Origin of the sequence: Streptomyces beijiangensis (genome assembly GCF_017315755.1) — a bacterium.
Classification (GTDB): Bacteria; Actinomycetota; Actinomycetes; order Streptomycetales; family Streptomycetaceae; genus Streptomyces; species Streptomyces beijiangensis.
The window spans coordinates 1-47,828 of the sequence record NZ_JAFLRJ010000127.1 but is presented as its reverse complement, the minus strand read 5'-3'; the positions used below and the strand labels follow the sequence as shown (position 1 = coordinate 47,828).

Annotated in this window: 38 protein-coding genes and 1 pseudogene; 21 read left to right on the top strand and 18 right to left on the bottom strand. The window is 69.1% G+C overall.

Annotated features, from left to right (window positions below; translation table 11 throughout):
• A pseudogene (locus J0695_RS14250) lies at positions 1-550 on the top strand (transcriptional regulator); the annotation flags it as partial.
• A 216-nt stretch (positions 551-766) separates the two neighbouring features.
• Here the strand turns inward: J0695_RS14250 and J0695_RS14245 are convergent.
• The 7 genes from J0695_RS14245 to J0695_RS14215 all read right to left on the bottom strand — a co-directional run bounded on the left by J0695_RS14245 (position 767) and on the right by J0695_RS14215 (position 14,716).
• Entirely contained in the window at positions 767-2,464 is a 1,698-nt protein-coding gene (locus J0695_RS14245; protein ID WP_206962392.1) for an Hsp70 family protein, read from the bottom strand.
• A gap of 71 nt (positions 2,465-2,535) precedes the next feature.
• Entirely contained in the window at positions 2,536-4,662 is a 2,127-nt protein-coding gene (locus J0695_RS14240; RefSeq protein ID WP_206962391.1) for an Hsp70 family protein, read from the bottom strand.
• Complete coding sequence (gene grpE, locus J0695_RS14235; RefSeq protein ID WP_206962390.1) at positions 4,659-5,096, bottom strand: nucleotide exchange factor GrpE; 438 nt, start codon at positions 5,094-5,096, stop codon at positions 4,659-4,661. The genes J0695_RS14240 and grpE overlap by 4 nt, the downstream gene beginning before the upstream one ends.
• Before the next feature lie 32 nt (positions 5,097-5,128).
• Entirely contained in the window at positions 5,129-5,584 is a 456-nt protein-coding gene (locus J0695_RS14230; protein ID WP_206962389.1) for a hypothetical protein, read from the bottom strand.
• Complete coding sequence (locus J0695_RS14225; RefSeq protein ID WP_242552636.1) at positions 5,581-11,112, bottom strand: CHAT domain-containing protein; 5,532 nt, start codon at positions 11,110-11,112, stop codon at positions 5,581-5,583. Before J0695_RS14225 ends, J0695_RS14230 begins: the two co-directional genes overlap by 4 nt.
• Before the next feature lie 5 nt (positions 11,113-11,117).
• The gene (locus J0695_RS14220) at positions 11,118-14,234 is read right to left on the bottom strand and encodes a tetratricopeptide repeat protein (RefSeq protein WP_206962387.1); all 3,117 of its coding nucleotides are present in this window, start codon (positions 14,232-14,234) and stop codon (positions 11,118-11,120) included.
• 17 nt (positions 14,235-14,251) lie between these two features.
• The gene (locus J0695_RS14215) at positions 14,252-14,716 is read right to left on the bottom strand and encodes a hypothetical protein (RefSeq protein ID WP_206962386.1); all 465 of its coding nucleotides are present in this window, start codon (positions 14,714-14,716) and stop codon (positions 14,252-14,254) included.
• Between the two features lie 410 nt (positions 14,717-15,126).
• Between J0695_RS14215 and J0695_RS14210 the strand changes: the two genes are divergently transcribed.
• The 4 genes from J0695_RS14210 (at position 15,127) to J0695_RS14195 (ending at position 20,226) form a co-directional block, all read left to right on the top strand.
• On the top strand, positions 15,127-16,431 hold the full coding sequence (locus J0695_RS14210) for a DUF8614 domain-containing protein (protein ID WP_206962385.1): 1,305 nt from the start codon (positions 15,127-15,129) through the stop codon (positions 16,429-16,431).
• Positions 16,432-16,473: 42 nt separating this feature from the next.
• Complete coding sequence (locus J0695_RS14205; protein WP_206962384.1) at positions 16,474-18,273, top strand: CHAT domain-containing protein; 1,800 nt, start codon at positions 16,474-16,476, stop codon at positions 18,271-18,273.
• Between the two features lie 376 nt (positions 18,274-18,649).
• Complete coding sequence (locus J0695_RS45640) at positions 18,650-19,504, top strand: GNAT family N-acetyltransferase (RefSeq protein WP_206962383.1); 855 nt, start codon at positions 18,650-18,652, stop codon at positions 19,502-19,504.
• A gap of 110 nt (positions 19,505-19,614) precedes the next feature.
• The gene (locus tag J0695_RS14195) at positions 19,615-20,226 is read left to right on the top strand and encodes a cyclase family protein (protein WP_206962382.1); all 612 of its coding nucleotides are present in this window, start codon (positions 19,615-19,617) and stop codon (positions 20,224-20,226) included.
• Positions 20,227-20,245: 19 nt separating this feature from the next.
• On the opposite strand, the gene J0695_RS14190 is transcribed toward J0695_RS14195, so the two are convergent.
• Entirely contained in the window at positions 20,246-20,926 is a 681-nt protein-coding gene (locus J0695_RS14190) for a B3/B4 domain-containing protein (protein WP_206962381.1), read from the bottom strand.
• 282 nt (positions 20,927-21,208) lie between these two features.
• On the opposite strand from J0695_RS14190, the gene J0695_RS14185 reads away from it, so the two are divergent.
• From J0695_RS14185 to J0695_RS14130, 12 genes are all read left to right on the top strand, one after another.
• Positions 21,209-21,787: a GNAT family N-acetyltransferase gene (locus tag J0695_RS14185; RefSeq protein WP_206962380.1), complete on the top strand. Its 579-nt coding sequence runs from the start codon at positions 21,209-21,211 to the stop codon at positions 21,785-21,787.
• A 105-nt stretch (positions 21,788-21,892) separates the two neighbouring features.
• Positions 21,893-21,976, top strand: a complete 84-nt coding sequence (locus tag J0695_RS45635) for a putative leader peptide (RefSeq protein WP_329128092.1) — start codon at positions 21,893-21,895, stop codon at positions 21,974-21,976.
• 172 nt (positions 21,977-22,148) lie between these two features.
• Positions 22,149-23,846: a nitrite/sulfite reductase gene (locus J0695_RS14180; RefSeq protein ID WP_206962379.1), complete on the top strand. Its 1,698-nt coding sequence runs from the start codon at positions 22,149-22,151 to the stop codon at positions 23,844-23,846.
• A complete protein-coding gene (locus tag J0695_RS14175; protein WP_206962378.1) occupies positions 23,843-24,022 on the top strand; it encodes a hypothetical protein in 180 nt (59 codons plus the stop codon). Before J0695_RS14180 ends, J0695_RS14175 begins: the two co-directional genes overlap by 4 nt.
• Positions 24,019-24,720: a phosphoadenylyl-sulfate reductase gene (locus J0695_RS14170; protein WP_206962377.1), complete on the top strand. Its 702-nt coding sequence runs from the start codon at positions 24,019-24,021 to the stop codon at positions 24,718-24,720. Before J0695_RS14175 ends, J0695_RS14170 begins: the two co-directional genes overlap by 4 nt.
• Entirely contained in the window at positions 24,717-25,322 is a 606-nt protein-coding gene (cysC, locus tag J0695_RS14165; RefSeq protein WP_206962376.1) for an adenylyl-sulfate kinase, read from the top strand. Before J0695_RS14170 ends, cysC begins: the two co-directional genes overlap by 4 nt.
• Positions 25,322-26,257, top strand: a complete 936-nt coding sequence (cysD, locus tag J0695_RS14160; RefSeq protein WP_206962375.1) for a sulfate adenylyltransferase subunit CysD — start codon at positions 25,322-25,324, stop codon at positions 26,255-26,257. The genes cysC and cysD overlap by 1 nt, the downstream gene beginning before the upstream one ends.
• A 2-nt stretch (positions 26,258-26,259) precedes the next feature.
• On the top strand, positions 26,260-27,600 hold the full coding sequence (locus tag J0695_RS14155; RefSeq protein WP_206962374.1) for a sulfate adenylyltransferase subunit 1: 1,341 nt from the start codon (positions 26,260-26,262) through the stop codon (positions 27,598-27,600).
• Positions 27,601-27,835: 235 nt separating this feature from the next.
• The gene (locus tag J0695_RS14145; protein WP_206962372.1) at positions 27,836-28,948 is read left to right on the top strand and encodes an aliphatic sulfonate ABC transporter substrate-binding protein; all 1,113 of its coding nucleotides are present in this window, start codon (positions 27,836-27,838) and stop codon (positions 28,946-28,948) included.
• A gap of 33 nt (positions 28,949-28,981) precedes the next feature.
• Positions 28,982-29,770, top strand: a complete 789-nt coding sequence (locus J0695_RS14140; RefSeq protein WP_206962371.1) for an ABC transporter ATP-binding protein — start codon at positions 28,982-28,984, stop codon at positions 29,768-29,770.
• On the top strand, positions 29,757-30,659 hold the full coding sequence (locus J0695_RS14135) for an ABC transporter permease (RefSeq protein WP_206962370.1): 903 nt from the start codon (positions 29,757-29,759) through the stop codon (positions 30,657-30,659). The genes J0695_RS14140 and J0695_RS14135 overlap by 14 nt, the downstream gene beginning before the upstream one ends.
• A gap of 8 nt (positions 30,660-30,667) precedes the next feature.
• Positions 30,668-31,429: a sirohydrochlorin chelatase gene (locus tag J0695_RS14130; RefSeq protein WP_206962369.1), complete on the top strand. Its 762-nt coding sequence runs from the start codon at positions 30,668-30,670 to the stop codon at positions 31,427-31,429.
• Between the two features lies 1 nt (position 31,430).
• On the opposite strand, the gene J0695_RS14125 is transcribed toward J0695_RS14130, so the two are convergent.
• The 3 genes from J0695_RS14125 to J0695_RS14115 all read right to left on the bottom strand — a co-directional run bounded on the left by J0695_RS14125 (position 31,431) and on the right by J0695_RS14115 (position 35,999).
• A complete protein-coding gene (locus tag J0695_RS14125; protein WP_206962368.1) occupies positions 31,431-34,040 on the bottom strand; it encodes a fibronectin type III domain-containing protein in 2,610 nt (869 codons plus the stop codon).
• 123 nt (positions 34,041-34,163) lie between these two features.
• On the bottom strand, positions 34,164-35,171 hold the full coding sequence (locus tag J0695_RS14120; RefSeq protein WP_206962367.1) for a ketopantoate reductase family protein: 1,008 nt from the start codon (positions 35,169-35,171) through the stop codon (positions 34,164-34,166).
• A gap of 75 nt (positions 35,172-35,246) precedes the next feature.
• A complete protein-coding gene (locus J0695_RS14115) occupies positions 35,247-35,999 on the bottom strand; it encodes a hypothetical protein (protein ID WP_206962366.1) in 753 nt (250 codons plus the stop codon).
• 141 nt (positions 36,000-36,140) lie between these two features.
• On the opposite strand from J0695_RS14115, the gene J0695_RS14110 reads away from it, so the two are divergent.
• Positions 36,141-36,983 (top strand): aldo/keto reductase, encoded by an 843-nt coding sequence (locus tag J0695_RS14110; protein WP_206962365.1) that lies wholly within the window; start codon positions 36,141-36,143, stop codon positions 36,981-36,983.
• Between the two features lie 99 nt (positions 36,984-37,082).
• Positions 37,083-37,964: a transglutaminase-like domain-containing protein gene (locus J0695_RS14105; RefSeq protein WP_206962364.1), complete on the top strand. Its 882-nt coding sequence runs from the start codon at positions 37,083-37,085 to the stop codon at positions 37,962-37,964.
• Here the strand turns inward: J0695_RS14105 and J0695_RS14100 are convergent.
• Positions 37,936-38,484, bottom strand: coding sequence for a DUF1697 domain-containing protein (locus J0695_RS14100; protein ID WP_206962363.1), 549 nt, complete (start codon positions 38,482-38,484; stop codon positions 37,936-37,938). The genes J0695_RS14105 and J0695_RS14100 overlap by 29 nt on opposite strands.
• 201 nt (positions 38,485-38,685) lie before the next feature.
• On the opposite strand from J0695_RS14100, the gene J0695_RS14095 reads away from it, so the two are divergent.
• Positions 38,686-40,977 (top strand): MMPL family transporter, encoded by a 2,292-nt coding sequence (locus J0695_RS14095; protein ID WP_206962362.1) that lies wholly within the window; start codon positions 38,686-38,688, stop codon positions 40,975-40,977.
• Between the two features lie 42 nt (positions 40,978-41,019).
• Here the strand turns inward: J0695_RS14095 and mgt are convergent, their stop codons facing one another.
• From mgt to J0695_RS14075, 4 genes are read right to left on the bottom strand one after another with little or no spacing between them, the layout of a single operon-like run.
• The gene (gene mgt / locus J0695_RS14090; protein ID WP_206962361.1) at positions 41,020-42,249 is read right to left on the bottom strand and encodes a macrolide-inactivating glycosyltransferase; all 1,230 of its coding nucleotides are present in this window, start codon (positions 42,247-42,249) and stop codon (positions 41,020-41,022) included.
• 45 nt (positions 42,250-42,294) lie between these two features.
• Positions 42,295-43,596 (bottom strand): ABC transporter substrate-binding protein, encoded by a 1,302-nt coding sequence (locus J0695_RS14085; RefSeq protein WP_206962360.1) that lies wholly within the window; start codon positions 43,594-43,596, stop codon positions 42,295-42,297.
• Positions 43,596-44,429: a carbohydrate ABC transporter permease gene (locus J0695_RS14080; RefSeq protein WP_206962394.1), complete on the bottom strand. Its 834-nt coding sequence runs from the start codon at positions 44,427-44,429 to the stop codon at positions 43,596-43,598. The genes J0695_RS14085 and J0695_RS14080 overlap by 1 nt, the downstream gene beginning before the upstream one ends.
• 2 nt (positions 44,430-44,431) lie before the next feature.
• Entirely contained in the window at positions 44,432-45,349 is a 918-nt protein-coding gene (locus tag J0695_RS14075; protein ID WP_372445763.1) for a carbohydrate ABC transporter permease, read from the bottom strand.
• A gap of 142 nt (positions 45,350-45,491) precedes the next feature.
• On the opposite strand from J0695_RS14075, the gene J0695_RS14070 reads away from it, so the two are divergent.
• On the top strand, positions 45,492-46,346 hold the full coding sequence (locus J0695_RS14070) for a phosphotransferase enzyme family protein (RefSeq protein ID WP_206962359.1): 855 nt from the start codon (positions 45,492-45,494) through the stop codon (positions 46,344-46,346).
• Between the two features lie 15 nt (positions 46,347-46,361).
• On the opposite strand, the gene J0695_RS14065 is transcribed toward J0695_RS14070, so the two are convergent.
• Together J0695_RS14065 and J0695_RS14060 are read right to left on the bottom strand one after the other, a co-directional pair.
• Complete coding sequence (locus J0695_RS14065) at positions 46,362-47,087, bottom strand: 3'-5' exonuclease (protein WP_206962358.1); 726 nt, start codon at positions 47,085-47,087, stop codon at positions 46,362-46,364.
• Positions 47,088-47,235: 148 nt separating this feature from the next.
• Positions 47,236-47,828, bottom strand: a 593-nt coding sequence (locus tag J0695_RS14060; RefSeq protein WP_242552631.1) for a DUF5919 domain-containing protein, incomplete at its 5' end; no start/stop codon positions are given.

Here is a 47,828-nt window from a genome sequence, read left to right as displayed (position 1 = left end):
GGGCGGCCGGGCTCTGGTCGTCGATACGCACGGCTGGCTCGCGGCGGTGACAGGGATGCCGCCGCTCGACCGCCTCCCGCTGCCCAAGTCCTTTGCCGCGGGCCGCAGATGGCTGCCGTCGCTTGGCATGTGCGCGGTGGAGCCGCTGCCGGGCGGCTGGCTGATACGGATCGACGAGGAGACCCGGGGTGCGGCGAGCAGGGTCGTGCTCGACCTGACCGGGCCGCGCCGCTCCTCGGTGACGGTCTCGGGCGCCGCGGGCAGCTGGACCCATGAGCTGTCCCCGCGCCATGCCGAGCTGCTGTACGTACTGACGCTGCACCCGGGGGGCCGCACCGCCGCCGAACTCGCCGGCGATCTCTTCGGCGATGTCACGCGCACGGTGACCGTGCGGGCGGAGATGTCCCGGGTGCGCCGCCACTTCGCGGAACTCCTCGCGCACCGGCCGTACCGCTTCCTCGAAGGGGTGCAGGTGGAGGTGGTGCTGCCGGAACATCCGGTGGACCTGCTGCCGCACTCCACCGCCCCTGCGGTCCGGGCACGCGGCTAGCACCACACCTGGGTCAGAACCTGCCCATCTGCTCCTCGGTCCTGTGACCCAGCTGTCGGCCGAACTCGGTGCGGAAGCCGGCGTCGCGAGCGGTGGCCGGCCCCAGAAGTCGAAGGCGAGTGCGCCCAGGTCGAACCCGGACCCGAACTGCCACGCGGTGACGGGGACGGAGGCTCCGCAGGCGGGGCAGCCCTTGCTCCCCTCTTTCCCTGCTCTCTAGGTGATGCGGCGGCGACCCGATGTGCTGCCGGGACGCCTGGTCAGCCGGTTCAGCAGTTCCTGGACCTCCGGGTGCTCCGGCTCCCACTCCAGGCACTGGCGCAGGACGTCGGCCGCCTCGGCAGTGCTGCCCTGTGCGGCGAGTTCGCGGGCGTGGGCGTAGGAGTGCAGGACCAGGGTGCCGCGCAGGGCGTCGTTGCTGGGGTCGTGGGCGTGTGCACAGATCAGCCAGCGGCGGGCGTCCTCGAAGTGTTCGGCGCCGGAGGCCGCTGCCGCGGCGTCGCAGTGGACGCGGATCATGGCCTCGAAGATGTCGGGCTCGTCCGGCTGGGTCTTCCAGGCGCGGTGCGCGGTGTGCACCGCCTGCTCGAACTGCTTTTTCTCCAGCAGGTCATGCGCCAGGGCCAGCCAGTCGGCGGCCGTACCGGTGGACGGCACGGGTCGCGGTTGCGGCACCGGCCCTCGCTCGGGCTCGGGCTCGGGCTCGGGCTCGGTCCCCGCGATCTCGTCGAGCAGGCGTTGCGCGTCGTCGATGATCCGCCGCAGCAGCGTCCGGGCCTCCCGCGGCCTGCCCTCTTCGAGGAGTTTGCGCGCCTGGCGGATGCCGGGCGCGCGCACCGGCGCGTCGAGCACCTGGGCGTCGGGCAGCGGGAGTTCGGCCAGTCCCACGGCCGCGGTGGCATCCCCCGAGGTCACCGCGGCAGCGGAGTCGTCCGGATCGCCGCCCGGGCGCTGCGCGTACCGCAGCGCGCCGTGCGCGAGCAGCTCCGGGGGCCCCACCACGACATTCCCGCCCAGCCGTGCGGCCGCCTCCCCGAAGCCCTCGATCGTGGTGGAACGGCCGACCAGAAGGACGGTGTCCACATCGGAGGCGGAGAGTCCCGACTGGTCGACGAGTGCGGCCGCACTGTCCACCGCGCCCTTGGCATGTCCGAGCAGCAGCTCCGTGAGTTTGGCCCGGTCGAAGCTGATCTGGCCCGACATCCCGTCCCCCAGGGGCAGTTCGGCCCGTCCCGAAGTCCCCTCCTTGAGGCGTTCCATCACCTCGCGCAGCCGCAGCCAGTCCTCCTCACGGAGGTCGGCGGTGTCCTCGGGCTCCCAACTGCCCGCCTGCTGGAGGGTTTTGAGTACGCCCGCCAGCAGCCAGGTGTCGAAAGAGGCGCCGCCCGGCGTGGCCGCCCCCTCGTAACCCAGCGCGCGGAAGTGACCGCGTACAGCACGGACGAGACCCGCCTCGTACCCGCCGTACCCCATCGAGACGACGAGTACGGTGCCGCTCCCCGAGCCCGCCGTATGGCCGATCACGGCCGCGACCGAGTCACTGACCAGCCTGACCTGGGTCAGTCCGGCCTCCCTGGCGGCATCGCGCAGCTCGGTGCGGGCGGCCGAGCCGTACCGTGCGGGCACGGCGATGGCCGTCGGCCCCACCGAGCACGACGTCTCCTTCTCGACGCCCTCGCGCAGCGCGCGCAGCGCCCTGACGACCAGCGGCTTCGCTTCGGCCCGCGCGTCGCCCAGGAGGTCCTTGACGCTGGGGAAGCCCACCGGGAACGGGCCGCCCCGGTTGAGCTCGCAGGCCGGCCACGGCCAGAGCTCGCGCGGCAGCACGACGGCCCTGGCCTGCTCGTTCGGCGGAGCGAAGGCAGCCCGCAGGGCGGTGCTGCCGAAGTCCACTCCGAGGCTCACCTCAGGCACAGGGCCCCCTTCTGTCCGGATCGTCGGTCATTCGTGGGTCATTCGCGGGTCATTCGCAGGTCATTCGTCTGTCATTCGTCGATACGGAGCAGGCCGTCGAAGTCGACCGCGTCGTCGACCTCGGCCACATCGCGCTCGGTGAACGCCTGCGCGATCAGGGTCCGCAGCAGCCTGGTCTGTTCGCCGACCAGTTCGCTGTTCCCTGCCTGGTACGAGCGCCGGACGTCGGCGACCGCGTTGTTGAGCTGGCGTGCCGTCTCGGGCGGCGCCCCCGCGGTGGCCCGCTCTGCGAGCAGGAACTGCGAGGCGACCCCCGATCCGTACAGATCCTTGCGCAGGACGTTGGCCATCCGCTGGCACTCCGTGTCGTCGGAGAAGTGCAGGGCGCGCTCGGCCTGTTCGAGGTGGCGGCGGATGGTGAGGGTCTGGGCCGGGTCGATGAACTCGCCGTGCGTCTCCAGGAACCTGTGCGTCTCGGCGGCGGTGGCGGTGAGCTGCTGGCGCCACTCGATGTTTTCCTCCGCGTACTCCTGGGCGGCCGGCTGCAGCGTGCGCGGGGTGTCGGTCCGCAGGGTCATTTCCTTGATCATGTGGGTGCCCGGCACGCTGATGCGCACGGTGACGATGCGGTCCGAGTCGTAGTTGAAGGAGACGTCGACGCGGGTGTTGACGTCGATCTCCTGCGGCAGCTCGTACTCGACGACGCCCTGTTCGGTGTTCTTGCTCGCCACCGTGGAGTCGCCCTCGTACACGGGAACGCGGATCCGCCGCCCGTCGGTGGTGTTGAAGGAGCGCTTCATGGGCTCGGGCAGCGGGTACGGCGTGCCGCGCGGGATGATGGGCACGAAGGCGTCCTGCTGCGCGCCCCTGACCGCCCCGATGCCCAGCGCCATGCCGGTCACCTCGTAGATCTTGGGAGCGTCGAGTGTACGGGCGCCGGTCAGGCTCTGGTGGCAGCCCTCGCAGACCTCGGCGTCCTCCTCGTTGGCACGGGCGCAGGACGGACATTCCACGCCGTTCATGGTGCCCGCGAGGATCCCGGCGCCGAGCGCCACGCACTCCATGGGGTTGACGTCGCGGCGGACCTTGCCGGCGCCGAAGTACGACTCGACGGTCTCGTACACCTTGGGCGTGAGCGTGGAGCCGCCGACGAGCAGCACGTCGGAGATGTCCTCGGGGCTCAGGTTCTGGTCGGCGAGCGCCTGCTGGACGAGGCGCATGGTCCGCTCCACGAGGGGCTGGATCATCGCCTCGTACTCATCACGGGTGATGACCATGTCGACGTCGCCGAGGCCGCCGCCCTCGGGCATCCGGTACGCCGCCGGGATCACGATGTCCGCGTCGTCGAGCTGGCTGAGCTGCCGCTTCGCCTCCTCGGCCTTGCTCCTGGCGACGAAGAGGAACTTCTTGTCGCCGGTCGGGTCGACGCCCGAGTCGGCCTTCACCCACTCGATGATGCGGTTGACGATGGCATGGTCGAAGTCGTCGCCGCCCAGCCAGCTGTCGCCGGTGAAGGACAGCACCTGGAAGTGGCCGCGGCCGTCCTTGTCCTTGGCCATGTGCAGGATGGAGATGTCGAAGGTGCCGCCGCCGAGGTCGTAGACGAGGACTCGCCTGCGCTCCTGGTCGTTGAGCTCCAGACCGAAGGCGACGGCGGCCGCGGTCGGCTCGTCGATGATCTTCTTGACGGTGAGCCCGGCCTGGGTGCCCGCCTCGCGGGTCGCGGCCCGCTGCGCGTCGAGGAAGTACGCGGGCACGGTGATCACCGCGTGGGTGACCTCCTCGCCGAGAGCGCGGGCGGCGTCGCGGCGCAGCTTGTCCAGGATGATGCTGGAGACCTCGGCGGGCGTGTAGTGCTTGCCCGCGATGACGACATGGGCGCGCGGGTCGTCATCGGCGCCGGGCACGATCTCGTACGTGAGCCGGTCGCGGGCCTGGGCCACGGTCTCGTGCGCGTAGTCGCGGCCCATCAGGCGCTTCACGGAGACGACCGTGTCGGTGGGGTTGCGGGCGGCGAAGTTGACGGCGTTGCGGCCGACGAGGAGCTTCTGACTGCCGTCGCGCTCGCGCATGCCGACGACCGAGGGGGTCAGCGTCTCGCTCTCGGCGTTGGCGAGCACCGAGGCGGTGCCGCGGACGTCGTTGTAGCGGGTGACGACGCTGTTGGTGGTGCCGAGATCGATGCCGATGGCCTTCAACGTTGCTCCTCCGTACGGTTCTTGGGCTCCGGTGCTGCGACGGTCACGGTGGCGGGGCGCAGCACCCTGCCCCTGAACCGGTAGCCCTGCTGCAGTACTTCCACGACTTCTTCGTCCGGGCGGCCTGTTCCGGTCCGTACCTCGCTGACCAGGTGCGTGTCCGGTTCTGCGCTCTCGCCGAGTACGCCGATGAGCTCGACGCCATGCTCCAGGACGGCCTTCTTGAGCTCCTTGTCGATGAGCCGGATGTTCTCCCGGTAGACGGCGCCTTCGGCCACGGGCCCGTCCCCGAGCAGCCTGCCGAACGCGTCGACCACGTCGACGATCGCCTTGAGCAGCCCCTGCGTCTGCTCGTCCTGTTCGGCCAGCTGGTCCTGGAACTGCAGGGCCAGCAGGTCCTCAAGACCACCGCCGGGCGGCCGGTTCTGATGCATCTCTTCGCTCCTGGGTGGGTCGCCTGGGTGATTCAGCGGTCGAACCGGATCAGCTCGTGCGGCAGGTCCGGTGGCAGAGGGTCGGCGAGCGCGGGCAGCACCGGGGGCTCCGGCAGCTCCAGGGCGACCCCGTCCAACTCGTCCACGAGCAGGCTCAGTTCCCTGACAGGTGGCAGCGCCAGGCACTGCGCGGCCTCCTCGGGCACGCCCGGGTCGCGCAGCGCAGCCTCGGTCTCCGCGAGCTCCGCCGCGATCCCGGCCGCCGGGTCGACGTCGTACATCAGCAGATCCATCAGCAACCTGCTGTCGGGCGTGCGCAGTTCGTGCCAGGCGGTCTGCGCCTCGGGCGTCATCAGCCCTTGGAGCATCAGCTCGAAGGAGATGTCCTTCTGCAGGTCGCGCTGGGTCGTCTCGGGCGTCACCCCGACGGCGGCCAGTACGTCGTAGGGGAACGGGCCGTTCCAGACGGTCCCCGGGTCCTTGATCACGGTGCTGTGCCCTCCGCATCCGCTGCGTGGAACGAGGCCAGCAGCCCGTCGATGACGCTCATCAGGTCGTGCCTGACGGTCGCGTTGGTACGGTCGATCCTGGTGGCGCGCACCAGGCAGTGCAGCGCCCCCCAGAGATCCCCGTCCTGCTGCCGGCCGGCCGCCTCGGCGGCCAGCTCCCCCGCCCGTGAGCGGGGGTTGCCCCGGGCGCGCTCCGTCTCCGCGCCCGCCCTGGCGATCTGTTCACCGAGCTCCCTGGGGCTGAGCCGGGAGAGCAGGGGCGCTTCGAGGTCTTCGAGGATCTCGCCGAGGGTGTCCCAGTAACGTGCGTACGTCGGCACACGCTCAAGCCCCTCGTCGAGCAGCCCGAGCGCCTCCCTGAGCACCGAGAGCCGCTCGGCCTGGTGCTCGTGCGGGATGCGTGTCGCCCGGCCGAAGACCAGGCCCCGTACGAGGTTGTTGCGGGCCCGTACGGACTCGGGGTTGAGCACCAGCGAGCGCCGCAGGTCGTCCTCGGAGCCGCGCTGGTCGCGGGGCATTCCGTAATCCGCGCAGGTGTAGCCGCGCCAGACGCCGCGGAAGGAGAGCAGGTCGGAGAGCTTGGCCTCCAGGCGGCCCCGGTCGTTGCTGCTGAGCGGCCTCAGCAGCGGCAGCGCGCTCTCCACCAGGACGACGGCCTCGTCCAGGCAGTCGCCCATCCGCTCGCCGCTCTCCTCGGCCAGGACCTCGGCGCGGCCCAGGACCATGCGCAGGATCGCCTTCTTGGTACGGGCGGCGACGGCGGCGCGCACCGAGACGGCGATGGCGGCCGTCCATTCGTCCCTGGCGCGGGGCAGGCCCTGTTCGCCGTGGGCGAGGGCGGTGCGCGCGAGGACGAGGTGGGTGCGTACGGCGAGGTCCACGGTGTCCTGGACGAGTCGCGTACGGCGTCCGGGGAGGGCCGCGTAGGCGGGGTTGTCCCGCAGGAACGCGGCGCAGTCCGCGCAGTCCGCGCCGGAGTCCTGGTGGCCGCCTCCGCACTCGGGCGGCAGGTCCCGCAGCGAAACGCCGTCCGGCAGAAGGGAGTTGGCCTGCTCGAAACGTTCGCGCCCGAAGGCGGTGAAGGCGGGGGCCAGTTCGGAGAAGGCGCAGCGCAGATCGCGCAGGGCCTGCTCGCCGACGCCCGTACCTTGCTGGCCGGCCTGGTCCAGGTCGGCGACGAAGCGGGCGAGTTCGCCTTCGAGGCCCATCATGCGCAGATATCCGGGTCCCGCCGCGAGGGTGTCGCCCGTACCGTCGCGCAACGGCAGGCCGCCCACCTCCCTGAGGGCGCCCGCACTGTCGAGTTCGATCTCGAAGGCGGCGGCCAGGCCCTGGTGGGCGCGGACCTGCTGGGTCCGTCCCGCCGCCAGGTGCCGTGCGGAGTACGAGGCGATGCGCGCGGCGAAGTGGCGGCCGAGCTCCCAGCGGAGCGCGCCCGCGTCCTCAGGAGCCACCGCCTGGCGGTAGCAGGCGGATCGCGCCTTCAGCCAGCGCACCCAGTAGCCGTCGGCGCTGATCAGAGCCGCCGCGTAGGCGAGGGCGAACTCCCAGGAGACGGCGGCGTGTTCCCATGCCCCGCTCTCCTCCAGCTCCTGCGCCTCCCAATAACGCGCCACGGTCAGCGCGTGCAGGGTGTCCATGTCGTCGGGCGCGGCGCGCAGCCGCTCCTCCCACAGCCCGATGGCCTCCTCGCGGTCCCTGGCCAGACAGACCAGGAGCGGTGCGTCGTCCGGGAGCTTCCGGCAGAGGTCGTCGAGCAGCTGCCCCGCGTCACCGGGCTGGATACGGCTCAACTCCTCTCGGAGCTGTCGGGGTTCACGTACTTGGTAGAGCAGGGCGTCCAGCTGCATGCGCTGCGCCGGGATGCGCAGCCGGTCCCAGGCCACGCGCGCCTGCCAGGACATGGCGCCCTGTTCCATGAGCGTGTACGTGGCCTCCTTGACCTTCTCGGACGGGGATCCCGGGGTGATCCCCGCGCTGCGCAGCGCCTGGTAGGGGAAGGTCTCGTCGCGCAGGGTGCACCGGTCGGCGACCAGGACCTCGCCGGCGAGGCCGTCCGCCCACGGCAGTACGTCCATCAGCCGGCGCAGCCGCCGCCAGCGCGGCTCGGCCTGCTCGACGACGCCGCGTGCGGGACCGTACGCCTCGATCGCGGCGCTCCACTGCCCTGCCCCGTCCAGCGCGCGGCCCCGCGTGTAGGCCCGGCGTCCGGTGGCGTCGCGGCGGCCGGCGCACCGGCCGTAGGCGTCGGCGGCCTCCTGCCAGTCGCCCGCAGCCTCGGCGAGGCGCGCGACGGCGTAGTCGCCGAGGGTGTCGGCGTCGCGGTACGACCCCAACTCCCCCGCGATCAGGGCCACGAGGTGCCAGTCCTCCTCCGCCTCCGCGAGGCGGATGCGGGCGTACGCGGCACGCTGGGCGACGTCCTCGAAGTCGGCGGGCAGCAGGCCGTACGCCTCGTTCGCCGTACGCCAGCCGTCGGGGTCGGCGGAGTCGGGCTCGGCCAGCCTGGCCCGTACGTAGTCGCTGCGGGTCTCCACGTCCTCGTAGGAGTCGGGCAGACCGGCGTACGCGGCGAGCGCCTCGGTCCAGGCGCCACGGCACGCGTGGGCGCGGCCTCGTGCGTACTCGCGCAGCCGCCCGAGCTCCTCGTCGGCCTCGCCCCCGGAGGCGTACAGGCTGAGCGCTGCGGCCCAGTCGCCCGCCTGCTCGGCCTGGCGCCCGCCCGCCTTGCGGCGCAGCAGTCCGATCACACCGGCCCTGGCCTCGTCGGGTATGCCGTCGAGATGGCTGAGCACGGCCCCCCACTCGCCCTGCCGCTCGGCGAGCCGGGCGCGGGCGAAGCGCCGGCGCGCACCGACGTCGTCGCCCCGGTAGGAGTCGGGCAGCCGCCCGAACCCGTCGATGACACCGTCCCAGTCGCCTTCGGCGTCGGCGTCGCGACCGCGCGAGTAGAGGAGACGGTCGGCGCAGTCGAAGGCGTGCGAGGGTACGAGCGCGAAGTGCCGGGCGGCATCGGCCCAGGCCTCGCGTGCTTCGCGGGCGCGTCCGTGCGCATAGTCCATGCGCGCGACGGAGTCCTTGTACGGTGACGCGCCGAGCTCCTCCGAGAACAACGACACCACGGGCTCGTACAGTTCGGCCGCCTGCGTCCAGTCCCCCGCGTCCTGGGCGATCCGCCCATTGGCGTACCGCAGGCGCCGGGCCGCGCCGGGCCATTCCGGCGGCAGCATCAGACAGAACCCCACGACCCCGGGCCACTCTTCGTCCTCCTCGGCGGCCTCCGCCCGTGCGTACACCGCCCTGTGCACGTCGGCCAGCCTGGCCTCCACGTCCTCGCCAAGGCCCCGCAGCTCCTCCAGCGCGCTCAGCGCCTCCGGCCACGCTTCCTCGTCCGCCGCGGCCCGCGCCCGTGCCGACAGCGCGCGCACAGCACTGTCCCTGAACTCCGGGTCCTCACCGAAGACCTCCGCCGCGGCCGCCCACCGCCCTTCGTCCTCCGCGATCCGTCCCTCGCAGTACCGGCGCCAGCGGCAGGCGTCCACATCCTCCGCCGCCTGCGCGAACTCCCCTTGCGCCGAAGCCCATTGGTCCGTGTCGGCCGCTTGGCGTCCCCTGGCGTACGCGGCGCGGGCCTTCGTGTCGAGGTGGTCCGCGCAGCTCTCGTACGACAGCACCGCCTCCGCCCAGCGCTCCTCCAGCTCGGCGTCGCGGCCTGTGCAGTACGCGGCCAGCGCGGCGGCGTCGCCATAGCCGTCCGGGCGTCGGGCGAGGAGCCGGGCGTACCCTTCCGCGGCCACGCTCCAGGCGCCCTCCGCGCGCGCCAGGTCCGCCGCCGTACAGCAGGCGGCGAGATCGACTTCCTCCGTCGCGACGGCCAGGCGTTCGTCCGCGTCACGGAATCCGCCGGGCCGCTCGGAGAGCACCGCGGTGTAGCACCGGTGCGCTCCGGTCCAGTCGCCGGATGCCTCCGCCTGCCGTGCCTCGTCGAGCAGCCCGCCCAGCCGTACGGCCCCCGCGGCCTCCGCCGTCAGGCACTCGGCCAGCTCCGCATGCGCCTTGCCCCTCAACGCCGCTCCCACCAGCGCGACTTGGCCGTCCGTCTCCTGGTCGGCCGCCAGCATCCGGCAGAGCTGCTCGATGTCGGGCCAGGCCATTTCGACGGCCGCCTCGTCGCGCAGCGCGCCCCGCTCGCGGGCGAACTTCCGGAACTGGTGCTGCGTCATCCGCCGGACCCGGTCCCAGTCGCCACCGTCCCGCAGGAACCGCGCGGCGGCCATGATGTCGTCCGGGCTCACATTGCCCGGCTTCTCCTGGTAGGCGCGCAGGGCTGCCGCGCCCTCGCTCAGCGGGTCGAGGCCGGGCTCCGGATCGTCCCTGATCTCACGGGCCTTGAAGAGCCAGCCGTGCCGGTAGGCCTCGTGCACGAAGAGCACGGGCGTCGTCCACTCGATGGCCGTGTGCCCGGGGAGATCCGCGATGAACCGGCGTGCGGTGCCGACGGCCTCGTCGATCGTACGGTTGGTGCACACCGCCTGCAGCAGGGCCGGGCTGAACGCCGCCGACGCCCCCTCGGAGACCGCGCCGTGCATCGCCACGACTGCCGGCATCCCGCGCCCGACGAGCGCCTGGGCGAGCCCTGAGTAGGGCTCGACCGGTGAACTCCCCGCGCCGGAACAGAGGTTGAGTACCACCAGGCGCAGTTGCGGGGCCCGTACGAGCATCCCGCTGAGCAGATGCCCGGGGATGCGGTCGGCGGAGCCGTCCTCGGACTCCAGGTACACACAGCCCTCGCCGCGCGCATCGTCGTACGTGCCGTGCGCGATCAGCAGCAGGATCGTCGGCCGGTCGGGCTGCTCGGCGAGCGCCTCCTCCAGGCCCCGGCGCGTCGTCTTCCTCAACACATCGAGTTGTACGGCGACTTCGGGCAGGCGCTGTCCCAGCGCCTCCAGCTCGGGCGCGGACTGTACGGGCCCGAGGCCGTCCCCCGTCGGCGATGCGACGGCCACGAGCAGCCGGATGTGGGCGGGCTCCTCCAGCGGATCGGGCAGCCGCTGCCCGGGCGGTGAGCCGTGCAGCGTACGGGCGAGAGAAAAGAGATGGTTGAGGCCCATGGACTGGTAGGGCAGCACGGCGGGCGCGGTCAGCGCCTCCACCGGCAGCTCCCGCAGCTCCGCGGGGAGGTCGAAACGCAGCCGGATCCCGCTCGGCGGCCGGTGCTCCTGCACCTGGTCGAGCGAGCGGGCGAGCGCGTCGGTGAGAGCGGGGCCGAAGAGCAGCCCGAAGACGTCCCTGCCGAGCTCGCGCAGCTGGGAGGTCACCGGCTCGTTTCCGTACGGTTCCTCACCCATCTCCGCCGAGACGAGCTGCTCGAACCTGGCCCGGTACGCGGCCGGTTCCCCGCCGATTCCGATGATGTCGGCGGCCGAGACGGGCCCGTTGGCGAGCACCAGATAGCGGCCGGGGCCGATCCCGCGGACCCGGATGCGCAGTTCCTCGTAGCGCTGCATGCCCGTCACCGCCTTCCTTGGGTGCTGCGGGAGTTGGCGATCGCGACCAGGACGGCGGTCATGTCATCGGCGGCCTGCGTGTTCATCGTCTCGATCTCCGGGTTGCCCGGGTGGTGCCCCCGCGCGACGGCCATCTTGTCGGCCCGTTCCTGCAGCAGATCCACCGCCTCGATGACGCTTCCGTCCTTGATGAGCAGGGACGCGAGCACGTTCAGCACATGGCAGAGGTTGAGATGGGAGACCGCCGCGTGCGGGTTGAGCTCGACGGACCGGCGCAGATCGGCGACCGGCGGGCGCAGCCGCTCGATCATCGTCCCGTCCGCCATGGTCTCGCGGGCCTCGTGGAGGGCGTTGACCGTCTGTACGCCGCGGGCGTTGAGCGCACCTGCCAACTGACCCTGTACCCGGTCCAGTTGTCCGCCCGCGGTGGTGCTCCGCGCGCATTCGAGTACCGCGACGGCCTCGTCCCGCCGCTTGGCGCGCAGCAGTGACTCGGCGCGCCCGATGGCCATGTCGGCGATCTCGGTGTGCACCTGCCCCGCCTGTCCGCCCGCGCTGCTCCGGTCGACGGCCTCGCGCCAGCTCGCCGACACCTCCTCCAGATCCGGTTCGGCCTCGGAGAGGGTCGCGCGCGAGCGCTTGAGGAGGATCTGCGCGGCCAGGGCGTCGGCGTCCTCGGCCAGCAGCCGCTCCTTGCCGGCGCGCCCCGCGTACCCGGGGTGCACGGTGTCGAAGGAGGGGCAGCCGCTGCGGCACTGCTGCGGCGAGCGGCTTCGGACCTGGCGGGTGTGGACGCCCTGGCGCCGGATGTACTCCTGCGTCCTGCAGTCCACGCAGCGGTGATCGGCGAGCGTCTCCAGGGCGTCCGCGTACAGGCCGGCCTCCGCCTGCGCTTCGGCGATGCCGAGCACGGAGAAGGAGCGACGCAACTGCCCGGCGTCGTACGTACGGCCGCCCGACCCGCGCCGCCCGGCGGCCGCCCTCCCCGCGTGCATCTCCTCGGCCGCCCGGAGGAAGTCGCCGAACGTATCGACGAGCCCCCACTCGGCGAGGAACAGCGGCCCGCAGGCCAGGGTGCGTGCGGAGCCCGGGGCGGGCGGGAACCCGCCGGACTCCGCGAGGAGCCGGGCCGCGCGGAGTTCGCGCTCCAGCAGGACGCGGGACGAGGGACCGCCGCCGGCCGCTGCCAGCCGCGCTTCGGCGTACTCCTTGAGCTTGCCCTTGACGGAGTCGATGCGGGCCGTCGGAACCGGCTCGCCGTACCGTCCGCCGGCCTTGATGCGGAAGTCCTCCCAGAAAGCGGGACTGTGGAGCAGCGCCGCCCAGGAGGCGATGCACTGTTCCTTGAGGCCCGCCCCCTCCCCCTTGCCCTCACCGAGTCCATGGAGCAGGGCGAGGGCCAGGGTGTGCAGGGTGCGGTGGTCGGTGGGGTCGCGTCGCGCCGCCGCACGCAGGGTGGTGACGGCCGCGTCCCGCCGGCCCGCGTTGATGCGCAGAACAGCATGCGAGGCCGCGAACCGGCCGCCGGACTCGCCGAGATGACGGTCGCTCAACTCCACGGCAGCAACCAGCGAGCCCGATTCGGCACCCTCCTCCAGCGCGGCTTTCCTTACCAGCAGGGCGACTTCGCGGGCGGCCCGCCCGGCAGTGGCGGGGTCGGCACGCTCCAGCGCGCGCCGCGCCGACGCGCCGTCGCCGGCCCTGGCGTCGGCCGCGGCCCGCCATAGCGGCCCCAGGGAGCGTTCCCGGTCGCGGCCACTTCGGTAGAGGGCTTCGGTCAGAAGGACGTCACGCGGCGACTCGTCGGGCAGTTCCATCAGCAGGTCGGCCGCCCGCCCCCACGCGCCGTCGGCGAGACTCAGCGCGGCCAGCGCAAGACCGGCCCGCTCTCTCAGCGCACCCTCGGCACCTTGCCCCACATAGGTGAGCTCTCGCTCGGCGTCACTCTTTCGACCCAACTTCTCGTAACAGAGTCCGAGTTCGAGACGAGCCCTGATGTCTTCGGGCCGCAGCTCCAGCGCTCGCGTCCAGAGCGTGGCGGCCCGTTCCCGCTTCCCCGCCCAGAACTCGACCAGCGCCATCGACCGCACGGCCCTGACATCGCCGGGCCTCCGCAGCAGCGCCTCCTCCAGATGCCCGCGCACCGCCCTCGGCCCGCCCCGGTCCGCGTCCTTCCACGCCGCGTACAGCCGCAGATCGGCGATCGTGTCGTCCAGCGCGCCCGCGGGCCAGTGCGGTTCGCTCCGCCCCAGCTGCTCCGCGGCGGCCGCGAAGTCCTTCCTCCGTACGAGAGGAACGGCCGCGGCGTAGGTCGCGCGGGCCAGCGCGTCCGCGCACGCCGCATCACCTGGGCGTCGCTCGCACAGCGCGCTCCAGGCGCGGACGCTCACGTCGTAGCGCCCCAACCCGTACGCGACAAGCCCCTGCCGGTAGAGGACGCTGTCGGTCTCGAACCCCTCGACCAGGGCCTGTTCGTACATCGGCAGGGCCGCGGCCTGCCGCCCCGACCGCTCCAGCGCATAGGCGAGCAGGGCGAGGGCGACGGGGGTGCGCGAGGTGTCCTCGTGCACCAGACCGCGCAGCGACTTCTCGGCGCCCGCCCAGTCGGCGCCGCGCACCTGCAGGACCGACAGCAGCCAGCGGTCGTCGGCGGTCGGCTGCCCCACCCCTTCGGCGGCCTGCAGATCGGCGCGCGCCAGCGGCTGCCGCCCCTGCACGAAATACACCCGGGCGCGCTGGGCGAGCGCGCGCGGATCGCCGGGCCCCCGCTCCAGGGCGGCATCGAAGTACCGCTCGGCGTCGGCGAGCCGTTGCAGATGCGCGGCGGCACACCCGGCCCAGTAGTAGCCGTCGACCCCACCGGGCAGCAGCCGCTGCGCCTCCTGGAACTGCCCCAGGGCCTGTTCGAAGTCCGAGCCCACAAGACAGACCCGGCCCAGGCCGACGCGCGCACCGGCTGCCACCCCGGCGACCTCGGGCTCCCCGCTCGTCAGATGCTTCCCTGCGCGCCCCAGCGCCTCGTCGAACCTCAGCCCCGCGCCATAGCTGTCCCCGCCCGCGAGCAACTCCTCGCCCTCGGCCAGCACGCGCCCGGCCCGGCGCAGTGCGATCCCCCGTAACATCCCGCCACCCTTCCCCGTCAGGCCTGCGCGGCCTCGTCCTGCACCGACCGCCACCGCGCCCGGGCCACGTCGTAGTGCACAGGCCCCGACCGGTACGCGCTCAGATCGAGCCGGAGCAGCTTCTCGAACGCCTCCGGCGGCAGCCCCGCGTCCAGCACCACCCGGATCCCGCTGACGGTGTCCTGCAGCACCATCGGTGCGGGCAGCGCCGGCTCCGGGCCATCGGATCCACCCCGTACAAACCGCTTGATCCCCCGGTACGCGCTGCCGAGGACCTCTGTGCCGAGCCCGCTGAGGAACGCCTGGAGCGGCAGCGCGACGAGCGCGATCCACGTCAGGTCCACGGGCTCGCGATGGGCCCGGGTGCGCCGTACGAGAGGCGGATACCCGGCCTCGTCCAGCAGCTCCGCGAGGAACCGCTCCTGCTCCGGGGTGACGGTGGCACGCAGGAGTACTTCGGCAGTGAGCACGCGCTCGGCCACGGGGCCACCTCTCCGGACGGCTGACGTCCAACTCGGCCATGATTCCATCCCGTTGGGACACTGGAGCCGGATTGGGCAGATGGGACGGATCTCTGTTCTCTACAACGCAGATTCCGCGCGCACGGTTCTTGGTTGCTGCAGCCGGTCCACGGTCCACTGTCCCCGAGCCACACCGCCACCGCGGCGAACAGCGGGAGGGCCCACACGCGATCTGACCGCCCCCCCTACGCGAACCGCATGATCCCCTAATACCGCAGGGATCAAGAAACCTCACCAATGCGCGGACACCACAAGCTCAACCAGTTCCACCAGGAATTGGCAGCGAACGCATCCTCCACAATCCCGAAGCCACATGCTATGCTCAATGATCCATAATTCCATGAACTGCCGAGCGAGGCCCCGGGGGGGTCATGGCGCGATTCTTCGCAGTCCCCGAAATGCTCTCCCTTGACGTCAGAAAATTGGAGACGTCAGGGGATTATCTGAGCGCGGAAATATGTAGTGCACTGGACGATGCGCTTTGCTGTGCAGACGGCCTCAATGCCATCGGCGCGCCACGCGAGGGGCAGAGTCTCTCCTCGGTTCGCAAATCGCTGGAGAGTCAGCTCATAAATAGGCTCGGAGACGCCGCCGACGCGTCTGATGACGCTGCAGTCGCACACCATCTCCGTCTCAGGTCCGAAGCTGTGGCAACGGGCGATTACGCCGCAGCCCGCGAGTACGCAGCGACCACCGAGCTGAAGGTAGAATTACTCATCGGGCTGGTTCCTTCATGGCGCTGGCCCGATCACCGACAAGAATTCAGTGCGATTCTCGCCGTTAAGCCTCAAGGCGCTCCCAGAGTAGTGACGGAATCGGTCGACTCGGCCGTCGAAGCCATAGCGCAATCATTTCTCGCCGCATCCGACCCAAACGCCATTCCCACCCTCGCCAAACTGCAATCATACAGCGTCGTCGATTTGGTCGGCCTGGCAGGGGATGCAGCAAGATACCCGTGCCACTTCGCAAATTTCCTCCCAGAGGACGAGGGCGATCTGGGGACCACCAAGAAGACGGTCGTCTATCAAAACTTCTACCTTGAGCGCTTCAAAAGGGTCTCGGCTCCACTACTCGACGCCACCCTCCTGGCCCAAGCCACAACACGTCAAGATATTTCTTTGGCTGCCGGGCCAGTACTCCTTGAATGGTTTAGAGCGCATGATATTGCCCATTCATACTCCGATGGACTATGCCGCCGGTCAGGCCTGGATCTCCCTCTGATCCATTGCGCCAGGGAGCTTCTGGCAGATCTCATAGGATTCCTCACCGTGGCCAATTCGAGCGATCAGGCGCCCGCGATCCTCGTCGCAGAGATGTTGCGCTATGCCCGGCGGTCTCCGGCTCTCTTCGCAGACGCCACCGCAGCGCGGATCGAATACGGCTGGCTACTCAAGTCAGGCGGAATAGAAACAGCGATCAGCGATCCAGATGTATTCTCCGAGCGAATCACCGAGCTACTGGGCCTGACGGTCTCCCATCTCGTTTCCGGTGATTCCGCATACTTGGCCCAGTGGATGAACAGGTTGGCCGATGGCGTTCCACGCGCGCTCCACTTGGAAGAATCATCTCCAGGGCGTGATGTGTATCCCTTGCTCGAATCTCTCATCGCGGACCGGAAGCCCAACCGAGTCAGGCAGTCAATACCTACGGCCGGCGTGCGATGCCAACACTCCTGACTTGGGTTCCAACAACCGGGCATGAATATGGGGCCACAGATCGTGACGGACAGACCAGTCAACCTGCAGATTCACGCTCAACGGTTCGACCGTTTCTCCCAGGATGATCGAGCAGAGGGAGAGATCGTCTACTCCTTCTACGCCGATGGAACATTTCTGGGGCGTACCACGGTTGATATCGGCACTCGGCGAACTCTTCTCGGACGTCTGTACGACCTCACGTCCAGGGTGACGGTGACCGGCTGGTCCACCGATTCCTCCGATCAACTGGCAAGGTTCGGCCGCCACTTATACGCACTGTTCTTTCCTCCGGAAGTCAAAAGAAGCATCTTCCACACGAGCCGACGAGGGATCATTGCGCTTGAGCTCCAGGATCATGACGTTCCTTGGGAGCTGATCTGTGACGAGTACGGGTTCATTTCTCGCAGGATTGCTTTCGGCCGAACACTGATCCGACCATCAAAAGTGATGGAGAACTCCGCGAGGAAGAGCGTCTGTGTCGCGGTAGTGGGCGATCCCACACAAGACCTGCCCGAGGCGCGCAGGGAGGCAGAGGAAATCGCAGAGAAGTGCCGCGATGCATTGGCGATCCTCAAGCAGCGATTCTCCATCTATGGCAGCGTCAGACTTCTGCTCGGAGCCGAAGCGACGAAGGAGGCGGTTCTTCTCGACCTGTTGATGGATCCCAGCCAGGACATCGATCTTCTGCACTACGCAGGTCATGCAAAATTCGATCCCCGGGACCCCTCCAACTCCTCACTCCCCTTGTCCGACGGGGACTTCAGGGGATTTGAGGCCAGAAACCTCGGGTGCTCGCCGTTCGTCTTCGTCAACGGGTGCCGCGCCGCCGCAACAAGTCCGGACGGAGTTGCGAGCTTTGGTGCCGTAAGCGGTCTTGCCGCCGAATTTCTGACGGGTGGAGCAGTCGCCTATATCGCCCCTCTCTGGCCTGTCGGTGACGCACCAGCAAGACGCGTCGCCCAGACGTTCTACAAGAATGTGATGGCCGGCGACTCTGCCGGAGAGGCAATATTCGCTGCTCGAAAGAGCGAGGAAACCCCCGATGCTCTGGCATATGTACTGTTCGGCGACCCAGCAGAGACGCTCCCGATCTTCAAGCCACAACTGACGGCCGGGCCCTATGTCAATGACATAGGGATCGACCGTATCATCCAGCTTGAGCGCGAATACCCCGGTCTGGAACTTCTGGCCGTCAATGATCTCCCTTGGATCATCTGGGACGAGAAGGATGTCCGAGCATGGGTCCACGCAATCCCTATGGATGCTGAAAGAAGTTTGCGTTCAGAGCGTGCATTGATGGAATACATCGAGGAATTTGGAAATCTGGTCGAATCCGGGAGCAAGACACTTCTGTCCATCGTGAGCGCTCGCGTTCTGCGTGGCTATCTTGCCTCACGCGGGGCGACCCGCGCACAAGAATTGATCGACCATGTTCGCCGGCTGAGTTCGGCACCCCGATTCGGATTGGTGATCTCGGAATACGAAGACGGGGAGATCGAAGAGATCGAACTGGTAAGCAGGTTCGGCAACATTCCTCCCGACCCGGCCTCCAGCGTCTATGTATTCAACAAACAGACTCGATTCGAAGACAGCGAACGAACATACAATCTCTACGAAGACTACAACCCCGACATGATCCGTCATTATTTGGAGCGGTATATGAGACTGCTCCGTCGTGCATTGGCCGATTACGGGGAGGAGTTCCAGGTCACGCTCGGCCTGGAATCCTTCCAGACCATTAATGAGTGCACCGGACGCATCCTGCACGGCATGTGTGCCGGCTTGTTTGGGAAGGACTGGGATGAGCCCTCAGGTACCTGAACTCGATCCGAATTGGTTCTCGAGCCGAGCGGTCCTGGCCGATGAAGCTTTTCGCAGCCTCGTCGCTTCAGGACTGGTCGTTCCGACGCGCGGTTCTGCGATAGACACACTGGACCGATGGCTTGGAGATTTCCGGGAGACTCTATGCAGACGCTGGCGCGAGGGGCGAACAGCCGGCGTGAGCAAACTTGAATTGGCTGCAATAATGGCCGATACCCTGGCCGGTCTCGACAGTCGGCTCCCGGCTGCCGTGCTGGGGGTCTACATCGTGCGATTCTCTGGAGAGCGACTCTGCATAGATCACTCGCCTCCGGCACCCGCATCGCCGGAACCATCTGACGACCCTCATTCCGCAAGCTAGAGTCGGCGGACTGAGATGGCCGGCAGGTCAATCACCATTCACCGCCTGGAAGCGGCTCATCTACCAGCCTGCCTCGACCTTGCTGCAAGTCGGGGCTGGGTCCGCGAGCTGGAACAGTGGGACCTTCTGTTTGCCGTTTCTGACGTCTTCGGTTTCGATCACCCTCACCGCCCGGGCCTGGGAGGCACCGTCGCCGTCACCCGATATGGATCAGGGGCCCGGGCGATCGGCATGCTGCTCACCTCCGAGGATCTGGCACGCCAGGGTTTTGGTCGCCAACTCATGTCGGTTGCGATTGACGCAATGGGTACCGGTAAAGCTGAGCTGTGTGCCACTCCTGACGGCCGGCCGCTCTACCGTAATCTCGGATTCGTGGAGAGCGTGGATGTCACGAGATATTCTGCCGCCCGAGGCACAGCACGCCTGCCCTCCTGGCCAAATGTTCGGGAATACGTTCCATCCGACTGGGCCAGTATCTCTCAGCTCGACATCGACGCATATGGGGCAGACCGTTCCGCTCTGCTCATGACGCTCATAGGGCGAGCCCGCGGTGTTCACGTCGCGGAGTCCTCCGGCCGAGTGGTCGGATACGGTATTTCCTGGAAAAACTATCCGGGTCTTGTTATCGGACCAGTCGTAGCAGAAACCATGGACCTCGGGCTCCAGTTGATTTCATCATGCGTGGCGGGGTGCCCGGAAATTTCCCAAATTGATCTTTGCACCAGCTCCCCAGGCATCAAGAGCTGGTTGGAAAAGGCCGGGTTCCTGCGTGGCGACAGATTACCCCTGATGACTCTGGGGAGTTGCAGCTCTCCGGCACCTGGAAACCAGGCGTGGATCCAGGCCCTGGCATCCCCCGCTCTGTGCTGACGCCTGAGCCGGCATGGTGACGGTCATGGCCGGTCGCGACGCGAACAGACCACCAGACACTGTGAGTTCAACCTGAGTAAGAGCAACGGTCAATGCATTATAGTGAGTCCATGACGCTCATCGATCTTTCCATGACTCTGAGTGCAAGTACACCGGTATACCCAGGAGACCCGTCGGTAGTGATCACCGTGGCGGCTCAAATGGAGGCGGATGGGTTTCTAGATCATTCGCTGGCACTGGGCACGCACAATGGAACCCATATTGACGCGGCGGGTCACATGGTTCCTGGCGGAAAAATGCTGGACGATTATCCGCTGGATCAGTTTGTCGGCAGAGGGGTTCTGGTCGATGCGCGAGACGGTGTAGACGCCGATCAGCTCAGAAAACAGGAGATCAGTCGCGGGGACATGGTACTCATCTGGACTGGTATCAGCGATTCTCTGTACTCCGAGAACTACTATGAGAGAGATCCTCAGGTCTCTCAGGATGCCGCCGAATATCTGGTGTCGAAGGGCGTGAACCTGGTCGCAGTGGATGCCGGGAGCATTGACGCCAGCCCCTTCCCCATTCATAAGACACTACTCTCCGGCGGGGTCCTGCTTGCGGAGAATCTCGTCGGTCTCTCCCAACTGCAGAATGCCACCTTCGAAGTGTGGGCGCTCCCGCTGAACCTGCAGGTGGAAGCAGCACCTGCACGTGTCGTGGCGCGAATTCTGCCGTGACTGGAAACAAGCCGTGGACCTACTCAGCAATATGGATCTGGTAGGACACGCTTCCGCCGCAGACCCTCGAAACAAGGTCAACGGCCGCCTTCGCGGCTTCCTCAAGTGCGGATACTGATTGCTCACTCGTCGCATCGACCACCAGGAATGCACTCTTGGTGGCCGCTGTGACTTTGGTCAGATCCGAATCGTGACTATAGCGTGAGAAGATATTTTCAGCATCGGCGTAGACCACTTCTCCGGCTGGGACCTTCTTGGGAGTGTTGCCACCGATCGGGATCATGCGTTCACCTTCGTGTGCGAGACGAAGTGAGGCATCTCCATTGATCGCCGCCCTGTCAAAGGCTCCAATCGGAAGGAGATGACGGGAGACGACGAGGTTGCAGCAGTCCACGAGGGAATTGATCGTTGGGAATTTGCCGTTTTCCGCAACCCTGCTGACAAGCCCCTCCGGTGCCGGCATCTCCCGGACGGGGTCGATTCCCATGAATCTGTAATACCTGCGCCAGGCCTGAATCGGAGAGTCTTCGTCGGTTGACGTATGCGGACTCGAGAGCTGCAGGTCAGCCACCGTCGCACGCTTGAGATCGTCAAGTTGTCGGGATTTCTTCACGACAGTCAGATCATCGAAGAGAATTGCGGCAACCTTGGTACCCGGATGCTTTTCGCTGACTTCTTCCGAGATCGAGAATTTAAGCACGGAATCCCCTGATGACTGATGACGCCATGTGCTGAAGGTACTTGACGGTGCGTCTGGTGTGTCCGGACTACCAGTCTGACAGCCATGACTTGATCAGGTAGCTCAACCGGCATCTCCGAGCGATCGGTTGCGCCTACGACTCAGGGGCAACCGGCTGAACGCCGGTACCGCGACCCGATCGCCACAAACCCCCTGCGGCCCGGCACCACCGGGCTCACCCACCTCACCCGCGTACCACCTCTCACTTTGGTACCAGCACGTCCCGCATGATCCGATGGCCGCATGAACAGCACCACCGTCACTGTCACCATCTGGTCCCTCGAACAGACCTCCCCCGCGGACCTGCGTCCGGCCGCGGTCCCGCAGGGCGACGACATCCAGATCGTCCGCGCCGAGGTGCCCTCGCCCGAGTTCAGCCGGTTCCTGTACGCCTCCGTCGGCGGGGACATCCAGTGGACCGACCGGCTCCCCCTGAGCTACGCACAGTGGGAGGAGACACTCGGCCGACCCGGGGTCGAGACGTGGGTCGCGTACGACCGGGGCACACCCGCCGGGTACGTCGAGCTGGACCCGCAGGACGACGGCGCCGTGGAGATCATGTACTTCGGGCTGATCCCGGCCTTCCGGGGGCGGCGCATCGGCGGCCATCTCCTCACCTACGGAGTGCAGCGGGCCTGGGACCTGGCCGAGCGGTGGCCGGAGCGGGCGGAGACCAAGCGGGTCTGGCTGCACACGTGCAGCAAGGACGGGCCGTATGCGATGGACAACTACCTGCGCCGCGGTTTCCGGCTCTTCGAGACGAAGACCGAGGAGGAGGAGCACGCACCGACTCCGGGGCCCTGGGCTGGAGCGCAGGCCTGACCCGGCCGAGTGACGGACAACACACCGTCTCACGATACGGGACAGTCTGGTCCGCATTGTGGATAGTGGTGGACTGGCGCGAGATCGCCGTGACACGCTTCCGTCATGTCTGGAACTGGAATTGCCTTGGTGAGTCGACGCCACGTCGACCTCGGCCGCGTATCCAGCGCCATCTGTCCGGCGCGCTGAGCAGAACCAGCCACGCCGTTTCCCGACGTACTCCGCCGTCCCCGTCGTTGCGGACGAGCCGAATTGCCCCTACGTATGTGAGCCACCGCGTCCTGCCGTGAACGGGCAGGTCACAGGGGTACCTTCAGCCTGACCGCCACCCGCTTGAGCCGCCAGAGAAGGACGAACCACCATGGCCGCCACCCCGGAAAAGCCCGCTCCAGCCACGCCCCGCCGCAAGGCCGGCCGTCACCGTGGCGAAGGTCAGTGGGCCGCCGGCCACTTCACCCCTCTGAACGGCAACGAGCAGTTCAAGAAGGACGACGACGGTCTCAATGTGCGGACACGCATTGAGACGATCTACTCCAAGCGCGGTTTCGACTCCATCGACCCCAACGACCTGCGCGGACGCATGCGCTGGTGGGGCCTGTACACCCAGCGCAAGCCCGGGATCGACGGCGGCAAGACCGCGATCCTGGAGCCGGAGGAGCTGGACGACGAGTACTTCATGCTCCGGGTCCGTATCGACGGCGGCCGGCTCACCACCGAGCAGCTGCGGGTCATCGGCGAGATCTCGGTGGAGTTCGCGCGCGGGACCGCCGACATCACCGACCGGCAGAACGTCCAGTACCACTGGATCCGTATCGAGGACGTCCCCGAGATCTGGCGGCGTCTTGAGGCCGTCGGGCTCTCCACCACCGAGGCCTGCGGTGACACGCCCCGCACCATCCTCGGCTCGCCCGTCGCCGGTGTCGCCGAGGACGAGATCATCGACGGCACCACGGCCATCGACGAGATCCACCGGCGCTTCATCGGCAACCCCGACTACTCCAACCTGCCGCGCAAGTTCAAGACGGCGATCTCCGGTTCCCCGCAGCTCGATGTGGCGCACGAGATCAACGACATCGCGTTCGTCGGCGTGAACCACCCCGAGCACGGCCCCGGCTTCGACCTGTGGGTCGGCGGCGGGCTCTCCACCAACCCCAAGCTGGGCCAGCGGCTCGGCGCCTGGGTGCCGCTGGACGAGGTGCCCGACGTGTACGGCGGTGTCATCGGGATCTTCCGCGACTACGGCTACCGGCGGCTGCGTACCCGCGCCCGTCTCAAGTTCCTGCTCGCCGACTGGGGCACCGAGAAGTTCCGGCAGATCCTGGAGGACGAGTACCTGGAGCGGAAGCTCGTCGACGGGCCCGCGCCCGAGCAGCCCGCAGGGACGTGGCGCGACCACCTCGGTGTGCACCGGCAGAAGGACGGGCGTTTCTACGTCGGCTTCGCACCCCGCGTCGGACGCGTGGACGGACCCCAGTTGGTGAAGATCGCGGAGGTTGCCGCCGCCCACGGCTCCGACCGGCTGCGTACCACCACCGAGCAGAAGATGATCGTGCTCGATGTGGAGGAGAGCCAGGTTCCTTCACTGATCGCCGGGCTCGAAGCGCTCGATCTGAAGGTCAACGCCTCTCCGTTCCGGCGCGGCACGATGGCCTGCACCGGCATCGAGTTCTGCAAGCTCGCCATCGTCGAGACGAAGGCGCGCGGCGCCTCCCTCATCGACGAACTGGAGCGCCGTATCCCGGACTTCGACGAGCCCATCACCATCAACATCAACGGCTGCCCGAACGCCTGCGCCCGTATCCAGGTCGCCGACATCGGTCTCAAGGGCCAGCTGATGCTCGACAAGGACGGCAACCAGGTCGAGGGCTTCCAGGTGCACCTCGGCGGCGCACTGGGCCTGGAGGCCGGATTCGGCCGCAAGGTCCGTGGTCTGAAGGTCACTTCGGACGATCTGCCGGACTACGTCGAGCGCGTTCTCGGCCGGTTCCAGAAGGAGCGCGAGGACGGCGAGCGCTTCGCCGCCTGGACCGCGCGCGCCTCCGAGGAGGAGCTGTCGTGAGCGAGCGAGCTGCCCCGTTCTACTGCCCCTACTGCGGCGACGAGGACCTGCGCCCCAACGAGACAGGTCACGGCGCCTGGGAATGCTCGGCATGCAACCGCGCATTCCAGTTGAAGTTCCTCGGGCTCCTGACCCGGGGTCTGCAACGCAACGACGTTGAAGGGGACGGGATATGACGAGCACTCTGGAGACCGACGATCCGAAGACCCTCGCCGAGCGCGCGGGCCGCGAGCTGGAGGACGCCTCTCCGCTCGAGATCCTCAAGTGGGCCGCGGACACGTTCGGCGCGCGTTTCTGCGTGACCTCGTCCATGGAGGACGCGGTCGTCGCCCATCTCGCCTCCCGCGCCATGCCCGGCGTCGACGTCGTCTTCCTCGACACCGGCTACCACTTCCCCGAGACTATCGGGACGCGTGACGCGGTGGAGGCCGTGATGGACGTCAACGTCATCACCCTCCTGCCGTGGCAGACCGTCGAGGAGCAGGACGCCGAGTACGGGGCGAAGCTGCACGACCGTGACCCTGACCTGTGCTGTGCGCTGCGCAAGGTCAAGCCCCTTGAGGACGGCCTGAAGAACTACAGCGCCTGGGCGACCGGTCTGCGCCGCGACGAGTCCCCGACCCGGGCGAACACCCCGGTCGTCGGCTGGGACGAGAAGCGACAGAAGGTCAAGGTCTCGCCGATCGCACGCTGGACGCAGGAGGACGTGGAGGCGTATGTCGCCGAGCACGGTGTCCTGATGAACCCGCTGCTGATGGACGGCTACCCCTCGATCGGGTGCGCCCCCTGCACCCGCCGCGTCGCGGAGGGCGAGGACGCCCGGGCCGGACGCTGGGCTGGGAGCAACAAGACCGAGTGCGGGCTGCACGGATGACGGACCATCAGGTGCCTCGGACACGCCAGAGCCAGATACCTCAGACCCAGGAGAACCACATGACGACGGACCAGGGAGCCACCATCTGGCTCACCGGTCTGCCGAGCGCGGGCAAGACCACCATCGCTTACGAGCTGGCAGGCAGGCTCCGCGGCGAGGGCCACCGGGTGGAGGTGCTCGACGGCGACGAGATCCGCGAGTTCCTCTCCAAGGGCCTCGGGTTCACCCGCGAGGACCGGCTCACCAATGTCCAGCGCATCGGTTTCGTCGCGGAGTTGCTCGCGTCGAACGGTGTGAAGGCGCTGGTCCCGGTGATCGCGCCGTACGCGGACAGCCGTGAGGCGGTGCGCAAGCGCCACGCGGGCGAGGGCACCGCGTATCTGGAGGTGCATGTCGCCACTCCGGTGGAGGTGTGCTCCGTACGCGATGTGAAGGGTCTGTACGCCAAGCAGGCGGCCGGCGAGATCAGCGGACTCACCGGGGTCGACGACCCCTATGAGGAGCCTGAGTCGCCCGACCTGCGGATCGAGTCGCACGAGCAGACCGTGCAGGAGTCCGCAGCCGCGCTGCACGCGCTGCTCACCGAGAGGGGCCTGGCCTGATGACGACCTTCGCCACTGTCACCGAAGGAACTGACAGCCCTTACGCACTCAGCCACTTGGACTCTTTGGAGTCGGAGGCGGTGCACATCTTCCGCGAGGTGGCGGGTGAGTTCGAGCGGCCGGTGATCCTCTTCTCCGGCGGCAAGGACTCGATCGTCATGCTGCATCTGGCGCTGAAGGCCTTCGCTCCGGCGGCCGTTCCCTTCACGCTGCTGCATGTCGACACCGGGCACAACTTCCCCGAGGTCCTTGAATACCGCGACCGTACGGTGGCCGAGCACGGGCTGCGCCTGCATATCGCCTCCGTACAGGACTACATCGACCGCGGTGTGCTGCGCGAGCGACCCGACGGTGTCCGCAACCCGCTCCAGACGCTGCCGTTGACCGAGAAGATCCAGGCCGAGCGGTTCGACGCGGTCTTCGGCGGCGGACGCCGCGACGAGGAGAAGGCCCGCGCCAAGGAGCGCGTCTTCTCCCTGCGCGACGAGTTCTCCGCCTGGGACCCGCGCCGCCAGCGCCCCGAGCTGTGGCAGCTCTACAACGGCCGCCACGCACCGGGCGAGCATGTCCGCGTCTTCCCGCTCTCCAACTGGACCGAGCTGGACGTATGGCAGTACATCGAACGCGAGGGCATCGAGCTCCCGCAGATCTACTTCGCCCATGAACGCGAGGTGTTCAAGCGGTCGGGGATGTGGCTGACCGCCGGTGAGTGGGGCGGCCCGAAGGAGAGCGAGAGCATCGAGACGCGGCAGGTCCGCTACCGGACCGTCGGTGACATGTCCTGCACCGGCGCCGTCGACTCCGACGCCACCACGCTCGATGCCGTGATCACCGAGATCGCCGCCTCCCGGCTCACCGAGCGGGGCGCGACCCGCGCCGACGACAAGATGTCCGAGGCCGCGATGGAAGACCGCAAGCGCGAAGGGTACTTCTAGACATGACGATCACCACAGAGCAGCTCTCGGCCACCACCCTGCTGCGCTTCGCGACCGCGGGCTCCGTCGACGACGGCAAGTCCACCCTGGTCGGACGTCTGCTGCACGACTCCAAGTCGATCCTCACCGACCAGCTGGAGGCCGTCGAGAGCGCCTCGCGCAACCGCGGTCAGGACACGCCCGACCTGGCGCTGCTGACCGACGGACTGCGTGCCGAGCGCGAGCAGGGCATCACCATCGACGTCGCCTACCGCTACTTCGCCACCGCCCGGCGCCGGTTCATCCTCGCCGACACCCCCGGCCATGTGCAGTACACCCGCAACATGGTCACCGGGGCGTCCACCGCCGAACTGGCCGTGGTCCTGGTCGACGCCCGCAACGGTGTCGTCGAGCAGACCCGCCGCCACGCCGCCGTCGCCGCGCTCCTGCGCGTCCCGCACGTCGTCCTGGCCGTCAACAAGATGGACCTCGTCGACTTCGCGGAGCCCGTCTTCGCCGAGATCGCCAAGGAGTTCACCGCGTACGCCGCATCGCTCGGCGTCCCGGAGATCACCGCGATCCCGATCTCCGCGCTCACCGGGGACAACGTCGTGGAACCCTCCGCGCACATGGACTGGTACGGCGGCCCGACGGTGCTCGAACACCTGGAGACCGTCCCTGCCAGCCACGACCTCACGGCCTGCCACGCCCGTTTCCCCGTGCAGTACGTGATCCGGCCGCAGACCGCCGAGCATCCCGACTACCGTGGTTACGCGGGCCAGATCGCCGCCGGCGCCTTCCGGGTCGGCGAGGCGGTCACCGTGCTGCCCTCGGGCCTCACCAGCACCATCGCCGGGATCGACGCGCTCGGCGAGAGCGTCGACATCGCCTGGGCCCCGCAGTCCGTGACGATCCGGCTCGCCGACGACATCGACGTCTCGCGCGGCGATCTGATCGCCCCGAGCAGCGACGCCCCGGCCCCGACGCAGGACGTCGAGGCGACCGTCTGCCATGTGGCCGACCAGCCGCTGAGCGTCGGCCAGCGGGTGCTGCTCAAGCACACCACCCGCACCGTCAAGGCGATCGTCAAGGACATCCCGTCGCGGCTGACGCTGGACGACCTGTCCCAGCACCCGAACCCGGGGAAGCTGGTCGCCAACGACATCGGCCGGGTCGTCGTACGGACGGCCGAGCCGCTCGCGCTCGACGCGTACGCGGACTCCCGCCGCACCGGGTCCTTCCTGCTGATCGACCCTGCGGACGGCACCACACTCTCCGCGGGCATGGCGGGCGACGCCTTCGCCGCCACGGCGGAGCAGGTCCACGAGACCGTGCAGCACGACGAGGAGGGATGGGACTTCTGATGTCCGGTTCCCAGGATTTCTACGCGGACTTCGCGAAGGAGGGCGGCCGCATCGGCAGCGGCGCCCTCGGCAGCGGACAGGGCGGGGTCGCCCGATGTGCGTGATGACGTACGCGCACTGCCTGCGCGCCCCGATGCACCTGCACCACCTGCACACGCACCGCCGAAGACCTGCCGACCGCCCGGCCGCAACCTGAGAAGTTGCCCGAGCCGGGCCAACGAGGGGAAGACCTCCCGTGCCTGCCAGCCGCATCACTCTCCGCCGCAGCCTCGCCGCTGCCGCCGCCCTCCCGATCCTCGCCGTGGCGCTCACCGCCTGCGGCTACGGGTCCGACAGCAAGAAGGACGACACGAAGGCCGCGGCCAATGTGGGCGGCAAGAAGCTCTCCGCCGACACCGTGAAGATCGGTTACTTCCCGAACCTCACGCACGCCACCGCACTGGTCGGCGTCCAGGAGGGCCTGTTCCAGAAGGAGTTGGGCGGCACCAAGGTGAAGGCCTCGACCTTCAACGCCGGCCCCTCCGAGATAGAGGCACTGAACGCCGGATCGATCGACATCGGCTGGATCGGCCCCTCCCCCTCCATCAACGGCTACACCAAGTCCAAGGGCCAGAGCCTGCGCATCATCGGCGGCTCCGCGTCGGGCGGTGTGAAGCTGGTCGTCGACCCGAAGAAGATCAAGTCCCTGGACGACGTCAAGGGCAAGAAGATCGCCACCCCGCAGCTCGGCAACACCCAGGACGTGGCGTTCCTCAACTGGATCGCCGGCAAGGGCTGGAAGGTCGACGCGAACAGCGGCAAGGGTGACGTCTCCGTCGTCCGTACGGACAACAAGGTGACCCCCGATGCCTTCAAGTCCGGCTCCATCGACGGCGCCTGGGTCCCGGAGCCGACCGCGTCCAAGCTGGTCGCCCAGGGCGGCAAGGTCCTCCTCGACGAGCGTGACCTGTGGCCCGACAAGAAGTTCGTGATCACGAACATCATCGTGTCGCAGAAGTTCCTCAAGGAGCACCCGGACGTCGTCGAGGCGGTCCTGCGCGGCTCGGTGAACACCAACGCCTGGATCAAGGCCAACCCGGACAAGGCGAAGGCCTCCGCCAACGCGGCGCTCAAGACGCTCTCCGGCAAGGCGCTGCCCGCCGAGGTCATCGACCCGGCGTGGGCCTCCATCCAGACCACCGACGACCCGCTCGCGTCGACCCTCACCTCCGAGGCGGACCACGCGGTCAAGGCCGGCCTGCTGAAGAAGCCCGACCTGGCCGGCATCTACGACCTGACGCTGCTCAACAAGGTCCTCAAGGCGGCGGGTCAGCCCGCGGTCGCCGACGCCGGTCTCGGCGTCAAGTAACCACCGCACACCCGCTCCCAGGAGGTGACGACCATGGCCACAACCCTCGCCAAGGCCGACGACCGCACCGCGGTGACGCACGCGGCGCGTATCGAGCACGTCTCGAAGTCCTTCGGCGGCCCTGCCGGGCCCCAGCTCGTCCTGGACGACATCACCCTCGATGTCGCACCGGGTGAGTTCGTCACCCTCCTGGGGGCGTCCGGGTGCGGTAAGTCCACCCTGCTCAATCTGGTCGCCGGGCTCGACCTGCCGTCCTCGGGGTCCATCGAGACCCCGGGCGGCAGGCCGGCCCTGATGTTCCAGGAGCACGCGCTGTTCCCGTGGCTGACCGCGGGAAAGAACATCGAACTGGCGCTGCGGCTGCGCGGGGTGCCCAAGGACGGGCGCCGCGCGGAGGCGGAGCGGCTGCTCTCTCTCGTACGCCTCGACGGCTCGTACGGGAAGCGGGTGCACGAGCTGTCGGGCGGGATGCGCCAGCGCGTGGCACTGGCCAGAGCGCTCGCCCAGGACAGTCAACTCCTGCTGATGGACGAGCCGTTCGCGGCTCTCGACGCCATCACCAGGGACGTCCTGCACGGTGAGCTGACCCGCATCTGGCGCGAGACGAACGTCTCGGTCCTCTTCGTCACGCACAACGTGCGCGAGGCGGTACGGCTCGCCGAGCGCGTGGTGCTGCTGTCGTCGCGGCCCGGCCGGATCGCGCACGAGTGGACGGTCGACATTCCGCAGCCGCGCCGGATCGAGGACTCCGCGGTCGCGGAGCTCTCGGTCGAGATCACCGAACAACTGCGTGGGGAGATCCGCCGCCATGGCCAGCACTGAAACGAAGGCGACCGACTCGAAGGCCGCCAGGGCCGACGACCTGGCCGGACTCGAAGCGGGCCTGGACGCGCTCGACGCGGTGCAGTCGCACCGGGTGCCGGTGCGCCAGGTGCTCGTACAGAAGGTGCTGCCGCCCGTGGTGGCGGTCCTCCTGGTCCTCGTCGTCTGGCAGATCCTGATCTGGGCGAAGGTCACCGACGACTACAAGCTCCCCTCCCCCGGCCAGGTCTGGGACGAGGTGACCAACGCCTGGGCGCAGGGCACCCTGCTGGATTACATCTGGACGTCCGTCTCGCGCGGCCTGCTCGGCTTCCTGCTCGCCCTGGTCATCGGCACCCCACTGGGTCTGCTGGTGGCGCGGGTGAAGTTCATCAGGGCGGCGATCGGCCCGGTGCTCTCGGGTCTGCAGTCGCTGCCCTCGGTGGCCTGGGTGCCGCCGGCGGTGATCTGGCTGGGTCTCAACGACTCGATGATGTACGCGGTGATCCTGCTCGGCGCCGTCCCCTCGATCGCCAACGGCCTGGTCTCGGGCATCGACCAGATCCCGCCGCTGTATCTGCGGGCCGGGCGGACGCTCGGTGCGACGGGTGCGCGCGGCGCGTGGCACATCGTGCTGCCCGCCTCGCTGCCCGGCTATCTGGCGGGCCTGAAGCAGGGCTGGGCGTTCTCCTGGCGCTCGCTGATGGCCGCCGAGATCATCGCGTCCTCGCCCGATCTGGGCGTGGGTCTGGGCCAGTTGCTGGAGCAGGGCCGTGAGACGAGCAGCATGTCGACGGTCTTCCTCGCCATCTTCCTGATCCTGATCGTCGGTATCGCCATCGATCTGCTGGTCTTCAGTCCGCTGGAACGGCGGGTGCTGCGCAGCCGCGGTCTCCTGGTCAAGAGCTGAGCTCGCCCATGCCCCGTCCCGTCCTTGTCGTCGTCGCCCACGGCAGCCGCGATCCGCGGCACGCGGCGACCGTCCACGCGCTGGTGCGGCGGGTACGGTCGCTGCGGCCCGGGCTGCGTGTGGAGACGGGGTTCCTCGACTTCAACGTGCCGTCGGTGGCCGGGGTGCTGGAGTCGCTGGCGGCGGATGGCGTACAGGACGTGGTGGCCCTCCCGCTGCTGCTGACCCGCGCCTTCCACGCCAAATCCGACATCCCGGCGGTCCTGAACGCGGCCCCGCCGCGGCTGCGGATCCGCCAGGCGGAGGTCCTCGGCCCCTCGCCGCTGCTGAACTCGGCGCTGGAGCGCCGGTTGTACGAGGCGGGGCTCAGCCCCGCCGACAAACGCTCGACGGGGCTGGTCCTGGCCTCGGCGGGCTCCACAGACCCGGAGGCGATCGCAGTGATCGCTGAAATCGCGCGGGAGCTGCGGCACACCGGTTGGTGCGCCGTGCGGCCTGCGTTCGCCTCCGCTGTATTTCCCGGGGGGTTCCCCCGTACCGAGGACGCGGTACGGCAGATGCGGGCGGCGGGCGGCGTCGAGCGGATCGCCGTCGCCCCGTACGTCATCGCACCCGGCCGTCTCCCGGACCGTATCGCTACGGGAGCCAGGGAGGCGGGCGCGGAGGTCCTGGCCCACGTGCTGGGCCCCGCACCGGAGTTGGCGCGGCTGCTGCTGCGGCGCTACGACGAGGCCCGCACTCCGGTCCTCGCCGCCGCGCTCAGCGCCTGATTCACCCCGCCGTGGTCGTCCCGGTCGCCGTCGCGGCCGGTCCTTCGCCTGCCGCGGTCACCGCGGAGACCTTGACGGTGTACTTGGTCCCGGGCGTCAGCCCGCCGACCACCCGGAACATGCCCTTGGCGGTGGGCTGGGTGACCAGAGTGTCGCGGCCGTTGACCTCGATCGTCCTTCCGTCGGAGACCGTGAGCCGGTAGCCGATGATCTTGGCGTCGCCCATCTTCGCGGGCGGCGTCCAGACCACGGTCACCGCGTTCGCCGACGTCCGCAGTTTCGCCCCGGTCGGTACGGCCGACAGGGCCGTGACCGCCGTCGGAGCGAGCGGGGCCGAGGCGAGGGAGGGTGCGCTGGTGCCGTGGGCGTTGGTGGCGGTGACCGTCACCGTGAAGGGACCGCCGGTGAGCCCGTCGATCCGTACGTACGCCAGCCGCTTGAAGTCGGCGGCACTGACCGTCGCCGCGCCCGCCTCGGTGCCGTCCGCCCGCAGCGCGTGCGCCGTGTAGCCGGTGAGGGGTGAACCGCCGTCCACGTAGGACGGGTTGAAGGTGACGAGCAGGGCGTCCGCCCCGGCGGTGCTGGTGCCGATGCGGGAGGGCGCCTCGGGTGCGGAGACCGCGCCGGTCCGCAGGGAGAGGATGTTCCGGTAGGCGGGTTCGAGGCCGGCGTCGGCGATGACTGCGGCCGGGGCATCGGCGGGGCTGGTGATGATGTGGTTCCCGGCGGTCACCAGGCCCTTGTTGTCGCCGTCAGCGGTGCCCTCCTCCCACCAGTTGCCCTTGACGAGGGTGGGGTCCTTGTTGCCGAGCTGGTCGCGGTAGTCGGTGTGACTGCTGGCGACGTTGGCGTAGGAGGCGCCGTACAGGACGTTGCCCTCGACGGTCTCGTACGTGCAGCCGTTGTCGGTGTAGACGCTCTTGCCCAGGCCCCACTGGTCGTTGATGACATTGCCGGTGACCTTCTCGCCGTCGGTCAGCGAGGTGCCGGTCAGGCCCTGGGTGTAGATGCCGCCGCCGTCGTCGAGCATCTGCATGTAGTCGAAGATGAGGTTGTCGCGCACCGCGTTGTCATGGCTGGCGTTCGGTGTCGCGGGCGAGCCGATCTTGTCGGGCCAGCCGCCCCAGCCCATGGAGATGGCGCTGTAGGCGAGGTGGTCGAGCTGGTTGTGCGCGATGGTGTTGTGCTGTGTGTAGCCGTTGAGGATGCCGACCGCGCCATGGAATTCGCGGGGCAGTCCGTAGAGATGATTGTTCGTCACTTCCACGCCGCTGGCCGGGGTCTGGCCGTCGACTCCGCCGATCTCGATGCCGTTGCCGGAGATGTCGGTGAAGACGCTGCCGCGGACCCGGGAGTCGGTTGTTCCCGTGCCCAGTTCGAGCCCGGCCGCACCGAGGTGGGTGAACCGGCTGTCGTCGAAGGTGATGCGCTGTCCGTACGTGAAGGAGAGGTTGCCCGGCATCTTGGTCCAGGACGCGAAGGGGCAGCTGCCGCCCTCGACGAATCCGCACAGGCCCTGGGTGGCCCAGCCCGTCGGCCCGGTGACGGTGTAGCCGGCCTGGATCTCGGAGAAGCCCTCGGGCTGCGAGGGGGTCAGCCAGGTCGCGTAACTGAACTGCAGCCCCTGGAAGGCGACATCGTGGACCGGGGCGGCGGCGGTGCCCCGGCCATCGACGAGCTTCTCGGCCGCTGCGGCCTCGACGTCCGCGTGGCGCAGGTCCTCGCCCTTGCGGGGCAGGTAGTAGACCCGGTGCGACGAGCGGTCCAGGTACCACTCGCCCGGCTGGTCGAGGAGTTCATAGGCGTTCTCGATGTACGAGGCCTTGCCGCCGTTGGTGAGCTTGCCGGGGCCGACCATCGAGACCGTGCGGCCGGGGATGTCGGGGAACTCCACCCGCTTGTTGGAGTTGTCCCAGCACGGCTGGACCATGGTGAGGGCGGTGCCCTCGGCCGCCGCGATGCGGCAGCGCGGCTCGGTCCACTGGCCGAGGCCGTTGCGCTCGACGTTCCAGAGCTCTTCGCCGCTGGTGTAGACGAATTCGGCGTCGGAGGGGTGACGCCAGTGGGAGATCGTGTCGGCGGACGCGGTGTAGCCGGTGGGGGTGACGGTCAGCCCGACGGGGACCTCGCCTCTGGCGCGCTGGGCGCGCACTCCGTCGACGTACAACTGCCGTGTGTCGGTGAGGCCTTGAGGTGCGGGCGCGGAGTAGAGACCGGGGCGGCCGTGGACCGGGCGCCATCCCTCGACCTGCTTGCCGCCGCTGATGACGGTGGATCCGGTGCCCTGCCAGACGATCCGGTGACCGTTGCGGCCGGAGTCCCTGGCGTCCAGGACGAGGGGCTTGGTCATGCGGTACGTACCGGATGCGAGGCGGACGGTGAGGTCGCCGTCGTAGTGGGCGGACCTGGCGCGGGCCAGGTCCCTGGCGCGTTCGAGCGTACGGACCGGGTGGTGGGCGGTGCCCTGGCCGTGGTCGTTGCCGTACGGCGAGACATAGACGTCGGCCGTGTGCGCGGAGGCGGCTCCCGCCGCGGTCAGGCCCTGGGGAACACCGAGCGTCAGTACAGCCGCGAGGGCCGCGACGAGCGCGGCTCTTCGGGGTGCGGGCATGTTCACTCCCGTGGGTCAGCCTCGTAAGATACGCGAAAGGTAGGATGGCTGACGTGGCACGGTCAATGATTTTGTCAGCAGCGCCGCAGAGAACCTCCATAAATTGACCCACTCATCGGAGCATTAGCTGTGCGGGGCCTCCGCGTCCACCAGCGCCACGAGCTCGGCGACCGGCATCGAGCCCGCCTCCCTGCGCTCGCGCGCGAACGCGTTGGCCACGCGCTGCAGTACGTCGTTGACCGGGGTCGGCACCCCGTGGAGCCGGCCGAGGAGCGCGATCTCGCCGTTGAGGTAGTCGGCCTCGATCGTGCCCGTACCCCTGCTGAGGGACTGCCAGGAGGAGCCGGCGCTGCGCGGCGGGCCGCCGACGACCTTGAAGCCGATCTTGTCGCCGCGCGTCCTCCGCGACTCCTCCTCGGAGACCATGTCGATCCCGGCCGCGGCGAGGACCGCCCGGCCCTCGGCCTGGGCACGCACGTAGAGCGGGAGCATCTCCTCGCGCATGGCGCCGCAGGCCGCCTCCATGGCGTTGCCTATGTTGCCCACGAGCTTGCCGTACTTCCAGCGCATGACGTCGGGGACCACGGGCGATTCGAAGGGCGCCTTCTCCAGGTCGCGGGAGATCGCGTACGCCGTCTCGTCGACCCCCGAGGGGTAGCGGCCGATGTGCAGCATCCCGGCGAGGGGGAAGCCCTTCGCCCCGACGTGGCCCGGCTCCAGGAAGGTCGCGGGGAGCCAGACGCATATTCCGTACACCCGGCGGAAGCGGCGCAGCGCGAGGCGCTCGCCCTCGACGCCGTTCTGCGCGCAGACCACCGGCAGGCGCTCACCCGCCGTGCCGCCGCCCGCGACCGGGCGGCCGGCCCAGGCGTCGAGGGCGGCGACGCTGTCCTGGGTCTTCACGGCGAGGAACAGCACGTCGTCCGGGCCGAGTTCGAGCTCCTCGGGCCCCCTGACCACGGGCAGCGGATGCGTGCGCGTCCCCTCGTGGCCCTCGACCCGCAGGCCGTCCGAGCGGATCGCCTCGTAGTGCGCCCCGCGCGCCACGAGGACGACGTCGATGCCACTCTCCGCCAGCCGGCCGCCGACGACTCCGCCGACGGCCCCCGCCCCGATGATGATGTAGCGCATCAGTTCTCCGATCGTCGGCGAACGGCCAGCCTACGGAGGCGGATCGCGGCCGGGCAACGGTGGCCGTGTCATGCCTTACCCGAAGGCGTTCCCGGTCACCGTGACCTGCCGGCCCTGGCTGGTGGTGGTCGCCGCGGTGCTCAGGCAGCTGCCCGAAGCGGGGTCGGTGACGGTGGGCAGGGTGGCCGTGGAGCTGACACCGGCCTCCGTGCCGACCGGCACCCCGTACGTCACGGTGACCTGCTGGCTGCAGCCCGCGGTCAGATACGGCTCGATGAATCCGCCGTCGGACTTCTTGAACCGGCCAGAGGTCGCGGGCAGGGAGAAGCTCCCGATGTGGGCGACCACGGCGCCGGTCGAGGTGTTCACGACGTCACCCGTCATCAGCTGGGTGTCCCCGGTGACGCTCGCGCGCTTGAGGTCGAGGGTGTACATCGTGCCCTTGGCGTACGGGAACCGGACCGCGCAGCTCACGCCCGCGCCTCCGTCCGCGCCGGGGCTGCAGTGGCTGTCCGTGGTGGTGGCAGCGGCGTTGAAGGAGCTGAACACCGCCTGCAGGGTGGGGTTTCCGTCCGCGTCCGCCGGCTTGGGCTGGAAGCCCGCGTACGGTCGCGTGCCGCTCTCCAGCGTCGTGTAGTACGCGAAGTACATGCCGGCCGCGTCGGGCGCCGACTGGAAGGCCATCGGGAGCTCCAACTCGGTCACCGGAGTGGGGGCGCCGGTGGTCCAGCTGCTCGTCGGCGTGGAGGCCCACGACTGTCCTGCCGTACCGAGCACCAGCAGCCCGGCCGCACCGGCCACCATCACAAACCTACCGAAAGGGGTCATGCCATTCCTCCTGGGGTGGGGCACAGCGAGGGGGACACGGGCAGCATGTAAGCGGTTGCTATGCGACCGCAAGGGGGCCGGGAAAGTTTCTGTTCGTTACTGTCGAAATGGCTCTCCCGCACCGTCGGATAGCGTCGGTGCATGTTCCAGGAAAGCTTTCTGCTCGGTGGGGACCTGCCTGTACGGCGCCTCGGATACGGCACGGCCCAGCTGGCGGGCCCCGGCTACTGGGGCGCGCGCGGCGACCGCCAGGACGCGCTCGCCGTACTGCGCAGGGCCGTCGCACGCGGGGTCACGCTCATCGACACCGCCGACAACTACGGCCCGGACGTGGCCGAGGAGCTGATCGCCGAGGCGCTCCACCCGTACCCCGGCGACCTGGTGATCGCGACCAAGGGCGGGGTCGTCCGTACGGGTCCCGACGCCTGGCACATCGCCGGCCGGCCCGAGCAGCTGCGCGCCATGTGCGAGGCGAGCCTGCGGCGTCTGCGCACCGACACCATCGACCTCTACCAGCTGCACCGCCTCGACCCGGAGGTCCCGATGGCCGACCAGCTGGGCACCCTGGACGCTCTCCGCCAGGAGGGTAAGATCCGGCACATCGGTCTGGACACGCTCACCGCCGACCGGCTGGAGCAGGCGCTCTCCCTGACCGGGATCGCCGCGGTACAGAACCGCTTCAACCTCGTCGACCGCGAGTCGGCGGACGTCCTGAAGGTGTGCGAGGCGCACGGCCTCGCCTTTCTGCCCTGGTTCCCGCTGGCCAACGGCGCCTTGACCGGCGAGGCCTCATCGACACTCTCAGCCGTCGCCGACCGTCACGGCGCGAGCCGGGGCCAACTCGCCCTTGCCTGGCTGCTGCACCACTCCCCCGTCACGCTGCCGACACCCGGCACCGGTTCGCTCACTCACCTGGACGAGAACCTGGCCGCGGCCGATCTGCGCCTGTCCGAGGACGAGATGAAGGAGCTGGACAAGCTGTGACAGCGCGCACCTCGGCGGTGATCAGGGCGGCCCGGCGTTGACCCTGCCCCTGGGACAGAGCTCATGCTCGGGCGCAGTCGGCCGAACCGAGGAGAGACCATGACCGTCAGCGCGGACGAACTGGACTTCTACCGCACCCAGAGCGTGTTCAGCGACCCCTGCTCCACTGTCCCCGCAGGCACCGCGCGCGAGCTCGCCGCGCTCGTACGGAACGTGCTCATCCACCGCGAGGAAGGCGCCCTCTTCGGCTTCACCCTGCCCGAGGACCGCCGTGACGAGGCCGAGACGCGGTACGCCGCCGACATCCTCGGCGTGCTGCGTGCCCGCAGCCCGCGGCCGCTCACCGGGGCACGCGCCCCGGAGGAAAGGTTCGCGGGCACCTGCCGGGACTTCGCGCTGCTGCTCTGCACCCTGCTGCGGGCGTCGGGGATCCCGGCCCGGGTCCGGTGCGGGTTCGCCGCGTACTTCGCGCCCGGCGCCTTCGAGGACCACTGGGTGACGGAGTACTGGGACGGCGGGCGCGGCTGGCGGCTGGCCGACCCGCAGCTGCCCGGGGTGTACGACACCGGCTTCGACCCGCTGGACGTACCGCGCGACCAGTTCCTCGTGGCGGGCGAGGCCTGGCGGCGCATCCGGCGCGAAGAGGCCGACCCCGGGACTTTCGGGGTGCAGGTCATCGGCCTTTCCGGCGCCTGGTTCGTACGGAGCGATGTCGTACGGGACCTGGCGGCGCTCTGCCGCGTCGAGGTGCTGCCCTGGGACGCCTGGGGCCTGACGGACCAGCCCGAACTGGTCCTCTCCAAAGAGGAGTTGACGCTCCTCGACACAGTCGCGGAGGCCGAAGTGCGGGGCGGCCCGCTCACCGGCCTGCTGGAGCTCCACGAGCGGAACGCCGGGCTGCGCACTCCGGCCGAGATCACTTCGCACACCACCTACGGCGGCGTGCGCAAGGTCAGCCTCCGGTCATCTCCACGAGTTTGACGACGGTGTTCCAGTTGCGCGAGGTGCCGGTGATGCCCTTGTTGACGGCGGGCCTGCCGAGCGCCTCCGCCAGCTTGGAGCGCCCCAGGCCGTCGGGAGCGTAGAGGTAGAGCGCCCGGTCGCCGAGGCGGAACTCCTCGGGGAGAAAGGCCTGTTGGTCGATGCCGGCGAACCGCTCCCCGGTGACAGGGGCCGTGAAGTAGGTGACATGGAGCTGCTTGGCCTCCAGCTCGGCGGCAGGGAAGGGGCACGCTTCGGCGACCGCACGGAGGTAGGGGCCGCTGCGCACCAGGCAGGGCACGGCGAACCCGAAGTGGGACTCCAAGGCGCTCTCCAGGCCGGCGGCGAGGGCGTCCTGGTCGTCGCTGTCGCTGGTGAAGACCGCGTTTCCGCTGTTCAGGTACGTCGCGACCCCGCCGTGGCCCAGCTCCGTGAGCAAGGTTCTGAGCTCAGCCATCGGGACCTTTTTGTGGCCGCTCACATTGATGCCGCGCAGCAGCGCCGCGTAAGTCGTCGTCATGCGCAAGAAGATAGACGGTCCGGCGCGCTTTACGTGTAAGGGGCCCGAGTCCGCCCTGGTAGGGATGGGCCCCCACCGCAGGGAGGAGAGAGCGGGCCCTGGGTTCACCAGGGAGTACGACGATCCGGTCTTATCGCGCCCATACCTTCGGAATGTGAGGCGGCGCAGTGCCGCCACCGCCGACAAGGGGGCAGGCCCGTCATGGGTGTTGGGGATACGAAGGTGCGCGGCATAGCCGCCCGGGCCGGCGGATGGAGCGCCCGGCACCGCTGGGCCGCGGTGGGCATCTGGGTGCTCTTCGTGGTGCTGGCGATGGGGATCGGCACAGCGGTGGGCCGGGCGGATGTGAAGGAGAGCGACCAGCTGTCCGGCGAGACCAGCCACGCCGCGCGCATCATCGACGACGCGGGGCTCAAGGAGCCGGCCGGCGAGACCGTGCTGATCCAGGCGAAGGGGACGGCGGCCAAGGCCACCGACGCCGAGTTCCGGCGGGCCGTGGACTCCGTGATGAAGTCGGTCACGGACACCGGTGCCGTGGAGTCGGTGAAGTCTCCGTACGACACCAGGTCCATCTCCAAGGACGGGCGTTCGGCACTGGTCCAGTTCCATGTCAAGGGCGAGTCCGACACGGCGTCCGACCGGATCGAGCCGGTCCTGGACGCGGTGAAGAAGGTCCAGGACGAGCACCAGCAGCTGCGGATCGAGGAGATCGGCAGCGCGAGCATGAACAAGACGTTCAGCGACGCGTTCGGCAATGACTTCCAGAAGGCCGAACTCTCCGCGGTACCGGTCGCGTTCGGCATCCTGCTGATCGCCTTCGGCGCGCTGGTCGCGGCGCTGCTGCCGGTGGCCCTCGCGGTCTCGGCGATCATCGCGACGATGGGCCTGATGGCCGTCGTCAGCCATGCGATGCCGATGAGTGACACCGCCAACTCCGTGATGCTGCTGGTCGGTCTGGCCGTCGGCGTCGACTACTGCCTGTTCTATCTGCGCCGCGAGCGCGAGGAGCGGGAGGCCGGGCGCGATGCGCAGACCGCGATGAAGATCGCGGCGGCCACCTCGGGGCGGGCGATCATCGTCTCCGGTGTGACGGTCTGTGTCGCGATGGCGGGGATGCTCTTCACCGGTCTCGCCGAGTTCCAGGCGATGGGTCTGGCCTCGCTGATGGTGGTCGCGGTGGCGATGGCCGGTTCTGTGACCGTACTGCCCGCGCTGCTCTCGCTGCTCGGCGAGCGGGTCGAGAAGGGGCGCATCCCGTTCCTCAACCGGGCCAAGCGCGGCAAGTCCAACGGCAACGGCGAGAGCCGGATCTGGCGCGCGGTGCTCGGCGCCGTACTGCGCAGGCCGAAGGTCGCCCTGGCCGTGGCGGCGGGCGCGCTGGCCGCGATCGCACTGCCCGCGGTGGGCATGCACACCCAGAACCTCACACTGGACCAGGAGTTCGGCGACAAGCTCCCCATCGTCCGTACGTACCAGAGCGTCAACGCGGCCTTCCCCGGCGGCGCCGACCCGGCCAATGTGGTGATCAGCGCCAAGGACATCAACGCGCCCGAGGTGCGGCAGGCGATCACCGACTTCCGTACGCAGGCGGTCAGTTCGGGTGCCTCGCAGGGTCCGGTGGAGCTGACCGTGCACAAGCAGCAGAACGTGGCGACGATCGACGTGCCGCTGGTCGGCGGGTCCGACCAGAAGAAGGCGGAGAAGAGCCTGGCACTGCTGCGTGACCACGTCCGTCCCGACACGCTGGGCAAGGTCTCGGGGGTGAGTGCCCCCATCACCGGCAGTGTCGCGGGGTCCAAGGACTTCAACGACCAGATCGTCGGCTCGGTCGTCCCGGTCTTCGCCTTCGTGGTGGTCTTCGCCTTCCTGCTGATGCTGCTCTGCTTCCGCTCGCTGACGATCGCGATCACCTCGATCGTCCTCAACCTGCTGTCGGTGGGCGCCGCCTACGGCATCCTGACCGCTGTCTTCCAGCACGGCTGGGGAGCTTCCCTGGTCGGCGCCGAGGGGGTCGGCGCGATCATCTCCTGGCTGCCGCTGTTCCTCTTCGTGATCCTCTTCGGGCTCTCGATGGACTACCACGTGTTCGTGGTCTCCCGGATCCGCGAGGCGCGGGTGCAGGGCAGGAACACCCTGGAAGCGATCCGGCACGGGGTCGTCACGACGGCCGGTGTGGTGACGAGCGCGGCGGTCATCATGGTCGCGGTCTTCGCGATCTTCGGAACGCTGTCGATGCAGTCCATGAAGCAGATGGGCGTGGGCCTGGCGGCCGCCGTCCTGATCGACGCAACGATCATCCGGGGTGTGCTGCTCCCGGCGGTCATGGCCCTGCTCGGCGACCGCAACTGGTACTTCCCGAAGTGGCTGCGGTGGCTGCCCGACCTCACGCACGACGAGTCGGTGGTCATGCCCGAGCAGGCCGCCCCGGTCGCCGCCGTTCCCTCGCCCGTACGGTGGAACGACGACGACCAGGACCGGCAGGTAAGGGTCTGATCCGGTAGGGGTCCGATCCGGTAAGGGTCCGATCCGGCCCGGTCAGCTCTGGCGAGCGGGCAGTTCGGCCTCGATGAGGTCGGCTGCCCGCTTCGTGCCGCCCTCGCCGGCCATGTCCGCGCGGATCTCCGCGAGGCGGCGCGCGACCTCGGGGTCGCCCGCCACGGCCAGGACCGCCTCGCGCAGCGCATCGGCGGTGGCCTCGTCGGCCGGTACGTGGCGGGCGACACCCAGCGACTCCAGTACGGCCGCGTTGCCGAACTGGTCGACGGCCTGCGGGACCGCGACCATCGGGGTGCCGGTGGAAAGGCCCTCGCTGCTGCCGCCGGCGCCCGCATGGGTGATGAAGGCGTCGGCCTCCTGGAGGATCGCGAGCTGTGGCACCCAGGAGTGGACCTCGAAGTTGGCCGGGATCTTGCCGAGTTCGGACTCCTGGACGTGTGCGCCGATCTGCAGCACCACATGCCAGCCGGGCAGATCCCCGAAGGCCTCGATGCACGCACGGTAGAAGCCGGGCTGCTTGGTGAAGGTGGAGCCGAGCGAGACGAGCAGCACCTTGTCCGCTCCTGCGGGCCGCTGCCAGTCGCTCTGGTCGGCGCTCTGGTCGGCGCCCTCGGCCCGGCAGGCGCCGACGAAGGTGTACACGGCCTCGTCGACACGGTCGGCGTTCGGCTGGAGCGCCTTGGGGATCAGGACGACGGACCGGCGGGGCCGGCCCACGAAGGGGTCGGGGTGCTCGTCGATGCCCTGGGATTCCAGCCAGGCGTGGAAGCGGGCGTAGTAGGCGCGGCCCCGCTCGGTCGCCAGGAGCCCGGCAACCATCGGCTCGGAGATCTCCTTCTCGTACCCCTCCCAGGCGACCAGGTTCGGGGAGAGCGAGACGCCGGGGACGCCCCAGCGGCGGGACAGTGCGATCGCCGGGTAGGAGGTGATGTCGTGGATGACGAGGTCGGGGACGCCGAGGCCGGCCTCGCCCTCGTACGCCTCGATGAGCTGTGGCAGCACCTGGATCGCATCGGCGAGGAACGGCTCGATGTTGTCGATCAGCTCGGTGCCCCAGGCGTCGGGGTCGTCGTCGGTGGGGAGCGTGGAGGTGTAGACGACCGGCTCCGCGCCGGTCTCGGCGATCTTCTCTGCGAAGGCGGCGGGGATCGCGTAGGTGACGCGGTGCCCCCGGGCGACGAGCTCCCGGATCACTTCGAGACTCGGGTTGACGTGCCCGGAGGCGGCGATGGAGAACATGGCGACATGGGCACGCGGCGCTGAGGTCATGCCACGACCATAAGCGAGACGAAACGTCTCGTCCAGCCCATTGATTCAGCGCTGATAGCGGGCCAGGACCCGGTTGCCGTCCCTCACCAGGCGTTTCTCCAGCTCAGCCGTGTCGATCGCACCGCTGTAATACTCCTGGTAGGCCGGGGTCGCGACCTTGTCCTTCCACTCCGGATAGCCGCGCACCGACTGGGCGGGTGCCGGGCGCAGTGCGCCGGCCAGTGCCGTACCGGTCGCCCAGCCGTCCTTCTCGGCGTGCAGCGCCGGGTCCTTGAGCGCCTCGGTGCCGGTCGGCAGCATCCAGTCGCCCTTGGCCAGGCGCACCATGTTCCGCGGCTGGAGCATGAAGTCGATGAACGCCATCGCCTCCTTCTTGTGCGGGCAGTCCTGTGAGACGGAGAGCGTCTGCGGGCTCACCCCCTGCGCCAGCCCGTCGCGGCCCGCGGGGGCGGGCAGCACGGTCCACTCGAAGCCCTTGGGCGCCTGCTGGACGATCTGCTGCCGGTAGGAGAAGCCGAGCGGGACCATCGCGTACTTGCCGCCGAAGAAGCCGGGGAGCGTGTCGGAGCCGCCACTGCCCAGGGTGGTGGTGGGTGAGCTGTGGTCGGTGTTGATCTGGGCCTGGACCGTGCCGGGGACCACCGCGTCGCCGTCGGCGAACCGGACCGTCACCTTGCCGTCCTCGCCCCGGTGGAAGAGCTGACCGCCTGCGGAGAGGCCGAGGTTGAGGGTGACGGAGACGGGCTCCTTCAGCGGCCAGGCGACCCCGAACTTCCCGCCGCCGCTCAACTGCCCGGTGACCGTACGGAACTCCTCCCAGCTCCACGGCTTCGCGGGCGTCGGGATGCGGACCCCCGACTCCTTCAGCCACTTGGCGTTGGCGATGATGACGCGCGGCTCCTGGAGAAAGGGGACGCCGTACACCCCCTTGCCGAAGGTCGTCGTCTCCCAGCTGCCGGCCGGGATGTCCGCCTTGAGGCGCGCGGGCAGCAGCGTGCCCAGGTCGGCGAGATAGCCGCCGTACGCGAAGTCGGCCAGGTCGTCGGAGGCGTCGTGGATGACGTCGGGCGCCTCGCCGCCCTCGAAGGAGGTCAGCAGCTGGTCGTGCACACTGTCCCAGCTGCCCTGGATGTACGTGACCTGGACGTCGGGGTGGGCGGCGTTCCACTCCTTGACGAGCTGCTTGTTGGCGGTGACGGACTCCGCCTGCCAGGCCAGCGACTGGAACTGGAGGGTGATCTTCCCGCCGGAGTCGCTGTCACTGTCCGTGCAGCCCGCGACGGGGAGCACGGCGGCCAGCGCGCCCGCGAGAGCCTGGCGCCGGGTGATCCGGTACGAGGAGGCCATCAGCTCTTCACCGCCCCGGCCAGCATTCCGCCGGTGATCCGCTTCTGGATGATCGCGAAGATGACGAGTGAGGGGATGGTCGCCAGGAACGCGGCCGCGGCGAGCGGCCCGAGGTCGGCGACGCCCTCCGCGCCGAGGAAGTGGGTGAGGACGACCGGCAAGGTCTGCTTCTCCGGGGTCTTGAGCAGGACGAGCGCGAAGAAGAACTCGTTCCATGCGGTGATGAAGGCGAAGAGCGCGGTGGCGACGAGGCCGGGCGCCAGGAGCGGCGCGGTGACCGAGACGAGCGTACGGAGCCTGCTCGCCCCGTCGACGGCGGCCGCCTCCTCCAGCTCGGGCGGCACGGCGCGTACGTACCCGACGAGCATCCAGAGCGCGAAGGGCAGCGACCAGACCACGTACACCATGATCAGCCCGGGCAGGGAGTTGATCAGGTGGAGGTTCTTCAGGATCAGGAAGAGCGGAATGATGATCAGGACGAACGGGAACGCCTGGCTCACGACCACCCAGCCGGTGGCCGCGGTCGACAGCCTGCTGCGGTGGCGGGCCATGACGTAGGCCATGGGCGTCGCGATGACGACGGCGATCAGGGCGGCGGAGAACGCGGCGATCAGGGAGTTGAGCGCGGCGTGCAGCAGCGGCTGCTGGTCGAAGGCGTCGCGGAAGTTCTGGAGGGTCGGGTCCTTGGGGATCCAGGTGGGGTGCAGCGTGGCGAGCTCGCGCGGCGGCTTGAAGGCCGTGGAGATCAGCCAGGCGAAGGGGAACGCGATGAAGACGAGGTAGCAGAGCAGCGCCGCGTACTGTCCGGCGCGGGCGGGCTTGCTGGTGCGCAGGCTCATTTCTCCTCGCCTCCCCTGAGCCGGCCGACGAGGTACACGGCGAGGATCACGGAGATCACCGCGACCATCACGCATCCCATGGCGGCGGCGTAGCCGAACTGCCCGTAGCGGAAGGCCTCTTCGTACGCGAAGAGCATCGGGAGGCGGGTGCGCCCGCCGGGTCCGCCGTTGGTGAGGACGTACACCAGGGCGAAGGAGTTGAAGTTCCAGATGAAGTTGAGCGCGGTGATGGAGAGCGCGATGGGCTTGAGCGCGGGCCAGGTGACGGTACGGAACCTCCGCCAGGCGCCGGCCCCGTCGATCGCGGCCGCCTCATGCAGCTCGCCCGGGGTGTTCTGCAGTCCGGCGAGCAGGGCGACGGTGGTCTGCGGCATCCCGGCCCAGACCCCGACGAGGATCACGGCGGGCAGGGCGGTGGAGAGGCCCGAGAGCCAGTCCCTTCCGTCGCCGAGGCCCAGATTCCGGATGGTCTCGTTCAGGATTCCCGCATCGGGGTTGTAGACGAGCCGCCACATGATGCCGACGACCACCTCGGGCATCGCCCAGGGAATGATCGCGAGCGCCCGGGCCAGCCATCGGAACCGCAGATTCTCGTTCAGCAGGAGGGCGAGGCCCAGTGCGAGGAAGAACTGCGGGACGGTCACCCCGACCGCCCAGAGCAGTCCGATCCTGAAGGAGTCCCAGAAGAGGGTGTCGTGCAGCAGGTCCTGGAAGTTCAGCAGTCCGACCCACTGGGTGGGCTGGGTGCGCCCCGACTGGGAGTCGGTGAAGGCCAGTGCGATGCCGTACAGCAGGGGACCGACGCTCAGTACCAGGATCGGGATCAGCGCGGGCAGCACCAGGAACCAGGCGCCGTGATCGGGCTGCTTCCCGGTGCGGGTACTGGACCGCGCCGTTGCGGTCGCCAATGTCACGTTTTCGACTCCTTCGGGCGGCTAGTCAGCTTCTGGCCGCCCCGGCGGCCCCCGTCATCGTGCTGACGGTCCGTCTGTTCGTCAAGCCAACCTGCACAGATGCGAAACTTGTGCGGCCGACACGATCAACAGGAGACAGCAGATGGACGAGGCACGGGCGCGGGACGTACTGGCGAAGGCGGGTCTGGACCGGGACGCGGAGCTGCTGGCCCTCGGCGAGAACGCGGTCTTCGCGACCGGCGATCTCGTGGTGAAGGTGGGGCGCGACGCGGAGCTGCTCCCCCGTGCGGAGCGTGAGCTGTCCATCGCGGCCTGGCTGGCGGAGTCAGGGGTCCCCGCGGTCCGTGCGGCCGAGCCCGGACCGCTCCTCGTGGACGGCCACCCCCTCACCGTCTGGCAGCGCCTCCCCGAGGCGGTGCGCCCGGCGGAACCCGCCGACCTGGCCGTCCTCCTGCGCCTGGTCCACGCACTCCCCGCCCCCTCCTCCTTCACCCTTCCCCGTCGCGAACTGCTGGGCGGTGTGGAGCGCTGGCTGCGCCTTGCGGGCGATGCGGTCGACCCGGCGGACGCGGCGTATCTGCGCGCCCGCCGCGACGGCTTCACCGAGGCCGCCGCGGCCCTCACACCCCATCTCCCGCAGGGCCCGATCCACGGCGACGCGCTCCCCCGCAATGTCCACGTCGCCCCGTCAGGACCGGTCCTGGTCGATCTGGAGACGTTCTCGGCGGACTTCCGCGAGCACGACCTGGTGGTGATGGCGCTCTCCCGCGACCGCTACGGCCTGCCGCCGGAGTCCTACGACACCTTCACCTCCGCCTACGGCTGGGACGTGACGGAGTGGGACGGCTGCGCGGTCCTGCGCGGCGCCCGCGAAACAGCGAGCTGTGCCTGGGTCGCCCAGCACGCGCCGACGAACCCCAAGGCCCTCGCGGAGTTCCGCCGCCGGGTGGCGTCGCTCAGGGACAACGCCCCCGAGGTTCGCTGGCACCCGTTCTGATCCGCCGGACACTCCCTAGCTGCGGGCCTCCAGCCGCTGGGCGGGGATCGAACCGGCGTCGCGCAGGGGCCAGTCGGCGTCGATCACCGCGTCCGTGTTCCCCTTGCGCCGCAGGAAGGACTGGAAGTCCGTGGCCCACGCCGCGTACCACCGCACCTGCTGACCGTGCAGCTCCGTGAGGTCCGTCTCCCCCACCTGGCGGTGCCGTTCGGCTATGGCGACGGCGACCCGCACCGCGGCCAGCGCATCGGCCCCCGCCTCATGCGCCCCGTCCAGTACGACCCCGTACTCGGCACAGCTCGCCTCCAGGGTCCGCTTCCCCTTGCGGTACTTGTCGACGGCCCGGTCGATGGTGAGCGGGTCGAGGACGGGCGTCGCACCGGCCAGCGGCGGCAGCCCGTGCCGCCGCAGCTCGGCGTCCAGCAGCGTCAGATCAAAGGCGGCGTTGTACGCGACGACGGGCACGCCCCGCGCCCAGTAGTCACCCAGCACCCGGGCGATCTCCGCCGCGACCTCGCGCACCGGCCGGCCCTCGGCCGCCGCCCGCTCGGTGGTGATCCCGTGGATCTCCGCGGCCTCGTCCGGAATGGGCACCCCCGGATCGGCGAGCCACTCCAGCCGCCGCACCGGCTCCCCGTCCAGCACCTCGACCACGGCGGCCGTCACAATCCGCGCCTCACTCGGCTCGGTCCCGGTCGTCTCCAGATCAAACCCGACCAGCGTCTTACGGTGCCAGCTCATGGTGGCCCTCCTTCGTGGTGCGTCCCCAGTTGACAACCACCTTCGCACGCACCACTGACAACGCCCCCGGCGCCCCGATCGACCCGATCACCCGGAAGCACCCGATCGCCCGATCACCCGGAAGCACCCCGCTCGCTCAAGCGCGAGGTCAGGAGACCGGGCGTGAGTCCGTCCATACCGACTCGAACTCCTCGCGGTACGTCTCGAAGAGCCCGTGCTCCGTGTCCGTGACGTCCCGCCCCGCCTTCACGACCCCCCGGCTGCCGCCCCTCAGCACCAGCACCGGCGCCTCCATGCCGCGCGTCCTGCGCAGATACGTCTGGACCACGGCCAGCCCGTCCGCACCGTCACCGTCGACCAGATAGGCGGTGAAACGCGGTGTCTCGTCGAAGACATGGATCTCGAAGGCGCCAGGGTCACGCAACCGCGAGCGCACCCGGCGCATATGGAGGATGTTCATCTCCACCGAGCGGCTCAGTTCACCCTTCTTCAGCCCCAGTTCACGCTCACGGCGCTTGACCGCGCTGCTCGCCGGGTTGAGGAAGAGCAGCCGGACCCGGCAGCCGGACTCGGCCAGCCTGACAAGTCGCCTCCCGGAGAAGTTCTGCACCAGGAGGTTCAGGCCTATGCCGATCGCGTCGACGCGGCGGGCGCCGCCGAAGAGGTCCTCGGCGGGCAGTTGCCGCTGCAGACGCACCCGGTCGGAGTGGACGCCGATGACATCGGCGTCCACTCCGACCG

Coding starts and splice junctions, on each gene's coding strand:
- grpE (WP_206962390.1), bottom strand. CDS start 5,096: ATGCATCAGAACCGGCCGCCCGGCGGTGGTCTTGAGGACCTGCTGGCC.
- J0695_RS14225 (WP_242552636.1), bottom strand. CDS start 11,112: ATGCAGCGCTACGAGGAACTGCGCATCCGGGTCCGCGGGATCGGCCCC.
- J0695_RS14220 (WP_206962387.1), bottom strand. CDS start 14,234: ATGTTACGGGGGATCGCACTGCGCCGGGCCGGGCGCGTGCTGGCCGAG.
- J0695_RS14210 (WP_206962385.1), top strand. CDS start 15,127: ATGGCGCGATTCTTCGCAGTCCCCGAAATGCTCTCCCTTGACGTCAGA.
- J0695_RS45640 (WP_206962383.1), top strand. CDS start 18,650: ATGGCCGGCAGGTCAATCACCATTCACCGCCTGGAAGCGGCTCATCTA.
- J0695_RS14195 (WP_206962382.1), top strand. CDS start 19,615: ATGACGCTCATCGATCTTTCCATGACTCTGAGTGCAAGTACACCGGTA.
- J0695_RS14185 (WP_206962380.1), top strand. CDS start 21,209: ATGAACAGCACCACCGTCACTGTCACCATCTGGTCCCTCGAACAGACC.
- J0695_RS45635 (WP_329128092.1), top strand. CDS start 21,893: ATGTCTGGAACTGGAATTGCCTTGGTGAGTCGACGCCACGTCGACCTC.
- J0695_RS14180 (WP_206962379.1), top strand. CDS start 22,149: ATGGCCGCCACCCCGGAAAAGCCCGCTCCAGCCACGCCCCGCCGCAAG.
- J0695_RS14170 (WP_206962377.1), top strand. CDS start 24,019: ATGACGAGCACTCTGGAGACCGACGATCCGAAGACCCTCGCCGAGCGC.
- cysC (WP_206962376.1), top strand. CDS start 24,717: ATGACGGACCATCAGGTGCCTCGGACACGCCAGAGCCAGATACCTCAG.
- cysD (WP_206962375.1), top strand. CDS start 25,322: ATGACGACCTTCGCCACTGTCACCGAAGGAACTGACAGCCCTTACGCA.
- J0695_RS14155 (WP_206962374.1), top strand. CDS start 26,260: ATGACGATCACCACAGAGCAGCTCTCGGCCACCACCCTGCTGCGCTTC.
- J0695_RS14140 (WP_206962371.1), top strand. CDS start 28,982: ATGGCCACAACCCTCGCCAAGGCCGACGACCGCACCGCGGTGACGCAC.
- J0695_RS14135 (WP_206962370.1), top strand. CDS start 29,757: ATGGCCAGCACTGAAACGAAGGCGACCGACTCGAAGGCCGCCAGGGCC.
- J0695_RS14130 (WP_206962369.1), top strand. CDS start 30,668: ATGCCCCGTCCCGTCCTTGTCGTCGTCGCCCACGGCAGCCGCGATCCG.
- J0695_RS14125 (WP_206962368.1), bottom strand. CDS start 34,040: ATGCCCGCACCCCGAAGAGCCGCGCTCGTCGCGGCCCTCGCGGCTGTA.
- J0695_RS14120 (WP_206962367.1), bottom strand. CDS start 35,171: ATGCGCTACATCATCATCGGGGCGGGGGCCGTCGGCGGAGTCGTCGGC.
- J0695_RS14115 (WP_206962366.1), bottom strand. CDS start 35,999: ATGACCCCTTTCGGTAGGTTTGTGATGGTGGCCGGTGCGGCCGGGCTG.
- J0695_RS14110 (WP_206962365.1), top strand. CDS start 36,141: ATGTTCCAGGAAAGCTTTCTGCTCGGTGGGGACCTGCCTGTACGGCGC.
- J0695_RS14105 (WP_206962364.1), top strand. CDS start 37,083: ATGACCGTCAGCGCGGACGAACTGGACTTCTACCGCACCCAGAGCGTG.
- J0695_RS14100 (WP_206962363.1), bottom strand. CDS start 38,484: ATGACGACGACTTACGCGGCGCTGCTGCGCGGCATCAATGTGAGCGGC.
- J0695_RS14095 (WP_206962362.1), top strand. CDS start 38,686: ATGGGTGTTGGGGATACGAAGGTGCGCGGCATAGCCGCCCGGGCCGGC.
- mgt (WP_206962361.1), bottom strand. CDS start 42,249: ATGACCTCAGCGCCGCGTGCCCATGTCGCCATGTTCTCCATCGCCGCC.
- J0695_RS14085 (WP_206962360.1), bottom strand. CDS start 43,596: ATGGCCTCCTCGTACCGGATCACCCGGCGCCAGGCTCTCGCGGGCGCG.
- J0695_RS14070 (WP_206962359.1), top strand. CDS start 45,492: ATGGACGAGGCACGGGCGCGGGACGTACTGGCGAAGGCGGGTCTGGAC.
- J0695_RS14065 (WP_206962358.1), bottom strand. CDS start 47,087: ATGAGCTGGCACCGTAAGACGCTGGTCGGGTTTGATCTGGAGACGACC.